The 57,671-nt window shown below is 42.3% G+C and carries 50 protein-coding genes and 2 tRNA genes (2 of these 52 running past the window's edge); 22 read left to right on the top strand and 30 right to left on the bottom strand.

Annotated features, from left to right (window positions below; all coding sequences use genetic code 11):
• Positions 1 to 935 carry the 3' portion of a calcium/sodium antiporter gene (locus FHS24_RS05625; protein WP_183619606.1) on the top strand. The gene continues 79 nt to the left of window position 1, outside the view, so 935 of the gene's 1,014 nt are visible here — the last part of the coding sequence; its start codon lies off the left edge, out of view; its stop codon occupies positions 933 to 935.
• A gap of 69 nt (positions 936 to 1,004) precedes the next feature.
• On the opposite strand, the gene FHS24_RS05620 is transcribed toward FHS24_RS05625, so the two are convergent.
• From FHS24_RS05620 to FHS24_RS05610, 3 genes are all read right to left on the bottom strand, one after another.
• Positions 1,005 to 1,658, bottom strand: coding sequence for an RDD family protein (locus tag FHS24_RS05620; RefSeq protein WP_183620071.1), 654 nt, complete (start codon positions 1,656 to 1,658; stop codon positions 1,005 to 1,007).
• Between the two features lie 396 nt (positions 1,659 to 2,054).
• A tRNA-Arg gene (locus tag FHS24_RS05615) sits at positions 2,055 to 2,131 on the bottom strand.
• A gap of 186 nt (positions 2,132 to 2,317) precedes the next feature.
• Positions 2,318 to 2,407, bottom strand: a tRNA-Ser gene (locus tag FHS24_RS05610).
• 336 nt (positions 2,408 to 2,743) lie between these two features.
• On the opposite strand from FHS24_RS05610, the gene FHS24_RS05605 reads away from it, so the two are divergent.
• A complete protein-coding gene (locus FHS24_RS05605) occupies positions 2,744 to 3,538 on the top strand; it encodes a hydroxymethylpyrimidine/phosphomethylpyrimidine kinase (protein ID WP_183619601.1) in 795 nt (264 codons plus the stop codon).
• A gap of 126 nt (positions 3,539 to 3,664) precedes the next feature.
• Here the strand turns inward: FHS24_RS05605 and FHS24_RS05600 are convergent, their stop codons facing one another.
• The 5 genes from FHS24_RS05600 to ppx form a co-directional block, all read right to left on the bottom strand.
• Positions 3,665 to 4,234: a YggT family protein gene (locus tag FHS24_RS05600; RefSeq protein WP_183619600.1), complete on the bottom strand. Its 570-nt coding sequence runs from the start codon at positions 4,232 to 4,234 to the stop codon at positions 3,665 to 3,667.
• Between the two features lie 157 nt (positions 4,235 to 4,391).
• Positions 4,392 to 5,225 carry a pyrroline-5-carboxylate reductase gene (gene proC, locus FHS24_RS05595; protein WP_183619598.1) on the bottom strand — a complete coding sequence of 278 codons (834 nt, stop codon included), beginning with the start codon at positions 5,223 to 5,225 and terminating at the stop codon, positions 4,392 to 4,394.
• A 167-nt stretch (positions 5,226 to 5,392) separates the two neighbouring features.
• Entirely contained in the window at positions 5,393 to 6,991 is a 1,599-nt protein-coding gene (gene tilS, locus FHS24_RS05590; protein ID WP_183619596.1) for a tRNA lysidine(34) synthetase TilS, read from the bottom strand.
• Between the two features lie 197 nt (positions 6,992 to 7,188).
• Positions 7,189 to 7,992, bottom strand: coding sequence for an acetyl-CoA carboxylase carboxyltransferase subunit alpha (locus FHS24_RS05585; protein WP_183619588.1), 804 nt, complete (start codon positions 7,990 to 7,992; stop codon positions 7,189 to 7,191).
• 271 nt (positions 7,993 to 8,263) lie between these two features.
• Positions 8,264 to 9,817 carry an exopolyphosphatase gene (gene ppx / locus FHS24_RS05580; RefSeq protein ID WP_183619587.1) on the bottom strand — a complete coding sequence of 518 codons (1,554 nt, stop codon included), beginning with the start codon at positions 9,815 to 9,817 and terminating at the stop codon, positions 8,264 to 8,266.
• Between the two features lie 471 nt (positions 9,818 to 10,288).
• Between ppx and FHS24_RS05575 the strand changes: the two genes are divergently transcribed.
• Positions 10,289 to 10,696, top strand: coding sequence for a DUF962 domain-containing protein (locus tag FHS24_RS05575; RefSeq protein ID WP_183619585.1), 408 nt, complete (start codon positions 10,289 to 10,291; stop codon positions 10,694 to 10,696).
• Positions 10,697 to 10,857: 161 nt separating this feature from the next.
• On the opposite strand, the gene FHS24_RS05570 is transcribed toward FHS24_RS05575, so the two are convergent.
• The 3 genes from FHS24_RS05570 to FHS24_RS05560 form a co-directional block, all read right to left on the bottom strand.
• Positions 10,858 to 12,621 carry an AMP-binding protein gene (locus FHS24_RS05570; protein ID WP_183619583.1) on the bottom strand — a complete coding sequence of 588 codons (1,764 nt, stop codon included), beginning with the start codon at positions 12,619 to 12,621 and terminating at the stop codon, positions 10,858 to 10,860.
• 226 nt (positions 12,622 to 12,847) lie between these two features.
• The gene (gene hemL, locus FHS24_RS05565) at positions 12,848 to 14,149 is read right to left on the bottom strand and encodes a glutamate-1-semialdehyde 2,1-aminomutase (protein ID WP_183619581.1); all 1,302 of its coding nucleotides are present in this window, start codon (positions 14,147 to 14,149) and stop codon (positions 12,848 to 12,850) included.
• Between the two features lie 46 nt (positions 14,150 to 14,195).
• Complete coding sequence (locus FHS24_RS05560) at positions 14,196 to 14,549, bottom strand: zinc ribbon domain-containing protein YjdM (protein ID WP_221185029.1); 354 nt, start codon at positions 14,547 to 14,549, stop codon at positions 14,196 to 14,198.
• A 334-nt stretch (positions 14,550 to 14,883) separates the two neighbouring features.
• Between FHS24_RS05560 and ygfZ the strand changes: the two genes are divergently transcribed.
• Both ygfZ and FHS24_RS05550 read left to right on the top strand, forming a co-directional pair.
• The gene (gene ygfZ, locus FHS24_RS05555) at positions 14,884 to 15,657 is read left to right on the top strand and encodes a CAF17-like 4Fe-4S cluster assembly/insertion protein YgfZ (protein WP_183619579.1); all 774 of its coding nucleotides are present in this window, start codon (positions 14,884 to 14,886) and stop codon (positions 15,655 to 15,657) included.
• A gap of 79 nt (positions 15,658 to 15,736) precedes the next feature.
• Positions 15,737 to 17,062: a D-amino acid dehydrogenase gene (locus FHS24_RS05550; RefSeq protein WP_183619577.1), complete on the top strand. Its 1,326-nt coding sequence runs from the start codon at positions 15,737 to 15,739 to the stop codon at positions 17,060 to 17,062.
• A gap of 74 nt (positions 17,063 to 17,136) precedes the next feature.
• Here FHS24_RS05550 and FHS24_RS05545 read toward each other — a convergent pair whose 3' ends face one another.
• Both FHS24_RS05545 and FHS24_RS05540 read right to left on the bottom strand, forming a co-directional pair.
• Complete coding sequence (locus FHS24_RS05545) at positions 17,137 to 19,350, bottom strand: molybdopterin oxidoreductase family protein (RefSeq protein ID WP_183619575.1); 2,214 nt, start codon at positions 19,348 to 19,350, stop codon at positions 17,137 to 17,139.
• 127 nt (positions 19,351 to 19,477) lie between these two features.
• Entirely contained in the window at positions 19,478 to 20,167 is a 690-nt protein-coding gene (locus FHS24_RS05540) for a TetR/AcrR family transcriptional regulator (protein ID WP_183619573.1), read from the bottom strand.
• Between the two features lie 445 nt (positions 20,168 to 20,612).
• Here FHS24_RS05540 and FHS24_RS05535 point away from each other — a divergent pair, with 445 nt between their 5' ends.
• The 3 genes from FHS24_RS05535 (at position 20,613) to FHS24_RS05525 (ending at position 23,148) form a co-directional block, all read left to right on the top strand.
• Entirely contained in the window at positions 20,613 to 20,816 is a 204-nt protein-coding gene (locus FHS24_RS05535) for a CsbD family protein (RefSeq protein WP_183619571.1), read from the top strand.
• 1,054 nt (positions 20,817 to 21,870) lie between these two features.
• The gene (locus FHS24_RS05530) at positions 21,871 to 22,548 is read left to right on the top strand and encodes a hypothetical protein (protein ID WP_183619569.1); all 678 of its coding nucleotides are present in this window, start codon (positions 21,871 to 21,873) and stop codon (positions 22,546 to 22,548) included.
• A gap of 234 nt (positions 22,549 to 22,782) precedes the next feature.
• A complete protein-coding gene (locus FHS24_RS05525) occupies positions 22,783 to 23,148 on the top strand; it encodes a hypothetical protein (protein ID WP_183619567.1) in 366 nt (121 codons plus the stop codon).
• Positions 23,149 to 23,163: 15 nt separating this feature from the next.
• On the opposite strand, the gene FHS24_RS05520 is transcribed toward FHS24_RS05525, so the two are convergent.
• Entirely contained in the window at positions 23,164 to 23,475 is a 312-nt protein-coding gene (locus FHS24_RS05520; protein WP_183619566.1) for a YqfO family protein, read from the bottom strand.
• A 52-nt stretch (positions 23,476 to 23,527) separates the two neighbouring features.
• Positions 23,528 to 24,184, bottom strand: coding sequence for a DNA-3-methyladenine glycosylase (locus FHS24_RS05515; RefSeq protein ID WP_227671680.1), 657 nt, complete (start codon positions 24,182 to 24,184; stop codon positions 23,528 to 23,530).
• 212 nt (positions 24,185 to 24,396) lie between these two features.
• Between FHS24_RS05515 and FHS24_RS05510 the strand changes: the two genes are divergently transcribed.
• Complete coding sequence (locus FHS24_RS05510; protein ID WP_183619564.1) at positions 24,397 to 24,921, top strand: hypothetical protein; 525 nt, start codon at positions 24,397 to 24,399, stop codon at positions 24,919 to 24,921.
• 75 nt (positions 24,922 to 24,996) lie between these two features.
• Here FHS24_RS05510 and purC read toward each other — a convergent pair whose 3' ends face one another.
• From purC to FHS24_RS05490, 4 genes are all read right to left on the bottom strand, one after another.
• Complete coding sequence (gene purC / locus FHS24_RS05505; protein WP_183619562.1) at positions 24,997 to 25,710, bottom strand: phosphoribosylaminoimidazolesuccinocarboxamide synthase; 714 nt, start codon at positions 25,708 to 25,710, stop codon at positions 24,997 to 24,999.
• A 135-nt stretch (positions 25,711 to 25,845) separates the two neighbouring features.
• Complete coding sequence (locus tag FHS24_RS05500; protein WP_183619560.1) at positions 25,846 to 26,166, bottom strand: hypothetical protein; 321 nt, start codon at positions 26,164 to 26,166, stop codon at positions 25,846 to 25,848.
• A gap of 124 nt (positions 26,167 to 26,290) precedes the next feature.
• Positions 26,291 to 27,196 carry a 4-hydroxy-tetrahydrodipicolinate synthase gene (gene dapA / locus FHS24_RS05495; RefSeq protein ID WP_183619558.1) on the bottom strand — a complete coding sequence of 302 codons (906 nt, stop codon included), beginning with the start codon at positions 27,194 to 27,196 and terminating at the stop codon, positions 26,291 to 26,293.
• Between the two features lie 594 nt (positions 27,197 to 27,790).
• The gene (locus FHS24_RS05490) at positions 27,791 to 29,248 is read right to left on the bottom strand and encodes a Do family serine endopeptidase (RefSeq protein WP_183620065.1); all 1,458 of its coding nucleotides are present in this window, start codon (positions 29,246 to 29,248) and stop codon (positions 27,791 to 27,793) included.
• A gap of 817 nt (positions 29,249 to 30,065) precedes the next feature.
• Between FHS24_RS05490 and FHS24_RS05485 the strand changes: the two genes are divergently transcribed.
• A complete protein-coding gene (locus FHS24_RS05485) occupies positions 30,066 to 30,329 on the top strand; it encodes a hypothetical protein (protein WP_183619556.1) in 264 nt (87 codons plus the stop codon).
• The gene (locus FHS24_RS05480) at positions 30,257 to 32,581 is read left to right on the top strand and encodes a cation:proton antiporter (protein WP_183619554.1); all 2,325 of its coding nucleotides are present in this window, start codon (positions 30,257 to 30,259) and stop codon (positions 32,579 to 32,581) included. The genes FHS24_RS05485 and FHS24_RS05480 overlap by 73 nt, the downstream gene beginning before the upstream one ends.
• A gap of 128 nt (positions 32,582 to 32,709) precedes the next feature.
• Here FHS24_RS05480 and tmk read toward each other — a convergent pair whose 3' ends face one another.
• Both tmk and mltG read right to left on the bottom strand, forming a co-directional pair.
• Entirely contained in the window at positions 32,710 to 33,342 is a 633-nt protein-coding gene (gene tmk / locus FHS24_RS05475; protein WP_227671694.1) for a dTMP kinase, read from the bottom strand.
• A gap of 192 nt (positions 33,343 to 33,534) precedes the next feature.
• Positions 33,535 to 34,833, bottom strand: coding sequence for an endolytic transglycosylase MltG (gene mltG / locus FHS24_RS05470; RefSeq protein WP_183619550.1), 1,299 nt, complete (start codon positions 34,831 to 34,833; stop codon positions 33,535 to 33,537).
• Positions 34,834 to 35,004: 171 nt separating this feature from the next.
• Here mltG and FHS24_RS05465 point away from each other — a divergent pair, with 171 nt between their 5' ends.
• A complete protein-coding gene (locus FHS24_RS05465) occupies positions 35,005 to 35,769 on the top strand; it encodes a DpnI domain-containing protein (protein WP_183619548.1) in 765 nt (254 codons plus the stop codon).
• On the opposite strand, the gene FHS24_RS05460 is transcribed toward FHS24_RS05465, so the two are convergent.
• Positions 35,766 to 36,260, bottom strand: coding sequence for a hypothetical protein (locus FHS24_RS05460; RefSeq protein ID WP_183619546.1), 495 nt, complete (start codon positions 36,258 to 36,260; stop codon positions 35,766 to 35,768). The two genes, FHS24_RS05465 and FHS24_RS05460, sit on opposite strands and share 4 nt — an antisense overlap.
• Positions 36,261 to 36,441: 181 nt before the next feature.
• Here FHS24_RS05460 and FHS24_RS05455 point away from each other — a divergent pair, with 181 nt between their 5' ends.
• Complete coding sequence (locus FHS24_RS05455; RefSeq protein ID WP_221185020.1) at positions 36,442 to 36,633, top strand: DpnD/PcfM family protein; 192 nt, start codon at positions 36,442 to 36,444, stop codon at positions 36,631 to 36,633.
• Positions 36,634 to 36,635: 2 nt separating this feature from the next.
• Here FHS24_RS05455 and FHS24_RS05450 read toward each other — a convergent pair whose 3' ends face one another.
• Both FHS24_RS05450 and FHS24_RS05445 read right to left on the bottom strand, forming a co-directional pair.
• Positions 36,636 to 37,592 carry an aminotransferase class IV gene (locus tag FHS24_RS05450; RefSeq protein ID WP_183619544.1) on the bottom strand — a complete coding sequence of 319 codons (957 nt, stop codon included), beginning with the start codon at positions 37,590 to 37,592 and terminating at the stop codon, positions 36,636 to 36,638.
• 15 nt (positions 37,593 to 37,607) lie between these two features.
• A complete protein-coding gene (locus FHS24_RS05445) occupies positions 37,608 to 38,282 on the bottom strand; it encodes a hypothetical protein (protein ID WP_183619542.1) in 675 nt (224 codons plus the stop codon).
• A gap of 434 nt (positions 38,283 to 38,716) precedes the next feature.
• On the opposite strand from FHS24_RS05445, the gene aroE reads away from it, so the two are divergent.
• Positions 38,717 to 39,577: a shikimate dehydrogenase gene (gene aroE / locus FHS24_RS05440; RefSeq protein WP_183619540.1), complete on the top strand. Its 861-nt coding sequence runs from the start codon at positions 38,717 to 38,719 to the stop codon at positions 39,575 to 39,577.
• A gap of 116 nt (positions 39,578 to 39,693) precedes the next feature.
• Here the strand turns inward: aroE and FHS24_RS05435 are convergent, their stop codons facing one another.
• Positions 39,694 to 40,821, bottom strand: a complete 1,128-nt coding sequence (locus tag FHS24_RS05435) for an FUSC family protein (RefSeq protein WP_183619539.1) — start codon at positions 40,819 to 40,821, stop codon at positions 39,694 to 39,696.
• A 574-nt stretch (positions 40,822 to 41,395) separates the two neighbouring features.
• On the opposite strand from FHS24_RS05435, the gene FHS24_RS05430 reads away from it, so the two are divergent.
• A complete protein-coding gene (locus FHS24_RS05430) occupies positions 41,396 to 43,216 on the top strand; it encodes an acyl-CoA dehydrogenase C-terminal domain-containing protein (RefSeq protein ID WP_183619538.1) in 1,821 nt (606 codons plus the stop codon).
• 145 nt (positions 43,217 to 43,361) lie between these two features.
• Positions 43,362 to 43,838, top strand: coding sequence for a hypothetical protein (locus tag FHS24_RS05425; RefSeq protein WP_183619536.1), 477 nt, complete (start codon positions 43,362 to 43,364; stop codon positions 43,836 to 43,838).
• Positions 43,839 to 43,875: 37 nt separating this feature from the next.
• Here the strand turns inward: FHS24_RS05425 and FHS24_RS05420 are convergent, their stop codons facing one another.
• Both FHS24_RS05420 and ybaK read right to left on the bottom strand, forming a co-directional pair.
• Positions 43,876 to 44,250, bottom strand: coding sequence for a 5-carboxymethyl-2-hydroxymuconate Delta-isomerase (locus FHS24_RS05420; RefSeq protein ID WP_183619535.1), 375 nt, complete (start codon positions 44,248 to 44,250; stop codon positions 43,876 to 43,878).
• Positions 44,251 to 44,289: 39 nt separating this feature from the next.
• Complete coding sequence (gene ybaK / locus FHS24_RS05415) at positions 44,290 to 44,778, bottom strand: Cys-tRNA(Pro) deacylase (protein WP_183619534.1); 489 nt, start codon at positions 44,776 to 44,778, stop codon at positions 44,290 to 44,292.
• Positions 44,779 to 45,064: 286 nt separating this feature from the next.
• Here ybaK and plsB point away from each other — a divergent pair, with 286 nt between their 5' ends.
• The gene (gene plsB / locus FHS24_RS05410; protein WP_183619528.1) at positions 45,065 to 47,911 is read left to right on the top strand and encodes a glycerol-3-phosphate 1-O-acyltransferase PlsB; all 2,847 of its coding nucleotides are present in this window, start codon (positions 45,065 to 45,067) and stop codon (positions 47,909 to 47,911) included.
• A gap of 125 nt (positions 47,912 to 48,036) precedes the next feature.
• On the opposite strand, the gene ettA is transcribed toward plsB, so the two are convergent.
• Complete coding sequence (ettA, locus tag FHS24_RS05405) at positions 48,037 to 49,698, bottom strand: energy-dependent translational throttle protein EttA (RefSeq protein ID WP_183619519.1); 1,662 nt, start codon at positions 49,696 to 49,698, stop codon at positions 48,037 to 48,039.
• Between the two features lie 524 nt (positions 49,699 to 50,222).
• Between ettA and FHS24_RS05400 the strand changes: the two genes are divergently transcribed.
• Together FHS24_RS05400 and FHS24_RS05395 are read left to right on the top strand one after the other, a co-directional pair.
• Complete coding sequence (locus FHS24_RS05400; RefSeq protein WP_183619517.1) at positions 50,223 to 50,513, top strand: GNAT family N-acetyltransferase; 291 nt, start codon at positions 50,223 to 50,225, stop codon at positions 50,511 to 50,513.
• A 329-nt stretch (positions 50,514 to 50,842) separates the two neighbouring features.
• Positions 50,843 to 51,136: a 4a-hydroxytetrahydrobiopterin dehydratase gene (locus tag FHS24_RS05395; RefSeq protein WP_183619515.1), complete on the top strand. Its 294-nt coding sequence runs from the start codon at positions 50,843 to 50,845 to the stop codon at positions 51,134 to 51,136.
• A 142-nt stretch (positions 51,137 to 51,278) separates the two neighbouring features.
• Here FHS24_RS05395 and FHS24_RS05390 read toward each other — a convergent pair whose 3' ends face one another.
• The gene (locus FHS24_RS05390; protein ID WP_068407724.1) at positions 51,279 to 51,434 is read right to left on the bottom strand and encodes a DUF1328 domain-containing protein; all 156 of its coding nucleotides are present in this window, start codon (positions 51,432 to 51,434) and stop codon (positions 51,279 to 51,281) included.
• Between the two features lie 494 nt (positions 51,435 to 51,928).
• On the opposite strand from FHS24_RS05390, the gene FHS24_RS05385 reads away from it, so the two are divergent.
• The 3 genes from FHS24_RS05385 (at position 51,929) to FHS24_RS05375 (ending at position 55,332) form a co-directional block, all read left to right on the top strand.
• Positions 51,929 to 53,227: a saccharopine dehydrogenase family protein gene (locus FHS24_RS05385; protein ID WP_183619513.1), complete on the top strand. Its 1,299-nt coding sequence runs from the start codon at positions 51,929 to 51,931 to the stop codon at positions 53,225 to 53,227.
• Positions 53,228 to 53,583: 356 nt separating this feature from the next.
• On the top strand, positions 53,584 to 54,426 hold the full coding sequence (locus FHS24_RS05380; RefSeq protein ID WP_183619511.1) for a hypothetical protein: 843 nt from the start codon (positions 53,584 to 53,586) through the stop codon (positions 54,424 to 54,426).
• A 483-nt stretch (positions 54,427 to 54,909) separates the two neighbouring features.
• On the top strand, positions 54,910 to 55,332 hold the full coding sequence (locus tag FHS24_RS05375; protein ID WP_183619509.1) for a hypothetical protein: 423 nt from the start codon (positions 54,910 to 54,912) through the stop codon (positions 55,330 to 55,332).
• A 224-nt stretch (positions 55,333 to 55,556) separates the two neighbouring features.
• Here the strand turns inward: FHS24_RS05375 and FHS24_RS05370 are convergent, their stop codons facing one another.
• Positions 55,557 to 57,671: the 3' portion of a Tex family protein gene (locus FHS24_RS05370; protein ID WP_183619508.1), read on the bottom strand. The gene runs 420 nt beyond the window's last position; the window shows 2,115 of its 2,535 coding nt (coding positions 421–2,535); the start codon falls outside the window, past its right edge — the gene reads right to left on this strand; it ends in the stop codon at positions 55,557 to 55,559.

Below are 57,671 nucleotides of genomic sequence, written 5' to 3'. Positions count from 1 at the left end.
CCGCACTGGCAAAAAAGCTAAATGTGCCAAGTTTTTTGATTGGGGTGATTATTTTAGGGCTTGGCACCTCTGCCCCTGAAATAGTGGTCTCGGTATTAGCCGCATTAGAAGGTAGTCCTGAGTTGGCATTGGGTAATGCTTACGGCTCAAATATCATTAATATCGCGCTGGTATTGGGTGCAACGGTATTGATAAGCCCCATTATCATCCATAAAGGCATCGTTAAGCGTGATCTACCGATACTAGTAGCGATTACTGCTCTGGCGGCGTGGCAGCTGCGTGACGGGCTGCTAAGCTTTAATGATGGGTTGGTGCTGTTGGCATTGCTTGTGGTGGTTTTGGCTATTCAAATCGCGATGAGCTTACGTGAAGGCAGCTCAAAACACGTAGATGAAATCAGTAATGGTAATATCGTAGATAGTGAGTTATTAGAAAGCCAAGCAGGAAAATCAGATGAGACTGAATCCAGTTTACTGCGCGGTTTGGGTGGGCTATTTATTGGATTATTGATGTTGGTTGCCAGCTCACAGGCGATTGTTTGGGGCGCGGTTGAATTGGCGAATTTTTGGGGATTGAGTGAGCTGATTATTGGCTTGACCATCGTCGCTATTGGGACGTCATTGCCTGAACTGGTCGCAAGCTTATCCGCCGCTCGTAAAGGCGAGCATGATATGGCATTGGGCAATATCATTGGTTCTAATATCTTTAATACCTTGGGCGTTGTTGGTTTGGCGACACTCATTGCGCCAATTACAGCCAATCCAATCATCTTATCGCGTGATGTGATGACGATGGGCGTCATCACCTTATTGCTTGTCGCCTTATGTCTCTTTGCCTTTATCAGTAAACGTCCATTTGGTCGCACGTCTGGCGCAACGCTGATGCTGTTCTTTGTCGGCTATACGCTATGGCTGATGCAAACCGCTAATATGTAAATCCGTTTAACTTTATAAATTTTTAATATTAAAGCCGTTTAACATTAAAGCTTTTAAATAATGAGCGTCTTATTTATTGGCTTTGCGGTTTCTAATCACACGCCATAACCCTTCATTCTCAGTTTTTGGCATTTTTAAGGTGATGGTATTCGAGAGCATATCTTGTACCGCAAGACCGCGACGATTAAACAGACAAAAGGCATAGTTAAAGACAAAACCCAAAAAAGCACAGGTTAATAAGATAGCCCGTGAGCCGCCGATGACATTACCAATAAGACCAAATATCAGCGGCATCAGACTTGCTGCCAAGATACGTTTAAACGACTGCCCCCACGTTAGAAGGTGACCGCTATTATTGACCGTTTTTAAGCGCCACGTTTGCATGCCTAATGTTTGCCCGCCGCGGCGCCAAAACAATCCATAGAAGCCCACTAACGTCAGTATAAATGACGGCGTCATAACCGCATTCTGATACCACGTCGGCAGCGATCTGGCTTGTTGCGACTGTGTGCCCGTCTCCATCGTCAATAGCGTACCAATCACGGTAAGCACTGTACCAACTAGGAACAGTAAAGCCAAAATCAACATCCCATCATATAGAATAGCAGCCAAACGCGTGCCAGGCTTTGCAACCATCGCCTCTTCGATAGTAGAGGTTTGATGCGCTGAATTTTTACGTGGCGATTTTGCTTTAGGAGCAGTTTTTGGCGACGATTTTGACATGATACAAGCCCATAACAAGCGGAAAATAGAGCGCTCATTGTACCGTAATTCAGGCACTTAGCGTACCTTATGATGATATAGGTAATTCAATTTAAAAAGAATACAGTGCTGCTGAGATAAATTTTTCGAAGCCTCTGGAGTGTGAAGCACACAGCAAGCAAGGAAAATTTATACCAGCAGAATACTATTTTGAACGTATTTCTTTTATATTGAACTGGATATAGAGGACTTTGATACAAAGGCAGCTGCTTTGCATTGATAAGAAAGCGAGAAGCTCATCAAACTAGCAACTCTACAAAAACGACAGACATAAAAAAATCGCCAGATTGTCATAAGACAGGCGATTGATTTAGTTTTAGCTTAATGGTTACATGAACAAATAAGCTAGTATGCAAATGGTGCGCTTGGAGAGATTCGAACTCCCGACCCCTTAGTTCGTAGCCAAGTGCTCTATCCAACTGAGCTACAAGCGCGTACTTTGCACATTATCTACTGAATTATTAAAGAACAATTGCAGTAAATTAGGTTGGTCATTATATAGATAATCTCGCTTGTGTCAATATCTTTTTTAGTTAAATTCAAATTATTTTTAAATTTAATACTAAAAAAATCATTAACGCCAGTTTCTGCGTTACTACTCTTTATAACAACTGAATAAATGGCGGTGAAGGAGGGATTCGAACCCTCGATACGCTTACACGTATGGTTCCTTAGCAGGGAACTGGTTTCAGCCACTCACCCACTTCACCGAACGATTTAAGACACTTATCAGAATATTTATAGTAAATATCCTTCTAAACACAGTATCGATGCTAATGATACGTCTTATGCCGTGGGCGGTATTATAGCAAAGCCAAAACGAATTGCAAGCGTTGTCTACAGATTTAACCCTACATTTGCCATAATTATCGATTTAAATGGCTTTATTATTTTTTAAGGGTGAAAATTGCCTGATTTAGCCATAAAAAGTAAAAATTGTTTTTGGTTTTACCACTAATTTACCAAAACCCAATGACTATGGCTTTTTGGGCAATGGGTGGCTATAGTATTTATGATTCATTGTAAAATACATAAAAGGAAAGGTTATGCGACCAGTGGTACTGTGTTTTTCAGGGTTGGATCCGTCAGGCGGTGCTGGATTACAAGCGGATATCGAGGCGATTGGCCAAGCAGGCGCTCATGCCGCCATCGCTTGTACGGCAATCACTATACAAAACTCCCAGCAAGTATTTGGTTTTGAGGCTTGTGCTGCCACCTTGCTAGAAGCGCAGGCGACCACAGTGCTCGATGATTTACCTGTGAGTGTCATTAAATCAGGTATGCTTGGCACCACTGACAATATCGCTATGCTGACACGTTTGTTTGCTGAGCAGGTTATCGCAGCTGACACGCCATTTGTACTCGACCCCGTATTGGTTGCCAATAGCGGCGGTAGCTTAGGTGATGAGCAAACTTTGGTGACCGCGTTTAGAGAACTGCTCCCCTACGCGACGTTAATCACCCCAAATACCCACGAGCTGCGTGCTTTAAGTGGTGAGCAAGATTTGCATATCGGTGCACAGAAACTATGCGCTCAAGGATGTTATGCAGTACTGGTCAAGACTTCACACGATTTTGATAGCGGCGATATCGAGCAGTATCTGTATATCAAAGGTGAGATGGTACATAAAAGTGTTTTGCCACGCCTAAAAGGCGAATTTCATGGCTCTGGTTGCTCATTAGCGAGCTTTATCGCTGGACGCTTGGCAATGGGTGATGCGCTTGTCGAGGCGGTCAAAGCGGCGGATAGCTGGATTACCGAAACGCTGCGAGCTGCTGATGCGCCGCATCCTGATAACGCTAAAGCCCAATTAATACCCAATCGTTTTGTCCATTTTTGATTTATATATTCTTTTATACATTGATAGGATTTCTCAACGACAAACAAAAAAAGGCGCTCTATATCTCATAGAGCGCCTTTTTATTCAGTATTTGATTTTACACTAACTTTTACTTAATAGTTTTAATTAGCCCAACATTGGCATAAAGCTCGATGCCAAGCCACCGATAAATATCTCAAGTAGATAAAAAGCAAAAAAGGCGACCATTGGCGATAAATCAATCATGCCTAAGTTTGGCGTGATTCGACGGAATGGTGCCAAAATAGGCTCCGCTAAATTAACAATGATACCAATAATCGGATGCTGAGATTGGGTAAACACCACAATCCAACTCACGATGATAGAGCCGATAACAAGATAACGGCACATACGCAAAAAGTCTAATACCAAGCTGATGGTACCAGTAAAGAACAGCGGTACAGGTGCAATGCCTTTATGGGTTAACGCCGCCTTACCAGAGATATCAATCAGGCGAATTAAAAACATCAATACAATAGCAGCAATACTAATACGGCCTTGGGCGACGGTTGGAAAAATACGCCCAAACACATCGACGATATGGGTGGCTTTGTAAGCTGGCGCAATCATAGGATTACTAGCATCCATTCCCGCAAACTGCAGCATAAAACGGATAAATACCAACATCATGGCGAAGGTGGTGACCAAATCAAAAATTTGCAATAACAGGTTGTTCATGAAGTGCTACTCAATGTGACATTATTAACGGGATTTAGGATGACGAATGTCATTATCAGGCATTTTTATGACTTTAAGTTTTTATAATTTTAAATAGGGTATTTCATAAATCATGATATCCCCTATTTATAAAGGGTTAATGACAAGTAGCGACTGGCTACTTACTCATCTCTTCACTTAGCGCTTTGCTACGGTCGTAGCATGCTTGCATGGCTTCACTAATTTGACGACCGATGTCATTGGCTTGCATGGACTCAATAGCTGCTTGGGTCGTACCATTTGGTGAAGTGACTTTACGACGTAGTTCAGCAGGCGCATCTTCGCTACCCATTGCCATTTTTGCCGCACCCAGCATGGTTTGCATCGCCAGCGCTGATGCTTGTTCTTTATCCAATCCTAACGCGACTGCCCCATCGACCATCGCTTCGATAATATAAAACATATAAGCTGGCGCTGAGCCTGATACGGCGGTGACCGCATGCATGTGCTCTTCATTATCAACCCACATGACCAAACCTGAGGCTTCCATGACTGCGGTTGCCAATTGCTTTTGTTCGGCAGAAATATCATCTGTACCGTACAGACCAGTTGCGCCCATTTGAATCATGGCCGGCGTATTTGGCATCGCACGGACGATATTACCATAGCCACCTAACATATTTGATAACAGCGCAGTCGATAATCCTGCTGCCACTGAAATCACCAGCTGCGTGTCTAAGACATCAGCAAAACCACTGACTACAGCTTTCATGACTTGCGGCTTTACGGCCAGCACTACGATGTCAGCATCGATAACCGCCGCTTTTGCATCAACAGTTGGATCAACCGCACTCAACCCTTTGGCAACCAACTGCTCACGCGCTTCGCTACTAGGGTCAGCAACTGTAATTAGGCTCGGTTTGACACCGCAGCTGACAAGCCCGCTAATCAAAGCCTGCGCCATATTTCCGCCACCGATAAAGCTGATTTTCTTATTATCTAATACTGACATACGTGTCTCCTATTCAAAAAATGCAAAGGCATTCAAACTAACATAATGATAGGTAAAATGACACTCAGTTTAACATACTGCTACTGGCGTGGTTTGATAAATTGAAATGCTTAGTAATGGGCTTACCGTTTAAATAAACACTATATTAGACGTAGTATATTTATGGTTTAACATTTTTTATGCAGAATGATATGGCTTTCGATAAATGCGACCAGCTGTTTTACATCTACATTAATATTCGTCTGCTCATCATCCAACACCCAGTTTTCAAAAGGTGATAATAATAAAATAGGCAATTCTATTGGGCGCTCACTTTCCAAAAGCTCGTTTTCGCTATTTTCTTTATTTATCAAAGTCACACTAGCTACCATCAAACTCTCGCGCATCCATGATGGAATGCCTAAGGTTTGATAGAGTTTTTTACCTGACTGCGGTCGTGTTGCCAGTGTGGTTTGGATACGAGTGCCGCGATGTAACGGTGTTACTTTCAGCATTGGCTTTATCAGCACTGCATTTAATGGTAGCTTTAATACCAAATCGTCTAATATTTGCAGTAGTTCACTTGGCACCATTTGTACTTGCCAAGTGAACGTTTGATCACTCCGTAAGTTAATTGATAGTGGTTGATACTCAGGTAAATTATTAGCCAGTGACAGGGGCGGTAGCATTTGCTCAGCAAGTGGTAGTTCAAGCCATTTCAACCATTCACTGCTGAGCCTATAAAGCTGCTGACGGTAACGGCGAATACTATAGGATTGCTTACGACCTTGCCAAAAAAGTGCTGTTTGATGGTCACGATCATCACGTTGGCTTAGACTTAATACATCATCGACCAGCTGCTTAGCAGGCGGCAATGGCTCATCTTGAGCTAACCAATAATGCAATAACTGCCGCTGACGATAAAGTGGTAACTTCTGTAGCTCATTTATATTTAGCACGCGCTGTGCAGGTGGCAGCTGTAATGATGCAATCTCTATCTGTTGCAAATCATCGACTGCTTGGGCATTAATTATTAATTGCGCATCACTCAATAACTGTGCGCTACGAGCGATATTATCAATAACGTTTGGGTTATAAGTTGCTAATATCGGCATGATGTCTCGACGTAAGCCGCTACGCACATTGTCGCCAGTATCATTGGTTGGGTCATCGATATAAGGCAGTTTTAAATGCTGTGCATAGGCGCTTATGTTGGCGCGTTTTACCGTTAGCCAAGGTCGCCATAACGCTATTCGATGTGCACCCTGTGTTTGAATACGCCACGGCTGCATACCCGATAGACCATTTACCCCAGCACCTTGAATCAGGCGCATTAACACCGTTTCCGCTTGGTCGTCCGCATGGTGGGCTAATAATAAAATATCATCTTGATTAAGTTGCGCGCGCATCACATCATAACGCGCTTGGCGTGCGGCTTGTTCATCATGACCGTTCACTTGTACGGTTAAAATCCGACAAGGTATCTTTTGAGCGCCTGCCCACTGAGCAACATGCTGTGCCCAAGTACTACTAGCGGCTTGTAGACCATGGTTAACATGTAGCAATTGCGGCAAAAATGGGAATTTACCTTGGTGATAGAGCTGCACACATAGCGCCGCTAATGCCAAAGAATCACGCCCACCACTACAGGCCAGCCAAAGTCGCCGACCATGTACTTGCTCACCATACTCACCCAGACTGCTTAATAACGCTTCTGCCAGAGCATTATCAATAGGCAGGGTAGCTATCGGCTCTATAGGATGCGAAAGGATTGCGCTATTCGTCATTATTAACCTTATTAATTTTAAACCTATTAACAACCAAGCCATCATAAGGCCGATGACTGATTATCATATAAATAAGCTTGTGCATAAATTAACAGCTACAAAAAAACGCGCCATAAAATGACACGTTTTTATTTTAACATTAAGCGTAAATCGATATCGTTAAAAGCTAAGTTTAAGTAACCTAGCAATATAAAATCTTAGCAAGGTAACATGACTTCTGAGTTAAATGATTTTAACTTCTCATAACGCAGCTCGCAACGCTCATGCGCATCCATGTCTTTAATCTCATTCAATTGCTCAACGATTAACGCTTTTAACGCCGTCATCACTGGCTGCGGCTGAATATGGGCCCCCTCACCTTCGTCGATAACTGCATCAATTAAGCCCATTTGATAGAGATTAACAGCATTTAATTTCAATGCTTCACTGGCATCTTGGGCTTTTTCAGCAGTTTTCCATAAAATAGACGCACAGCCTTCAGGAGAAATGACCGAATAAATACTGTTTTGCAGCATATTTACCTTATCGCCAACGCCTATTGCCAACGCACCACCTGAACCACCTTCACCGATAATGGTAACGATGATAGGCACTTTAAGACTAGAAAACACGGCGATACTTTCAGCGATGGCTTGCGCTTGTCCACGCTCTTCAGCACCGATACCAGGGTAGGCGCCTTGGGTATCGACAAAGGTCATCACCGGAATGTTAAAACGCTCAGCCATTTTCACCAAACGAATAACTTTACGATAGCCTTCGGGGTTTGCCATACCAAAATTATGGGCGATACGCTCGCGCGTACTACGACCACGATGCTGGCCAATCACCATCACAGGCTGGCCGTCTAGGCGCGCAAGACCGCCAAGGATAGCCTTATCATCTGCATAAGCACGGTCGCCATGCAACTCATCAAATTCGGTAAACAGCTGATTCACATAGTCCATAAATAATGGACGTTTGGCATGCCGTGCAAGCTGAACGCTATCCCAGACGGTACTCATAGACGCTTCCCTTTCGTAATTCTATATAATATGGTGATGTTTAATAATGACGCTGTTAAATGACAATGTTAGATGACAATGTTAGATGACAAAGCTAAATAACAGGATTGTCGGCTTTTGGATAACAGACAATCAAAGTACAGTTGTAAACTCAATAGAAGCTATAGTAGCACATCTTAAATAGCATGACATTACTGACAACGGCGCTTTTGTTACGTTAATCTGTAGCGCAATTATTACAATAGTAACGACTCAATGTTAAAAGCCAGTGTTAAGAATCAGTATTAGCGTCCAGTGCTTGTGCTTCAACCACGCTCAGTTTCACACCCCATTTAGCAAACTGCTCAATCTCCGTATGCAAATCTGATAATAAGAAAGCATAGTGCTCACTACTTTCTCCAACTGTGATTTGCCAGCGATTATCATCAATCACTTTTAATTCTAATTCTGGTAACTCATGATCGCTGCGACTGTGGTGCGCCAGTACCGCTAAACGTAGCAACAAACACAGATAAACGAGCGAATCACCACCGATTGTACATGTCTGCTCTAACATATCAGCTTTAAGCTTACGCCGATGATTCAGCATTAATTGCGCCATCCGCTTTTGGTCTACTTGCGAAAATCCTGGAATATCAGAGTATTCAATCAAGTAAGCACTGTGCTTGTGGTAGCTGCTATGAGCAATCGCCAAGCCTATTTCGTGTAAGGACGCCGCCCGTCTGAGCACATCACCATCTTCGGTATTGAGTGCAAGCTTTGCTTTTACTTGCTCAAATAGATTAAGGCTGGTTTTAACCACTTGTTTGGCTTGTTTTTTATCGCCTGAATAGCGCTTTATCAATGCCAAAACACTACGGTCACGTACGTCTTCACTAGCAAAGCGCCCGAGCATATCGTACATGACGCCTTCGCGTAGCGCGCCATCTGAGTAAACCATGGTCTCAATGCCCAATACTTTCATGACCGCACGCAGTACCGCAACGCCCGCTGGGAAAACCGCTTTACGATGTTCTTTAACGCCTTCTAAGTCTATATCATCAACGTTGCCAATTTTAAGCAATAATTTTTCTAACTTTTTAACGCCTTTATAAGTGATACGCTCTTGTTCGTCTGCCCACCCTTTTGAGACAAGGACGTTGCGCACCGCTTTAATCGTGCCACTCGAGCCAACGACACTACTCCAGCCTACTTTTTGGTAACGTCCATTAATCGCTAACACCTCTTTACGGGCGCTTGAGATGGCATTATTAAAGGCTTCTTTAGTAATCAATCCGTCCGCAAAATACTTTTGCGTAAAGGCCACACAGCCCATCTGTAAGCTTTCGGTCAATAGTGGATCGAACTCTTGCCCAATAATAAACTCTGTCGAACCACCACCAATATCGATGACCAAGCGTTTGTCACTACTGGCATTGGTATGCGAGACGCCCAAATAGATCAAACGCGCTTCTTCTCGTCCCGCAATAATCTCAATCGGTTTGGGCAAAATTTTATTGGCACGAGTGATGAAGTCATTGGCGTTTTTGGCTTGGCGCAAAGCGTTGGTCGCGACGACGCGAATACGCTCAGGCGGCACTGAATCTAAACGCGCTACAAAGCGGCTTAAGCATTCCAGACCACGCTTTTCAGCAGCAGCGCCCAAGATATTATTCTCATCGAGTCCGGCCGCAAGCTGCACCTTCTCAGACATAGACACTACTTTTCGTACCTCACCATGATCGAGGCGAGCAATGGCTAAATGAAAACTGTTGGAGCCAATATCAATGGCTGCCATCATTTCATCATCAGCAAGTGGTGGGTTTTTTAGGTAGTCTTTAGGCATAAGCGAGATCGTTACCGTGTCAGATAAAAAAGATATTTAAGAGCACCAAGGCTTTTAAAGTAGAGGATATATGTAATTAAACTGAAGATTTTTATGCAACTAAGGGCTTTTATATAGAGTTCAGATAATATTAGAACTGTCATTATGATGAGGATTATAGCAAGTTTTGCCATTAAAACATTTATGTAAAACACTGGCAAGTGAGATGCTAGCACGATTACCTACGGATTGAACCGGACAGAAACGCTCTTTAACTTTAAAAATAGCAGTCAGTTCTCATACTTTTTTAACATAGTCTATTTGACAATATGAGCTTGCTACAGCTGCGATTGTCTATATTATAATAGAGAACAAGCACTTACTTATGGCAATAAATGTTCGTTATATATAAGCACCATCCATTTTTGCTATTAAAGCCCATCACGGAATGATGACGCTCAATCAATAATAACCTGCAAGGAAGCAAAAATCATGAATCAGACAACTACCCAAGCCTCAAAAGCCAACTCTCCTGCTGGCGCAGAAAAAACCAGTCATGGCAGCCTTATTCACATAAAACGTCCAGCCAAGCTGAAATTTTACGACTTTTATTTAAATGAGCATCAAAACATCGCCTGCCGCCGCTTGCATTTTGCCGGTAGTAGCTTTGGACTTTTGGGACTGGCAAAATCTATTAAGAACCGCTCGGCAAAGCCGCTACTTAAGGGCATTGCCGCAGGATATGCCTGTGCATGGGTCGGACATTTTTTCTTTGAGAAGAACAAACCGGCTTCTTTTAAATTCCCACTGCAGAGCTTTGTCAGTGACTTTCGCATGTATAGCGATGTATTACGCGGTAATTTGAGCTTAAAAGATCGTAAATTTGATAAGGTCAGATAAAGCCAAACCTTTCAGTTACTATTAAGGTACTATATGGAAAATGTAAAAAACACTGAACTGCAATTTTTTGCAGCTCAGTGTTTTTTACATTTTCAAAGCTTAAATATCTTTAAAAGTTTCGATGATATTAATCACTTTTATAGATTAAGTAAAATGCGCCTTTAGCGTAGAGATTTACGTAATATCTTACCGACTGCCGTCTTAGGTAATTCATCGATAAACTCGTATGACTGCGGACGTTTATAGCCTGTGAGACGCTCGCTTGCAAAGTCTTGTAGCTCCTCTACCGTCAAACTCGAATCTTTTTTGACCACAAACGCTTTGGGTACTTCACCGCTATGCGCATCTGCAATACCAATTACCGCTACTTCTAGCACTTTTGGGTGATCAGTCAACGCCGCTTCTACTTCGTTGGGATAAACGTTAAAGCCTGAGACCAATATCATGTCTTTCTTACGGTCAACGAGCGTCAAGAAGCCTTCAGCATTCATCACTCCGATATCGCCTGATTTAAAATAGCCGTCTTCAGTAAAAGTATCAGTATTGTCTCTTTGCCAATAACCACGCATCACTTGTGGCCCTTTGATACCGACTTCTCCGCGTATACCTATCGCACAATCGCCGCCATCTTCATCGATGATCTTGATATCCATCATCGCTAGTGGCAGACCAACGCTACCATTAAAACTGCTAATCCCAGGCGGATTAAAAGAGATAACTGGAGAGGTTTCGGACATGCCATAACCTTCATTGATTATCATACCGGTGACTTGTTGCCACTGATCAGATACTGCTTTTATGATTGCGGTACCACCACCGATAGATAAGGCCAAGCGACTAAAATCAAGACTGGCAAACTTCGGGTGATGCAGCATACCAATAAATAAAGTATTGACTGAAGGTATGACATGCGGACGATGCTGCTCAATGGTTTTGACTAGCCCTTCAATATCACGCGGGTTAGTGACCAATATATCTTCCCAACCACCATATATCCCAAGCAAACCACAAACCGTAAATGAGAAGATATGATAGAGCGGCAAAGGATTGAGTATCTTAATTTGCTCACTACGTCCTGCTTCAATCGCACTGCCAAACATTGCATAACACTGGCAGACATTGGCCATGACATTATAATGCGTCAGCATCGCGCCTTTGGGCTTACCTGTTGTACCACCAGTATATTGTAGTAATGCTAAATCCTCGCGCTCGATAGTCACGGCTTTAAAGTCTTGCTCGCGCTGCGACTGCATAATGTGCGCAAACGTTATATTCTCAGGCGCTATATTTTCTTGCGATGATGGCTGATTATCTGTTACTGATTCTGATACGTTATGGGATTCATTGGTTGAGGAGGTCTGATGTGCGCCCATCTGACTCAATAAGGCAATATCATTATCAGAGGTCGCAGCGTTAGGATCTATAGAACATCTGACGACCCATTTAAGTTGCGTCTTAACTGCATCGTCTAACTGCTCATAAGCAGAACTCATCCCATCAAGGACGATAAGACCACAGGCTTGAGCATCCGTCAGCTGATGCGCCAATTCATAATGGGTATACATCGGATTAACATTGACCAGTACCGCTCCTGCCCGCAGAGAGCCAAGTAATATCACGGCATATTGCAATATGTTTGGCAGTTGGACGGCGATGCGGTCGCCTCTATTTATACCTTGTGCTTGCAAAAAAGCAGCAAAGCGGCGACTAGCGATATCTAATTGTCCAAAGGTGAGCGTTGCAGGCCCCATACTAAAGGCCACAGAATCACTATGCTGATCTATCTTTGGTTGTAATAAATCTATTAAGTTTTGCTTACCTTCTAGCGCATCTAGGTTATTTCTAATTCCGTACTGCTCATAGGCGGCCTGCCATAGCGGCGGCGTGGTACTACTAGGTGCATTATTGTCAAAGCTATTATTCATCGGTTAGCGTCCTTGCTCAATTGTCATTATTAGTCTAAGAATAGCACAACTTATTCTCTATTTTGCAATCACTCAACAAGGGTTTATCTCCGTCTCAGTTTTTTCGAATTATAAATCCACTATCAAAAAATCTTTATTTTTTATAATGAAAGAATAAATTTTAGACACAAAAAAACCAGCACGATGGCTGGTTTTTATTTATAGGGCTAAACTTCAAAGCAGTAAACTAAGCTTTTGCCATTTCTGCAAATATCTCATCAGCCGCTTTAATAGACGCTTCAATGTCTTCATCACTATGCTTGATGGACATAAAGCCCGCTTCATAAGCAGACGGCGCAAGGTAGATACCACGATCTATCATGCCATGGAAAAAGGTATTAAATACGTCCATATCGCATTCGGTGACTTCATCGAAGTTTTTTGGTACGTTTGTTGCCTTGTCTTTAACAAAGAACATACCAAACATGCCGCCCAATTTATTGGTGCGCAAGTTAATACCGTGCTTGTCTGCTGCAGCTTGGAAGCCATCAACGAGCTGGTCTACTTTCGCTGATAGTTCAGCATAGAAACCATCGACGGTTAAGTCTTCAAACATCGCGATACCGGCACGCATCGCCAGTGGATTACCTGATAACGTACCCGCTTGATAGACACCGCCCAGTGGCGCGATACATGACATCACTTCTTTTTTACCACCAAAAGCACCAACCGGTAAACCGGCACCGATAATTTTACCAAAGCAAGTCAAGTCAGGGTCAATACCAAAATGCGCTTGTGCGCCGCCAAGCCCAACACGAAAACCGGTCATTACTTCATCAAAAATCAATACCGCACCATTGGCGGTACATTCTGCACGCAAGGTATCATGGAATTCTTGGGTTGGAATGACCATATTCATGTTGCCAGCGATTGGTTCCACAATCACGCAAGCAATCTCACTACCCCATTTCGCAAAGCAGTCTTTAATCGCTTGTGGGTCATTATAAGGAATGGTAATCGTATGCTTAGCAAAATCGGCTGGCACGCCTTTTGATGTTGGTTCGCCAATATCCAGCATGCCAGATCCGGCTTTTACCAGTAGGCTGTCTGAATGACCATGGTAGCAACCTTCAAATTTGACGATTTTGTCACGCTCAGTAAAGCCGCGCGCCAAACGAATCGCGCTCATGGTCGCTTCTGTACCCGAGCTGGTCATACGAATCATCTCAACACTTGGGACGATTTCGCAAATCTTATCAGCAACGGTGGTTTCAAATGGCGTTGGTGTACCAAAGCTCAAACCATCATCAGCAGCTTTTTTAACCGCATCAATGACTTTTGGATGCGCGTGACCCAAAATCATCGGGCCCCAAGAGCCAACATAATCGATATAAGCATTGTCTTCGGTGTCATAGATTTTGCTGCCGTTAGCACGGTGCATAAAGATAGGCGTACCACCGACACCGGCAAAGGCGCGAACCGGTGAGTTTACGCCACCAGGGATATGCTTACGTGCTTGCGCAAATAGTTGTTCATTTTTACTGCTCATAATTATTCTCTACTTATTCATTCGGTCTTATTTTATTAACAATACATTAGGCTTTTTTAACCACAGATGATTTCAGCTTCATTGGTCCATAACCATCAAGTTTACAGTCGATATCATGACCATCAGACGCATCGGGCAATAGGCGAATACCTTTCGCTTTGGTACCGACTTTAATAACGATCGATGAACCTTTGACCTTTAAGTCTTTAATCACGGTGACGGTATCGCCATCTTGCAGCTCATTACCTACTGCATCACGAATGACCGCATCTTGCTCTTCAGCTTGCGCCGCATCGGTTTCAGCCGCGGTCCACTCATGCGCACACATAGGACATACCAGTAACGCACCATCTTCGTACGTATATTCAGCATCGCATTTTGGGCAATTGGGTAAGCTCATAATTTCCTCGTCAGCCGTGATAAATTGGGTGTATTCTACAGCTAACATTGTACCGTAACTCGCCAGCTTTAACCAATCGCTTAGGTTGTGAATACTGTTCTGTACCCAATTGTCATATTTACTTATGCGGTAAAGCGGACATTTTTTATCACGTGGTTTTTTATGGTACTCTGCTTCAACCAAATTTAATTTACTAGCCATGTGTCTTTAGATGGCAAAAACTTCAAACACTACTTTAAGTATTATTTTAACAGCTACGTTAACAACCACTTTAATTACTCAGTATTAACCCTAATATCTGAGGCTATAGCGACTGATAAATAGGACAACAATAATGACTCAATCAAGCTTATCAACATTTTCATCAACATCGCCACAATTTGCTCAGCTAACCATTCAAGGTGAAGACGCGGAAAAATTCTTACAAGGGCAGTTGACCTCTGATGTCACCAAGCTCGGACTCAGCTATCAAGCAACGGCGCTTAGCAATCTAAAAGGCCGCATCGATTTTGGTCTATGGATTAAAAAACAAGAAGAAAAGCATTTTGATGTGGTTATCAGTGCTGATTGCGTTGAGGCTTTCCAAGCCCATTTAAAAAAGTTTGGCGCTTTTTCAAAATTCGACACCAGTGCACCAACGCCCATTTATCCTTGCGTGCTTGATGGGTTGCCAACCTTTAGCCATAAAGAAGAACATAGCTCGCCAGCAGACACCAAAGCGTGGATGCAAACGAGTCTTGCCATTGGTAACTACTGGATAGTCGCTGCAACCCAAGGTGAGTTCCAACCGCAAGAGTTGCGCCTGCATCAGCGTGGTGGTATGGATTACGATAAAGGCTGCTACTTGGGTCAAGAAGTGATTGCCCGTATTTACTTTAAAGCGGCACCAAAAGCTTTCTTACATTATGTCAGCGGCACAGGTGATGTACCAGCAGCAGGCGACAAGCTAGAAAAAATTCAGGTAGTTAATGCGATTGCCGATGACAATATTAATGGTAATGGTTTTAAAGCATTGGTCGTTGCCCGTCCAGAACATTTAGCGGACAGCGAGCTTACGATATTAGACTTACCGCCAGCACTGCAAGCGGATGTCGCCCGCCAAAAATAGCGTGAAGTGAAGTAATCAACAACACGAAACAGTAAGCATTATTTAAAGCACTTTTACTAAAAACGCAGCAGAGCAATTTATGAGTCATATTGCGGTACTCGGAGCAGGCGTGGTGGGCGTGACCACCGCATGGTATCTTCGCCAAGCAGGCTACGATGTGACCGTCATTGAGCGTGAGCCAGCCGCCGGTATGCAAACCTCATTTGCCAATGGTGGGCAGATATCTGTTTCGCACGCGACACCTTGGGCCAATCCTGCTACTCCAATGAAAGCCCTTAAATGGCTGTTTCGTGAGGATGCGCCGCTGCTCTACCGCTTGCGTGCTGATAAGGCGCAGCTTAAGTGGGCGATACAGTTTTTACAAGAATGCCGCGCAGATAAAGCCGATGCCAATCTGGTGCAAATGGTGCGCTTAGGCTTGTATTCACGAGAAGCACTACAACAGCTGCGTGCTGATATCGGTATTGATTATGAGCAGCAAACGCGCGGTATCATGCATTTTTATACCGATCAAGCTGAGTTTGATGCTGCCATTGCGCCAACGGAGCGCATGCAAGAGCTTGGCTGTGAGCGCTATGTGATAGATATTAATAACGTGGTTAGCCTCGAGCCTGCGCTTTATCCCATCGCTCATAAGCTCAAAGGCGCGACTTATACCAGCCGTGATGAATCAGGTAATGCGCATTTATTTACCCAAGGCTTAGCTGAGCGCTGCGTCGAGGCTGGCGTGCAGTTCTTATATGATACCGAAATTTTGGCGTTAAGTGCCGATGCTTATTCTGCTCGTCCGCATATACATAGTATTACCATTCGACCCAAGGGTGAAAACGCGCAGACTTTTAGTGCGGACAGTTATGTACTAGCACTTGGCAGTTATAGCGTTGCGCTGATGAAACCGCTCAATATTCATCTGCCAATTTTCCCTGCCAAGGGTTATTCTGCTACCTATCAAATCAATCCGCGCGCGCCGCATCTGGCACCCTTCGTCAGTCTCATTGATGATGAGTTCAAATTGGTCACATCGCGCCTTGGTGACAAATTACGGGTTGCTGGAACGGCAGAATTTAACGGCTACAATTTGGATTTAAATAGCACGCGCTGCGAAGCCATCACTCGCCGTGTGCAGCAGTTATTCCCGAAAGGCATCATTGCTAACTCTGTGCAATATTGGACAGGGCTGCGACCGATGACCCCATCAAACGTACCGTTGATAGGTCGCGCGCATAAGGGTCAAGTCCGTCACGGTAGTCACAATACAAGCTCTAGTTTCGACAATTTATGGCTCAATACTGGTCATGGCACGCTTGGCTGGACCCATGCTTGTGGTTCTGCAAAAGCTCTCAGCTTATTGATACAGGGTGAGACGCCGCCAGTCGATTTTGATTTTATTGGCTTAGGAACGTAAAAATTAGAAACGTAAAAAAAGGCACTTTTATAAGTGCCTTTTTTTACATTACAGTCTTTTATTTTAGAGCTATTTTATGCAGCGCTCCCTGATTCAATATCGGAATCAACGTCAGAATCGATGATATCCAAATCAAGCTCTTTTGGCTCAATCGCTTCCAATTGCACAGGTACGCCATTGACCGCCGCATTGCCACTTAGCTGATCGATTAAGGTATCGTCCGTCAAATCATTCACACTGACACCGGCATGCGCCTGCGCAATTTTTTGTTTCACGCCTTTACGGCCGTGTCCCCAGCCATGAGGAATACTTACCACTCTTGGCATCAGCTCGTCCGTGACTTCTGCAACTATCATTACACTACCAACGCGCGAGGTAACTCTTACGTTTTGACCATCCTCGATACCGTATTCTTTCGCCGTTTCTAGATGCAACATAAGCGTACAGCGCGGCTTACCTTTTACCAAGCGATAGCTATTATGTAACCACGAATTATTACTACGGACATGGCGACGACCGATGAGTGAAATTTGTTTATCGTCATAGTCCTGCATCATCGCCTGTACGCGCTCTAAATCTGCTTGATAAAAATCAATATTAAGATGAATCTGCTTGTCTTTATGTTTTAACGCCTGCGGTAGCATCTTTTTCAAAGGTCCTAAATCAATGCCATGAGGATACTTCTTAAGTTTATTTAGCGTCATACCTGCATAAGGTCCACGTTTTAAACCTTGATCAAGCATAAATTTCGGTCCTAAAGTATTGACTAATCGGCGCTCAATTTTAGTCGCAAGTGGCGCTTTTTTATCTAAGCGTTTTGCCAGCTCTAAGTAAATTTGCCAGTCATGTTTGGCATTTTTTTTCTTAACGAATAAAGCCTTTGAATATTTAGCGACGTTATGCACAGCAAAATTATTAAAGGTAACATCATAATGGTCACGCTCTAGCGGCGATACCGGCGGCAAGATAATATTGGCATGACGACTGGTTTCTGTAACGAAATAATCAATCGCAACCATAAATTCCAAGTTTGCAAACGCAGTATCTAGCTTTTCACCATTTGGCGTGCTGAGGACAGGATTGCCAGCGACCGTCATAAAGCCTTTTAATTGTCCTGCCCCTTCTACCAGCATTTCATCCGCCATCGCCACGACGGGATAATCACCATTAAAATCAGGCAAGTTACTCACTCGACTATGGCGTTTACCTAAATAACCTGGTCCTGAGTTATTGACCACATCGACCGCAGGATTAGGGAACATTAAACCACCCACTTCATCCAAACGACCCGTGACAATATTAATGACCATAATGAGATACTGACTTAATAAGCCAAACTCTTGCACCGATACACCCATACGTCCGTAACAGACTGAGCTTTCAGCTTCACAAAACTCTTTTACTAAACGCTTAATCTCGATTGCCGCAATGCCAGTAATATCAGCAACGGACTCGGCGCTATAATCTTTGGCAAAGTCGGCAAGTCGCTCAATCTCTGGCGCGAGCGCCACCGCTCTATTATTTTTAGAACGTGCCTTGTCTGCATAACCTTGGAGATAGATTTCATTGAGCATGGCGAGCAATAATAAGACATCCGTTGCTGGACGAATAAAATGATGCTCGCTAGCAATGTCGGCGGTTTCGGTGCGCCTTGGATCAATCACTACTACTTTGCCATCGCGTGCTTTGATGTCTTTTAGCTTTTGGCGCATATTCGGTGCGGTCATAATACTGCCGTTAGATGCCAGCGGATTGCCACCAATGATCAGCATATACTGGGTGCGATTGACATCAGGTACTGGGATGCGCAGCATATGACCAAAAAGATGCATACTGACGATATGGTGCGGCAGTTGGTCGATAGAAGTCGCAGAAAAACGACTGCGCGTCTTGATACTGCTTAATAAATGTTTAATGGTTAACATGCCACCCAAATTATGGACGTTAGGATTACCTAAATAAATACCAAAAGCATTTTGACCGTGCTTTTTCTGTACCGACTGAATACCCGCGGCAACCTTATCTAAAGCTTCAGCCCAGCTAATCTCTTTCCAACCGTTAGCGGTTCTCTCAACGGGATGACGCAGGCGATCACTATCTTCATGCAAATCTTGTAAAGCAGTTGCTTTTGGACAAATATAACCTTTGGAGAATGGGTCGTTTTTATCACCTTTAATCGATAACACCTTGTCACCATCGTGCTGGATGACGAGACCGCACATCGCTTCGCATAGATTGCAGGTTCTAAAATGTGTTTGCTCATTCGTCTTGGTCTGTTCGCTACTCATGGTCGCGCTCCCTGTTATTTTTTAATATCGCTTTCACTATATAAATTCCGTTTTATAAGTTTTATAAGGGTAATAGATTTGCTCATCTTAAAAATTGGCCAAAATTAAATATTGATAAACTCAATAACTAACCTTCCACTCTGTGCTTATCTTTAACGAAAAAACTGCTAAAAAGTCCATCAAAGTTTTTGCACAACATCTCAATGGCTTGCTGCTGTGAATAACGCTGTTGATGACAGCCTAATATCAATTCATGTACTTGGGCAGCAGCGATATCAACGCAGATATGAACTTCAGACACCTTAAAAGAACACTCGGCTGACTGCAATCCCTGCATAAATATTTTGGTCCACTCCTCTCTTATCTCCATGATTAGACTTCCCAAGCCTTTATTCTCTACTTTTGAATCAAAGCGTAGGCTGTCTTCAATTAGGCGTTGAAATAAGGCAATATTCTGAAACGCTGCATCAAAAATCATGGTCAAGCAGTGTTGGCAGTGCTGATTGAACCCTTCTTTAGACAGCATCGCATAGTCTTTGAGCATATCTATCCACGCTATACGCATCGGTGATAAATAGTTTTCTTTAAGCTGCTCGCTCAACACCTGCTGCAAGACCTCTAAGCTATCAAAGTGATTATAAAAACTTGGCTGGGCAATACCGGCACCTTTTGCGATTTTGTTCATGCTTAGGCCGCAAATACCTTCCAAGCTATACAACTGCAAGGCACTTTTTAAAAGCGCATGGCGCGTCTTTGCTTTTGCCAAATCACGCTTCGATTCTGCTTTTGTAGAACTTACTGATTTAAGTGCATTCACTGTCAACCTACCGTAGATTAATCAATCATATAACGTATTTGGTATTTCAACTATAAGGCTATAGCTATTTAAACAATAAATCTATATTTAAATACTCAAATAGCTTCAACTACGCAATCAAAAGATTATTAACAGTCAATCTTTACGTATCATGCTGAGAAAACGCCCCATATATTACACAACTATGCGACCCATAACATAGTGGCAGCTTTTATCATAATCGAGTAACACTGCAAACATTGCCCATACAGACAAGGCCCGCTGAAATTCATATATTGGTAGCACAAGTTAGCCACTGGCTAGTTGTAGAGTACTGAAACGCAGTACTGAAAGCGTCATAAGAATCATAAATAATAATTTACATACTAAAGCGTCATACGAACTGTTGATTCAACTTTCATAACAGCTTCATGAAGACGCAATAACGAGAATAAGGAATATCACAATGAATGAACATACCCTAAAAGGTGATTGGAATCAGATGAAAGGCACAGTAAAGCAGAAGTGGGCTGATCTGACTGATGATGATTTACTACATATCGAAGGTAGCCGTGATAAGCTTGTAGGTAAAGTCCAAGAGCGTTATGGTCATAGCAAAGATGACGCTGAGCGTGAAGTTGAAACATGGCGTAATGAAAACAAATACTAATTAATAATTGCTCTTATAAAACCTTGTCGTAAATACAGATATTTATAAGTAATTTATTAAAAAAACCGCATTGATTATAATGCGGTTTTTTATTGTTCATTACTCATTGATAAATACTTATGTATAAATAAATACTTATGCATATCAATCATCATCGTACTCAATATATAGCTCTGTCAGTATAGAATACTTGATAGCTGGTTTGAATGAAAAACAAAAGATGTAAAATAGCTAACACCCAGACACGATAAAACCGCATAGCAATTAATTGTTATGCGGTTTTATTGTTAACGATCCTTGTTACCCATCACCACTCTAATCACTGCATCCTTGCAGGATATTGAGTATATTGTGATAGCCGGGCATCCTGCCCATTTCTTCACACTACTATTGGCATTATCTGCCTGCAACACGGGTCATGTGTCCTTATTTCAATTGCTATTATCATCCTGATGCCAGCAAATCGAACTATTATCCTTAATACGGTCAACTCAATCCTTGAGTCACATTCCCTTATGCCGTGTGTGTATAGTGTCAAATTATAAGGCTCTTGTTAAGTCGCGTAAGCGTCATTGCGTGTAAGCATATGCTTACGTCCCTTATAACAATAACAGGCAATATCATCCAAGATACTGATAAAAATGGAATTATTTTCAAACAACCTATTTAATAATTTTCTACAAACTATTTAAATGTTAAAAGTGTTATCGATATTTACTGAAGTTAGCAACACCTTGGTCACCTAAAGTGTCGGATGCTTACGCAAATATTTGCAAAATTTACAACTTATTAACACCAAAGACATGTATTAATGAGTTTTAAGTCTTACTATATGTATGTAAGAAAATATTTCAAGATTAAAAGACAAATATCGATTCTGTAAGAGTGTCGCTCCGTACTCCTTTGCTTCATAACCTTTTATAGAGTCTTTAGCCCTATATATATAACCAGTCACTATTAAAAATTTAAGCCTACTCAATACAAGTTTGATTAACATAAGGTTTATTCATAACAGTGCCTTACTCAGATATGCTATACCAAAGGAGATTTTATCGTGAAAATTCTACCCGCTTTCTCATTTAAGACAGCAATATCTGCCGGTTTGGCGCTGACTATGCTAGGGACAGTTGCCGGTTGTGCCGTTGTCGGTCCAGGTTACGAAGATTATCCAATATATGGCGGTAACAGCGATTATGGCAATGTTGACTATAAGCGCGTTAACCAAACCCTGCGCAATGACCTACGCCGCAAAGGTTATCAAGTCATGGATATCCGCACTGATAACTATCGTGGTAATAGAGCCATCACTGCCATTGCCAGCAAGAACAATCAAACTTATGAGCTAAAATATACTTATCCTGATTTAAGACTCATTAGCTCAAATAAACGAGCCTCTACTAGCATCTGGCAAGATGATAGATATGATAAAGACAGATACGACAAAGACGATTATAAGAAAGACAAATATAAAAATAATGGCAAATATAAAAATAATAAGCGTTATAAAAACAATGGCATTGAAGACAGCATCAAAAGAGATTCGCGCTATCCCGCTATTAAACAACGTGCTATTAACAAGGTAAGATCGATGGGCTACCGCGTCGATGATATTGAGCTGGAAGAAAAGAACGGCCGCGGCGTGTTTGAGATTGAAGCCAAGCGTGGTTCGCAAGATTATGAGATTTTACTTGGTTATCCAAACTTAAATGTCATTAAGGTTGAGAAAGACTAACATTCAAGCTTTTTGAAATTTTGCATGAAATATTTTAAGCAGTAAATGAGATTAGCAGTAAATAATATAAGTATAAATGCATTAGATAAAGATTTCGGCATCGTTGACTACTTCGTGCCTTTGGTCACATAAGCCAGCCCTTGGTTTGCGTGACCATTTTTTATAGCATGGCTTTTGATAGCACAATTTTACTTAGCATCAATGACAACGCCTTTAACATCATAAGAGGATATTATGAAAAAACTTACTTTATTAAAAACCACCGCTGCGAGCGGTATGATTGCCGCATTATTAGCCATAACAACTGGCTGTGTTACCGCACCTGGTTACAATGCCTACGGCGACCTTTACGAAGACATTTATAAAGACAATAAAGTCTATAAGAAACACAAAAAGAATATCAAATCCATTGATAAAGAGCTTCATCAGCCTGCTATCGAACAACGTGCTGCAAATAAAGTACGTAGCATGGGTTACCGTGTTGAAGACGTCAAATATAAAAAAGGCGACAGTAAAATAAAAGTAAAAGCCAGACGCGGCGGTAAAGACTATAAAATCGAGCTTGGCTATCCGAGCTATAACGTGATTAAAATTAAATAAGATTAATATCGGACGTTAAAAGTCTAGTACCTCAATCACATCATATGCAGGCGTTTCATAAGGATGCGCCTGCTTTAATGCTTCGATAACTGGCTTAATATGAGCAGTAGCAACGACCATCTCTACCCGCCATTCATCGACGGTTTCAAGTGTATCCTGCGTGCCAATATTTGGATGACTGCCTGCCAATGGCATAAACTGTCCTGTCCCCTGAACCTGCCAGCAGCATTGCTCATAGTTACCAATCGTTCCTGCACCTGCTGCAAATAAAGCAGATTTTACTTGCTCTAATGCTGCATCTGGAATAAACACGGTCAACTTATACATACATCACTCCTAGCAAGCCTATTTAGAAAAATTACTATCATCTACAGATTTACTATTTTTTAGATAATGAAGGATGGTCGGTCCAGATATAGCGCAATAACCAATCTTTCGCCTCACCTGCATAATCAATCCCAATCCGCGGACGCAGTGATACTGGCGGCTGATAACCATCGTCTTCAATCCAAACTCCTGATTCCGGCGTAATAAGTTTGCCGTATAGCTCACGGTCGATTTGCAAGTGTTTGGTCAACTTGCCAGGACCGGCTAATTGTTTTATTTCTTTTAGAGGGTTTAATGGTTTATCTGCGCTCAGTAACTGCTCGTCAAGCAAGCGTTCGCTATCCTCTGTGAAAAAGCCTGCCCGTATCAATACGGCTTCTGGGGACTCTACCGGTCCACTCACTAAATTGAGCATATGATGGATGCCGTATGTTAGGTAAACATAAAACACGCCGCCTTGGTTATACATAATCTCAGTACGCACAGTACGAGTACCGGCGTGAGCATGACAGGCGGCATCCCCTTCTCCGATGTAGGCTTCTGTTTCCGAGATACGCATGCGCAGTATTTTTTGCTTGCCGTTATTATCGGTTAGCTGCCGACATAAAACCTTGCCAATCAAGTCAGCCGCAACCACACAGGTTGGACGGCTAAACCATACAGGTTCTAAAATCATAGTCTGAGTATCGGATGGCTTAGGCGTTAGCATCAATGATGACCTTTTGATTTGTAACGGTATTTGTGTCTTAACGGTATAAATTTAGCATAAAAGCTCACCGAAAGATGTTAAACGATAGACGCTATTACCTATTGCAACTGATGCTATACAGACAGTTAACTCATTCTAATAGTAATCTTGACTCTCGCTATTCAAGATTAAAAACATCCAATACTAAAATACATAATCAAAAGGATATAACAATGAGTAACTCTAATGCGAACAATAATAAGCAGCACAATAACAATGAAAAGGATACGGATCAGGATACAGCAGTGAAAAACAAAGATACTGCTAATGACTCTAAAAGCGATAATGCTAATACAGATGCTAATAGCAAAAACGATAAACAGAATAATCAGTCAGACAACAAAGACAACAAAGACAACAAAGACAACAAAGACAACAAAGACAACAAAGACAACAAAGACAACAAAGACAACAAAGACAACAAAGACAACAAAAAAGATGATAAAACGTCAGATAAGAATGGAAACAAAGACGATAAGTCATCCGATAAAGACAATAGTGAAGATAAAGACGCTTCTGATAAGAAAGGTAAAGACAGTAAAGACAATGACTCTAAATCTAAAGACAATAAAGAATCCTCTTTAAAAGACACTGCGACGACTAAAGCTAAAGAAGTGGTCGGCTCATTAGCTGACAAAGCCGCAGATGCGATGGAGCTGGCAGCGAAAAAAATTAAAGAAGTGCGTAAAGACAAATAAGATTACTAACGACATAAAAAAACTGAGCACATGGCTCAGTTTTTTATTACTTAAATATTGAAGTATTCGATATATTTAGTTTAATGGCACGCCAATACGTTTTGCTACTTCTTCATAACCTTCAATTACGTCGCCCAATGACTGACGGAAACGGTCTTTATCGAGTTTTTTCTTAGTGGCTTTATCCCAGATACGGCAACCATCAGGCGAAAACTCATCACCTAAGACGATACGGTCATGGAATACGCCAAATTCAAGTTTAAAATCTACCAGTATCAAATCACCTGCATCAAACAGCTTTGTTAATACTTCATTTACTTGATGGCTTAACTCTTTCATTTTCGCCAATTGTGCTTCATTAGCCCAATCAAGAGAGATAGAGATTGATTCATTGACCATCGGATCACCAAGCGCATCGTCTTTATAGAACAGCTCATAGGTAGGCGGTGTCAATGCTTGCCCTTCTTCTAGACCTAGACGACGTACCAAACTACCAGCGGCAAAATTACGTACCACACATTCAACCGGAATCATCTCTAAGCGCTTAACCAGCACTTCATCATCTGATAATTGCTTTTCAAAATGGGTTTCGATACCAGCATCAGCCAATTTTTGCATGATAAAGGCGTTAAAGCGGTTGTTCACCACGCCTTTACGGGCCAGCTGTTCAATACGCTTGCCATCAAGCGCTGAGGTATCGTCACGGAAATGTAAAATCAGCAGATCGTTGTCTTCTGTTTCATAAACAGATTTGGCTTTGCCTTTATACAGCAGTTCTTGCTTTTGCATGAGGGGAGTTCCTGTTCGTTCAAGCTTATGTGGTAAAAACGCGCAGCGACCGCTAAGCGCTTTATATTAAGGTGCTAAGAAAGGATACTTAACCATAATAAAAAACCAGCGGTACAGATAGGGATAAAAAAGGGTTTATTCTGAAACTTGGGTAACGGCAACAGCACGCTGAGGTTTTGGCAATTGATACTGCTTACCTGACTCGTTTTGTAACTTTAGTGTATTTGTGCCCGCACTAGGGGTTGGGTATAACGGCACAAATGGCGCGGTTTCTTGCTCAGCAGGTAGCTGTAATGGTGCCAGTTTTTTGCTTTGCTGATACTCAAGACTACCGTTATCACGCTTGCCAAAAACGCCTTTTGTCGCTTGGCAACCGCTCAATACCAACGTACTACCCAAAACTACCGTTAGCAGCGTCGGGAATATCTTTGCAGGGGTTGATGATACTTTGATCATATTATCTCTCTGAGTTAGCCGTTATTGCGTATTTGGTACGTATTTGGAAAACGCGCTTATAGTTAAAATATCTAATACAATCTTACTAAACCATAAGCAGTATTTTTATTGAATTTACGAAAATCTAAAGTAAGTTGGCACGAATCAAGGCTTCATCAATCGTTGCATGGTGCTTTTCAGCTAGCCATACCAATGGCAGACGAATACCTGTATCTATCATACCCATTTTGTGTAGAGCATATTTGGCAGGGATAGGGCTTGATTCGATAAATAAGTCACGGTGTAAATGTTTTACCACATCATGGACTTTATGAGCAGCATCAAAATCACCGCGTAAACCTGCACTAAAGGTTTCGCTCATGGCTTTTGGGGCAACGTTGGCAGTCACCGAAATATTACCTTTGCCACCCAGTTTCATCAATTCAAGAGCAGTACCATCATCACCAGATAGCACCACCATTCTGTCACCGACCGCTTTGATTAATTGCTCACCGCGAATCGTAGAACCGGTGGCATCTTTAATAGCGACGATGTTATCAATATCAGCGAGGCGTTCAACCGTTTCTTGAGCGATATCAACAACAGTACGACCCGGTACGTTGTAGAGCATTTGCGGTATCTTTACCGCTTCAGCGATGGCTTTGTAGTGCTGAAACAAGCCTTCTTGTGGCGGCTTATTATAATAAGGGGCAACCAATAGTGCACAGTCTGCACCCGCATCTGCAGCATCTTGAGTCAGCTTAATCGCTTCCATCGTGTTATTAGCGCCAGTACCTGCAATCACAGGTACGCGACCTTTAACATGCTGGACAAAATAGCGAATCACATCACTATGCTCTTGCATCGACAAAGTCGCTGATTCACCAGTGGTGCCGACAGCGACCAAGCAATGCGTGCCCTGCTCAATCTGCCAATCTATGAGGTCTGCCAGACGTTTATAATCGACCGTGCCGTCAGGATGCATGGGCGTTACCAAGGCTACCATTGAGCCTTGTAGTCGGGTTTTGATATCGTCGTATGCTGTGCTCATAACCGTGCCTTACTGTATTATCCTAGCTTTTATTAAAGCTATCACATGATAAGTCGTGTGCAAGTGCCTTGATAAAAATAATCATCATAAATATAAATGCATAATGATTTATGTTTATTGAAAATAATGTTAGAGGCTATACCTTGCTTGATGGTGATACTCATGATTTATAATAACGTCATGAACGCTATTTTTATCTGCTGCCAATCTGATTGAGGGTTAGCCATAAAAACGCCTGTTAGTGTAGCATATTTTGGCTCTATCGCTATCAATCAATTAACTCCTAAGCTCGTTATAAAGCAAAAAATCGCCTATCGATTGAGAGGCTAAGCGCTACTTTATCATACCAATCTTGGAGGAAATATCGAGGAGATTTCAATGTAAGCTTGGCATTATTTGGCCTTCAAGCCTAGCCTGAAAGCTAAACAGTCAGTGTAGCGTAATTACTGATTATGGATAAAACCTTTTCAGGCATTTTAACGAATCGTAAACACATCGATGGTCGGGCGATACAAGCAAGCCAATTATCGCGTCATTATTTATCTTAATCATCATTTATGATGCTAATAGCTCCGATTCACTACTCTGTATTTTCTACTCAATCCGCAAACCGATAATACCCGGAATACCTTGACGCATCATCTCAAGCGTCACCACCCCTTTTTTGGGTAATAATGAAACGGCGCTAGAAAAATCGTTGACTGTTTTAATGGGTTTTTGATGCAAGTTGGTAATGACGTCGCCCGCCAATATGCCCGAGCGTGCCGCCAATCCTGTCGGCTCAATGGCGGTGACCAATACACCCGTCTTATTATCAGACGCCAGCTCTCTTTGCTCCTCTGGCGTTAAGTTGCGCAGCGCCAATCCTAAGCTTATGCCGTTAGTTTGCTGAGCAGAACTTTGTGATTGGATATCATTTGAGGCGTTACTGAGTTTGCCTGTTACGATAGATTGCTTACCATCGCGCTGAATCTGAACGCGAAATGTATCATTAGGCCGTGCCCGATTAATCAGGTTTAATAAGTCTGACGCTTCCACAATTTGGATATCATTATATTTTAAAATAATGTCGCCTGATTTTAGCCCTGCTTTTTGTGCTGGCGAATCTGGTGACACACGCGTCAATAACGCCCCTTGCGGACGTGACAAGTTATAAGCTTCAGCTAAATTACGGTCAATATCTTGTGGATAAATGCCCAAATAGGCGCGTGCGACCTCACCATTATTTTTTAGCTGCTCATAAATATCCATCGCCGCATCAATCGGGATGGAAAATGACAGCCCCATATAACCGCCTGTGCCGCTAAAAATACGCGAGTTAATCCCAATAACTTCGCCACGCTGATTAAATAATGGACCACCTGAGTTTCCAGGGTTCAAGGCAACATCAGTTTGGATAAAGGGCACACTGGTTTCACGCGAAAAATTGCGTGACTTAGCACTAACAATACCCGCCGATGCCGAATAATCAAAACCAAAAGGCGAGCCAATTGCCAATACCGGCTCCCCTACTTTTAAAGCATTGGAATCACCGATTGGCAACGAAGGGAACTGACGACCAGTGACCTTTAATACCGCCACATCAGAGCGCTCATCACTGCCCACTAAAGTCGCATCAAGCTCGGTTCGGTCATTGAGCGTCACACTTATTTTGTCTGCGCCTGCCACTACATGATGGTTGGTGAGCATATAGCCATCAGCGGTGACAAAAAATGCCGTGCCATAAGCATGCTCAATCGCTGGTGTCGCTGCTTGGTCAGGAATACGCAAACGATCGCCAAAGAATTTACGCAACAGCTCAGCGGTCTGGGCTTTGGCAAGCTCAGCCTCACTGACGGTTTTGGTCACATTTACGCGCGCTACCGCTGGGGTAACTTGCTGAACCAAACTCGAAAAATCTGCAGTGGTAACGGCAGCTTCAGCACTCGGTACGGTAGCTATATTGATACCAGCAACCATGGTAGTGGCTACGGCAAGCGCCAAGGTGCTCTGCTGTAACCAACGCGTCAAGTTGCGCGTATTTGTTGGTGCTTTAGACATATTGATAGGCATATTTTTAGGCATGTTACCCTCCATATAATGGGCCTTATAGTCGTTATAAACTAGTTGCTATAAACGGTTTAAATAGGACCGTTACTAAGCATAATTTTGGCGTAACTTCTCAATGTATTTTACTACTCTATTTATTCTAATAACTGTGGCTTAGCTTGCTGATTCACTAAATTCCAAAGAAATAGTATTTATATTTTTAGATTAAAAAGTCACTTAATGACCTTCTATTACAGATTTTCATCATAAGCTTCAAGCAATGCAAGGCAGACTGTTTGTTAGTTTACAGTCCATTTTAGACTTATGGTATAAAACTTTCTCTTTTCTATTATAAGAATGGTTAATGTCATTACTTACTTCTAGCATTTACAACAATATACTATTATTTAAACCTGTTTTTAAAATGCTGTTATTAGATAGTTATCCTTATATGATGAATAGTTCCGTTTTCTTACCATGTTAGTCATACTATGCTAGCAATGCTAAAAAATAACGCAAGTATGCCTTATTTATAACATGCACTTAGTAGCTGCTTTGATAAAGCTTTATGGGCAGATATAAAGCCGCTCAGAGCGCTTAGAAAAAAGAGCCTCGAAATACATAAAATAAAATCATGTTATGATAACAAACCAAATAATTTACATGACAAACAAAAGTTAATTTTTGTAGGTCATTAGGTTGTTAGATTAGCTATTATCACCTTATTTTTCATCTTTTGCTTTTTTAGATTATGCTTACTAATCTGGGGAAGCTTTTGTCTTTACTGCGATATCGTATCTATATCATATCTCGCTTTGCTTTGAGCAGGGCTGTGTGGCTCATGCTGCCACTGATGTTACTGATTGATGTTTTGATGCATAGCAGCGGTGGATTTTATCGAACGGCGGTGACAGATATGTGCGACCGCTCATTCAGGCGAGTTTTTCGACAGCTAACGACAGCAGCGTCTATAGCCTGTGGCGCGCCTCTTAATAGATATAAAATATTACAAGATTATAAAAGGATTAATTTATGGATACCGCCCTATTGTTATCCGGCGTGGTTGGGCTTGGCATTGCCGCCCAATGGTTGGCATGGTATTTAAAGCAACCGTCCATTTTGTTTTTACTATTAATTGGTATTATTGTTGGCCCGATATTGGGCGCTTTTGACCCAGACTTGGTGCTCGGCGAGCTGATGTTCCCTTTTATCTCGCTTGGCGTGGCGATTATTTTATTTGAAGGCTCGCTGACTTTAGAGTTTGATGAGATTAAGCAACACGGCTCTGTGGTACAGATGCTGGTATCGGTCGGCGTTCTCATTACCATTGCCATCGTGGCGCTATCGACTTACCTGTTGTTTGATGTCGACCCCTTGATTGCTTTACTATTCGGTGCGCTGGTTTGTGTGACCGGGCCTACAGTCATTATGCCGTTGCTGCGCAGCGTGCGTCCCAATAAAACTATTTCTAACATTTTGAAATGGGAAGGCATTATCATCGACCCTATCGGCGCTATTGCGGTGGTATTGGTCTATGAATATATCATCTCAGGCGGTGAAGCCAGTAGTATCTTGCTGTTTGCCAAAATTGTAGTATTAGCAGTAGCAATGGGCTTAGCGGGCGCATGGGCTTTAGCGTTTTTAATGCGCCGCCATATGATTCCTGAGTTTTTACGCAATGTCTTTACCCTTGCTTTTGTGCTGCTGCTGTTTTCTATCTCCAACCATTTAGAGCACGAGTCTGGCTTATTAACCGTTACTGTACTTGGAGTAGCATTGGCTAATTGGCCAAAATTCCCGCGTGAGACGATTTTAGAGTTTAATGAATCACTGACTATTTTATTGGTATCGGTATTATTTATCATTCTTGCTGCACGTGTTGAGCTGGAAAGCTTGTTAAGTGTGGGCTTTGCAGGACTGGTGCTATTGGCAATCGTAATGTTTGTCGCGCGTCCCTTATCAGTATGGGCATCGTCTATTGGCTCCAATCTAAAAACCAATGAAAAGCTGATGATTAGCTGGATTGGCCCGCGCGGTATCGTCGCCGCTGCTATCTCCTCACTGTTTGCCATTCGCCTGCAAGAGTATGATATTCAAGGCGTTGAGCTGCTGGTTCCCTTGGTCTTTTTGGTCATTATTGGGACGGTAATGATTCAAGGCTTGGGTGCAAAAATGGTTGGTAATTTCTTGGGCGTACGTGAGCCTGAAACCAATGGTATCTTAGTCGTTGGCTCCAACCCTATCGCTTTATTGGTCGCGACTTCTTTAAAGGACCAAGGTTTCGATGTCATCGTCGCGCACAATAACTACACCAATATTGCCCGCGCGCGCATGAGCGGTCTGCGCACCTACTTTGGTAATCCCATCTCTGACCATGCCGATCATCACTTAGACCTTATCGGTATCGGGCGTCTGTTTGCCATGAGTATGGATAAAGAGATGAATACCTTGTCCGAGATTCATTATCGTCATGAGTTCGGCGAGCGAAAACTTTATCGCCTTAAATTCAGTGATGAGAAAGTCAGAAGCGAGCGCGATGATAAGCAAGGCAACTTCCATTCGCAGTGGTTATTTGGCAAAGATGTTACTTATACCAAGCTTGCCAGTATGCTGTCGAAAAAAGCACGTATTAAAATCACCAACATTACTGACAGCTATAGCTTTGAGCAATATAAAGCCGATAACAAGCAATTCGTACCGCTTTATACCGTCGACAAAGAAGGTAAGCTACACGTAATTACCGATAAGTTCGATGGTACCGTACCACGTGATCGTAAGCTGATTTCATTGGTCGTCGATGATGAAGTACAGCCAAAACCGGTCGATGTCACACCGAAACAAGAGCAAGCGCGTGCGGCGGCAGATGCCAGCTTTGAGTCCAGCTCGAAAGCGCCTGAAAAGCGTCAAGAAACAGAGCTCACGGATGCTAGTAATGAATCTACAATGCCGGAACCTACAACAACAGCTAAAGAAGTCGATGAAGAGGTAACAAAGGACGCTGATACAGAAACTGCGCAAGAAAATCAGTCAGATACTGTTATTCATACGCCTAATAAAGTTCAAGCATCAGACGTTAATACTAAAAAAGTAAATACTCAAATGGCAGGGTCTGATTCTGTTGGCGCTGATAATGCTACTAACGTTACCAATGCTCATAGAACTAAAGGGGTAATGTCAGATAATTCGACAGCGACTTCAAAAACCAAGACCTCTAGCAATACCAACGGTAATGGCAGCGCACCAAAAACTAAAAAAGGTGCGCTTGACCCTAATCGTTTACCCGACTCCAGTGGTGATAACCTTGATAACCTTGATAACCTTGATAACCTTGATAGCATTGATATAAATAAAGACTAGAGCAGTTTTTAAAAATTTTCCCATAAACTATAAAAGCCCCAACTGCTAAGTTGGGGCTTTTTGCTTAATTACTTTAGCGTCAGAATAATAATGATAAATAGTATTAATCTGCTAGGTTTAAAATAGCATTAGCTTAGAGCAAATTTCTCCTGAACCGTCTGCCAAATACGTTGACTGACTTCCTCGGCGCTACCTGAAGCATCAATACGCTGTATACGCTCAGGTTGCTCGCTAGCAAGGACACTAAAACCTTGATGAACTCGAGTAAAAAACTCAGTTGCCTGCTGCTCAAAGCGGTCAGCAGCGCTACGTTTATTGGCACGTGCCATGCCTTCTAATATCGGCAAATCTAACCATAAGGTTAGCTCTGGTAACTGTACGACAAACTGACTTATAAGCGACTCAATTTTAGCGCGTGTAATACTATCGCCATGAGCACGCCCAAAGCCTTGATAGGCCACGGTCGAATCGGTAAAGCGGTCACATATCACCCAAGTACCGCGTTGCAGCGCTGGCAAAATTACTTGCTGTAAGTGGTCACAGCGCGCGGCAAACATAAGTAGCAGCTCGGTATCATCATTAATCGTGGTATTCGGATCTAATAAAATAGCACGTAATTGCTCAGCAAACGGACTGCCGCCAGGCTCGCGGGTACGCAGATAGTCGATGCCTTTTGCTTGCAGCTGATTGCAAAGTTGCTCGATAGCGGTGGTCTTGCCAACGCCTTCAGTACCTTCAAAGCTAATAAAGCGCCCTTGAATGGACGCTGTATTAGTAGACGCTGTATTAATAGAGTGCTTAGGCGAATTTATTTGCGATTCTTCTTCTGGTAATGCTGACATGATATGACCTTATGTCATTGATGAGCATTATGTTGTTATATAGATATTTATATAGACAACTGCATAACGCTCATTACACGATAGGGTTTTTGGAAAATATAGAGGATTAAATTACGGCGGCGGCGTTTGTGCTTTCTTCTGACGCATGACGCTTAGATATTCCTTTACCGCTTGGTTATGCTCATTTAAGCTATTGGTAAATTTATGACCACCGTTACCGGTCGCCACAAAATATAACGCTTCACTATCGGCAGGATGCAAGGTTGCTTCAATAGAGGCAGCAGATGGCAAGGCGATTGGCGTAGGCGGTAAACCATCGATTTGGTAGGTATTATAAGCCGTCTTTTCATCGATGTCTTTACGACGAATATTGCCTTCATAACGGCTACCCATGCCATAAATAATGGTCGGATCGGTCTGCATGCGCATGCTTTTGTTCAAACGGTTATTGAACACTGCCGACACCAAAGGACGCTCTTCTGGCACACTGGTTTCTTTTTCGATAATCGATGCCATCACTAACGCTTCGTACGGACTGTTATAAGGCAAGTTAGGGGCGCGATTTTCCCAAGCCTTGGTCAATGCTTGCTGCTGGCGTTTATACAAATCAGTCAGCACCTGCTTATCCGTGCTCCCTTCACCATAATAATAAGTATCAGGAGCGAACCAACCTTCAAGATTGTGATTAACGATAGGGTCATTACTATTGACCACCGAATCTGGCAAGATACCGACCAAATCCAATGCCTGTGCGATACTGGCATTGTCTCTATCATTACCGCTCTCATCGGTTAGCACTTCTTTTTTGATGCCTTTATTATCACGTAGCGCCTGATATAAATCTTTCGAGGTTTTGCCTTCGATGATTTGTACTTTTACCATCGCCGACTTTACCCCTTGCCCAAGCACGTGCAGCGTTTCAGCAAAGGTAGGGTTTGCTGGTAATTGATAGATACCGGCATGCAGTGGACCATCGACTTGTGATTTGATATACAACTTAGCCACGCTGGCAGAAAACAGCGGTATCTGCTGCTGCCACTGCGGCAGTAGCCCATAATACGTCTGACCCGCCTCAATCGTCACCATCTGCTGCGGCTGCTCAATACGTCCAAACAACGTCTGATAAACCATCACCAAAAAAAACGCTGCAATCAGCCCAAGCACCAGCAATACCTGATAGCCGCGCTGCATAAAAAACGACGGATTATCGGCTTTATAATGGCGCGGTTTATTGTCACCGCTAATGAGCGAGATATCTGTCGCCGGTACTTCCTCTGCGGCGACGTCGTCAATAACGGGTTTCTTGTCCAGCGCTGTGGTGTCGACAGATTGATCAGCCGTGCCATTATGGTCATTTATCGGTGACTCATCAGGGCGTTCAGGCGGTATTTCAGGTGTTGGCTTGCTCATGGCAACTCGCGAGGCAGAAGTTTGCTAGAATTTAGCATTGAACTGGGCGATTTTCAATGGTATTTGCTTAGCTTATCGATTAACTTACTATTTGGCTTGAGAGTGATGGCTTAATATTTATACTCTTTTATCGTTATTTCCACGCTTGCCCATTGGTTACGAAAACTTATTATGAATCTAAATTTCAATCAAATTCTTGCTAAAAACTATAAGTCACCAAGCCAAATCATTAGAGTGCTGAGTGAAGATTGGGTCGCTAAGCAAAGTTATTGCCCTAATTGCAGCGCCGAACCATTGGCTGAATTTACGAACGGCAAGCCTGTTGCTGATTTTTATTGCAGACATTGCAGCGAGGAATATGAGCTAAAAAGTAAAAAGGCAAAATTAAGTCACGTTATTAATGATGGCGCTTATGACACCATGATTGAACGTATCAACAGTGACAATAATCCAAACTTTTTCTTTTTAACGTATTCCCAAGCATTGAGCGTGAATAACTTTTTAATCATTCCCAAACAGTTCTTTAAGCCGGACATGATTATAAAACGCAAACCCTTATCCGTCACTGCCAAGCGCGCTGGTTGGGTCGGCTGTAATATTGATTTGCGTAAAGTGCCCGAATCGGGAAAAGTATTTTTGGTCAAAGACCAGCAAGTCATACCACGCGATAATGTCACCAAGCAATTTCAAAAAACCTTGTTTCTACGTAAGCAATCACAGCAGACACGTGGTTGGACGTTGGATGTTTGGCAGTGTATCGATAGACTGGATGCTAATTTTTCTCTCAATCAAGTTTATGCGTTTGCCGATTTATTAAAACTCAAACATCCTGAAAACAACCATATTAAAGATAAAATCCGTCAGCAATTACAAGTATTACGCGATAAAGGCATTATTGAATTTATCGGTCGTGGGCAATATCGCAAATTATATTAAGTGTTTTTATTATCCCAAAGAGGTAAATCTGCACTCGATACCAAAATCTCATAAAACCTATGAGGAACGTAGGATTTACCTAACTCACCATGTAGTAAAAACATAGGGTTCAAGTCATCTTCAAATGAGTTGCTGACTTTATTCTGTACATATTTATTCCAGTCTTTCAGTAATCCTAATGGTGTACGAGCAGGTTTAGTAAAGGGCTGTCCTTTGACAGTAATGGCACACATTGGATAATCACTATGTATCGGAATATCAAAATCATATTTAATGCCTTCATCTAATATATACGAATATTCAAACACTCCGCCGTAAGCTACATATTTTTTACTATCCTTAAAATACATAACGCTAAATGCTAGTTGGGATTTAGTACTCAAATACATATTGCTATAAGGACGCGCTTTCGCTTTGCGACAAATTTTTATAAAAATACTTAAGCGACGGATTTGTATTGGAATTCTAGTTTCTTCATAAATTGGACGCATCGATATTTCTCCTTTTAAAAGGCGCTATTTAACCTTTATGATTGAAAAAATATCATTGATCGATTTGCTATATCGCACAAGTCTTTGTCACAAAAGACGATCACTTCTTTTTAAGTGCCTTTGCTAAGCTAGCGGATATAAATGCTAAAGAAATTTTGATAAGCGTGTATTGAGAAGAGCAATGATAGGAAAAGATAAGAAGGTAGAGAAAGCCTTTCAGATAGAGATTGTCGAGATGCTAAGTAACATCGTGGAAGTGTTGGCAAAGAACGAGCAAGAAGCACTATTAAAAGCGCAAGATATTTATCGGAATGAAGACGTTATTTTATACGCAGCTGATTTTATTGACACCAAATTTAATATTTCTAAATAAGATTAAGTCGCTTCAAAATAAACCATTTCACCCGATAATAAAGCCAAACTGGTCATTGGCATAATACCGCGCAGTGCATTGCAAAAGAATAGCCGGCTTAAATGAGGTAAATCCTCATCTTGTAACGACCTGATGATAACGGGGTTGTTGCTAGTCGATAACCTATCGATAATTACTTGCCGCATTACCCCTGCGACACCTGATTGCGCCATCGATGGCGTATACCATTGACCAGCGCTCAGATAGTTGCTGTTACTTTGAGCATGTGTACGATTGGGCGATTTTGCGACCGACGATTGTGATAATTGATAGAACACATTACTCATCGTTCCCTCAATCCAGTGTCCGCTCATATCGCGTAGCAAACCTTCGCCAATGCTTGGTTTAATATTATCTTCCAATAATTTGGCTTTGATAGCGTGCAGCTCACCACTTGCCAACACATTATCCAGACGATTTAAGCTTTTCAATCCAGCAAGCGGTGGCGGTAGGCAAGCAATCTGCGACGATAAGCAAATGGCGGCGGCAGCAGGTTGTAGCGGAATGAATTGTCCATTAGAGAGAGGCAGATATTGCACAATGGCAATACTCATCGGTGAAGATTTAAGCCAAACCTCGCAAGCACTGCCACCAGTATTTGACGTATAGCCATAACCGCGGATATCTTGCGCAGCGCGCGTCACGATAAGTTTTAACATGCCTTGCTGTAATTGCTTGGCATGGATTTTTAACATTGTTAATAATGCGTCGCTGTCTAGCTGAAGTTGTAAGGCTGTCGCATGGGAGACTAGGCGCTGATAATGATAGTCTACCCACAATATCTGCCCATTAATGACGCCCATGGTGGTAAAAAAACCATCGCCGTATGCCAGCCCGCGATTGTCTAATGACATAGTTAGCTTTGTAGCATCTACGGTAGCGTTTGATGGATGTAAGAATATCCAGCTATTGGGCGACATTAAGGCTAGCCCCGCTTATTTATCAGCGGTTTGAGCAGCGGATTTATTAATCACCAGCATACAGCTATAAAACTCGCATTTTGCCAACTCTACTTTTTGACCGCCGATGACTTTATTTTTGACGATTTGACCGTTGAGCATATCAGCGACCAGCTTACCGCCTTCATCACCCATTAGTTGGCGCGCCAGCTGATAAGATTTTTTGGCATGGTTTTTACTAAGCTTTTTTTCATTATCGGAATCTGTCGGATTGGCAAAATACCAGCCAAGCTCGAGATATTTTTCAGAATCAATCAGGTCTAAATAGGGCGCGTCGGCCTTCTTAAAGCGATATTTGGACGCCGGGTTACTGGCGTAGTCTAAGCTGTTTTCATCGGTGCTGACCACTTTACCAAACGCTGACTTTATCTCGCTCAGCTCATCGACGTTGAGGGTTTTTACTTTGCCCGTGCCCCATGAGGCAACATCGTATTTTACTGGCGTACCTTGTTGGGCGGTTGCGCCATCTAAGTCAGCGTGCGCGGTGGTATTTTCTTCTTTAGTCGTTTCAGCAACGGCCTGCTCGCTCTTCTCGGCGCTGGCGTCTTCAGCGGCTGTGGCGCTTTCTTTGTTGCTATCACAGGCGCTCAAAGACACGCCAACTGCCATTATCGTACTGACCATAAGGGTCTGTAGGCTATTATTCCACATGGGCAATTTACTCACACTTTTATAAAGGTCTGAAAATGGTATTAACGAGCGGGCAGCGATGCCGCTGATAATGAACAATGTCTGATAATTTTTTATATTTATACACTCTGTTATCGACTGGTCTTTTTAGACTATAGTAGTCAGTAAAACCCAAGCCAATAGAAATATTGATGCTCCCTAGTTTACCCAACTGCTTAACACTTGACCACCCTTTACGTTACGGATAGCACTCCCACAGGGTACAGATTTGTTAAAGACCTCACGAGGTAAAAACACTCTTTAATTAGCGATTTATTGGCGCAGCACAAGTTTGTGAAAGATAGCGTTATCCCTTATGATAATTGGGTTATCTAGTCTTTATAAATTATCGCCTGTTAATTTTGCCACTGTTTTGCCTCTTCACTACTTTACCTCTTATAGCCAGCGGACCTTTTATGACCCAACATTTTATCGTTATTGGCAATCCGATTGCCCACAGTAAATCCCCTGAAATCCATACGCAATTTGCAGCGCAGGCAGGTATCGAGATTAGCTATCAGCGTCAGTATTGTCCTGATGATGCGGCAAGTTTTACTGCGGTAATTGAAGCGTTTTTTCAAGGCGGCGGCGTCGGTGCCAATGTGACCGTACCTTTTAAACAAGTTGCTTATAATTGCTGCGTGGCTCGTGGCGGCTTATCTGAGCACGCTAAAGTCGCTGGCGCAGTCAATACATTACTGCTGAATAAGACGCTGTTAAAAAATGGCGCGTCGATAGCAGAAGCGATATATGGCGATAATACCGATGGGCAAGGATTGGTCAATCACATCACAAGCTTGGACTGGCCACTAAAGGACGCACGCGTGGCACTTATCGGAGCAGGCGGCGCGGCGCGTGGGGTAATATTGCCGTTGATTGAAGCGGGTATCAGCGATCTCACCCTTGCCAATCGTACATTGAGCAAGGCGACAAACTTGGTCAACGATCTTAGCGCGGCAAGTGAGACGATTGCTAAGCAGCAGATTAAAACCTGTACCACTGATCAGTTAAGCGGCGCGTTTGATATCATTATCAATGCCACCTCGATTGGTTTGTCAGGCGATACGCTGCCACTTAGCGACGAGCTCAGCGGTCATTATGCTTACGATATGATGTACGGACGCACGCTGCCGTTTTTGCAGCATTTTGCCGAGCGCGGTGCACAAACATCAGACGGTTACGGCATGCTTATCGGACAAGCGGCGTTAAGCTTTGAGCGTTGGACAGGACAGGCGATTGATGTGGTAAAAGTTACTGAAATTTTACAAACGCATTAATTGACAATCTTAATAGCATGGAAATTAACAAAAGCATTAAAGTGACGATTAAAAAAGCCGTATGAATCTTGCTCATACGGCTTTTCTAATTATCTACTCTTTCTAAAATACGTGAGCTATCCAAAACGCGCCAATAACCAATTTTCCATCCGGCGCATTGGCACCCGTAAATTGGTAGAATGTATCACTACTCCGCCGCTTAGACCGACTAAGCAACCAATAATGGTATCAAACAAACGCGCCAAAATGACTTCTTGATAGGCTTGTTCAGTAAAGGGTAAACCACTGCCATATTCAGCGATAAATATCGTCAGCGGAGTGATAAATATCACTGCTAAGCCATAATGACGGTCAACCAAGGTTTCGATACAGAGCATCATGCCCAATATCGCTAGCGCCACACCCCATATCGACAAACCCCATGAGAGCATCCAGCTTGCCAGTCCCACGCCTAATAAGGTGCCAAGCAAACGATGAATTTGCTTAATCCACATGGTACGCAGATGAATACCTTGAATAATCAAAAAGCAGCTAACCGCCGCCCAATACGGATTAGATAATTGTAGCGTGATAGCGATAAGTAACGCTAAGCTGACAAAACCGGCGACAATAATACTTTCAGTAATGGTATCGGGCTCATAACGATAGGTGGGTGTTGGGGTCGCCGGACGCGTTGCCAATAAAAACAGCGAATATAGCAGCGACATCACTAAGGCAAAACCACTACCGAGCATCACCAGTCCCGTGGCGGGCATGATGTCTTCTAAAGGTAGCGGTATAAATAGCGCAATCGCACCCGCCATCAGCACAAACAATCCTGCCGGCGGTGGCTGGCGATAATAACGCCCAAAAATCACAATACCAAAGGACATCAAGGTAAATATCGGCAATTTTAATATTGGGATTTGCTGCGCTATCAAACCAAGGGCAAAGCACAGCGACATGGCAAAGCCCCACGCCATTACCGTCACCAAGCGATACGGCAGCTTACCCACTAACGGGGTGTTTAGAATAACCATCGCCCCCAAAGACGCCTTGATACCGGACGGTAGGGCGTCAAAGTAAGCACCTACAAACACGGGGAAGCTAATGGCTATCGCGGCGATAATCGGCATATGCCAAGGTCGCTTACTGCGGTTGACGGTGAGTAAGTGATTGAGCTCACCGTCGATGAGACTTTTTAGGCGAGCAAATAATGCCGTTAGCCAAGATGCTCGCGTTACCTCGCGCTTTGATGCGCTCATAATTGGCTTTCCTTTATTTATCATTCATCTTATTAATTCACGTAAATCATATTCTTAAATGTTTTTGCTACTGCTTGGCTATTACTAAGACCCTACTCTGCTATTGATAATTAGACTGAGACTGCAACCACGCTATTAATAATTTACTAAGCCTACGCCGTTAAATTCATGGAATAGCTATGCATTCATTAGCTACTTAGTCACTACTATATAGTCACTACAGATAGCGGTAATATACGGTCACAGATTAAATTTCAATGGCTAACATACTCAATACTTAATTTAATAGTTATAACAAAATGTTTTGTTTTTATTATCCAATAATGAATATTAGTTATTAGTTGTATATTTGTCGCTATAGAAGATTTATACTGACATCAATGCCACAACAGCTGATTTTTATCAAGGACGCCTTAACGGTTATCTAAATGGATAAGCTGTTCTTAATAAAATTGAATGACAATATATAATCTTGTCAACCTTTACCCCAAATAATTGAACAACCGTTTACATAAGCCTTGGCTCACATTCTGAGCTGACCGTCTATGATAGCGAATAACCAAAGAGAGCGACTATGTTAACTTACAAAGCACCTTTGCGTGATATCAAGTTTTTGATAAATGATGTTTTCGACTTCCAAACGCATTATAAAGATTTGGACAATGGCGAAAACGCTGACCCTGAAACGGTTGATATGATTTTGCAAGGTATGGCTGATTTTGCCGAAAACGTCCTTGCCCCACTTTATCAACCAGCAGATGAAGAAGGCTGTCATTTTGAAAATGGTGTGGTTACAACGCCAAAAGGCTTTAAAGAAGCTTATGATCAGTTTGTTGAAGGTGGCTGGCAAGGAATCTCGTACCCTGAAGAGTACGGCGGTATGAACTTACCGATGTCAATTAACCTTATTAAAGCTGAGATGATTGGTACGGCTAACTGGCCATGGGCTATGTATCCTGGTCTATCAACGGGTTGTATCAATACTTTATTACAGTATGGTACAGACGAGCAAAAAGCGACTTACTTACCTAAATTGGTCGAAGGCACTTGGGCAGGTACCATGTGTTTGACTGAGCCTCAGTGTGGTACCGATTTAGGACAAGTTAAATCAAAAGCCATCCCGCAAGATGACGGTACTTATAAAATTAGCGGTACTAAGATTTTCATCTCAAGCGGTGAGCATGACTTAACGGACAACATCGTACATATCGTTTTAGCCCGTCTACCAAATGCACCAGAAGGCACGCGTGGCATCTCATTATTTATCGTACCAAAATTCTTGCCAACTGCTGAAGGCGAATCAGGCGAGCGTAATGGCGTAGGTTGTGGTTCTATTGAACACAAAATGGGCATCAACTCATCGTCAACTTGTGTCTTAAACTTTGATGACGCGGTTGGTTACTTAATCGGTGAGCCAAACAAAGGTCTAAAAGCCATGTTCACCTTTATGAACACGGCTCGTATCGGTACTGGTATCCAAGGTTTGGCGCACACTGAACTGTCTTTCCAAAACGCCCTACCTTATGCGAAAGACCGTCGCTCTATGCGTACCTTATCAGGCACGAAAGATCCTGAGAAAGTTGCTGATGCCATCATTCATCATGCTGACGTTCGTCGTATGCTATTGACCCAAAAAGCCTTTGCTGAAGGCGGTCGCTCGATGATTTATCACTCAGCACGCTATGCCGATAAAATGTCACAGGGCGTTGCCAACGGTGATGATGCTGAGTTTGAAAAATGGGATGATAAATTAGGCTTCTATACGCCTATCCTAAAAGGCTTCTTAACTGAGCTTGGTATTGAAGCGGCCAAACACGGTCAGCAAATCTACGGTGGTCACGGCTATATCAAAGAATGGGGTATGGAGCTTATCGCTCGTGATGCTCGTATTGCCACTATGTACGAAGGCACCACTGGCGTTCAAGCGCTTGATTTGCTAGGTCGTAAGGTTATCTTGCAGTCTAAAGGTAAAATCATTCGTGATTACACCTCAAGCATCATGAAATGGTGTGGCGAATATGCACTTGATAAAGACATGCGCAAATTTGTTTGGGCACTGACCAAACTGTGTGCTGAATGGAATACTTTGACGGTACGCTTGATGCTGATGGCACGTAAAGACCGTGAAATCATCTCAGCTGCATCAGACGATTTCCTAATGTACTCAGGCTATGTGATGATGGGTTATCACTGGGCGCGTATGGCGGCTGTCGCTTATGACAAGCTTAAAAACGGCGGTACTGAATCTCCAGAATTCTACAAAGCCAAAATCCAAACTGCTGAGTTCTATTTCGATAAACTGTTGCCACGTACTTCAGGTCACGCTGAAGCCATGGTTGCACCAAGCGAGAGCATGACTGCAATGAAGATTGAGAACTTTGCGTTCTTAGATTAAGATTATGACTAAGATTGCAAACGCATTAATTGACTGATTAATTAGTTAGTTAATAACTGATAAGAAAAGCGCCTATTATTTAGGCGCTTTTTTATGCTTAACTAAAAGTCAGAAAATAAATAATAGACTCAGTTAGGAGACGATGATGTTTGCCATTAATAACAAAACTACTTTATCAAGTACACGAGTGATAAAAACGCTATTGCTTAGTGCCACATTAATAAGCATTGGCGCAAATATTGCGTTGGCTAAAAGTAGCGATACCCCTATTCATTTTGCGAAAGGTACTATCAGTAGCACGGTAACTGGTAAATTAAAACCCAATGAGAACGAACATTGGTATCGCTTTGATGCGAGCAGTTGGCAATATGCCATTATTAATATTGCGCCACTTGCTGGTACGCCCGAGACGGCTAATGTCGGCGTATTGCATATGCCAAACGGTACGCAAGATGGCACCAAAGGCGGTATCATTTATCAAGGCTGTTTACCAGCAACTGGAGAGTATCGCTTACGTATCGCGCGCAATTTAATGGCCACTCAAGGTAAAACGGCGGGTTATAAGGTTGAGGTGATGATATTACCCAAATATGCCAGTGAATCCTTATGCGAGTATTTATAATTTTATCAAAATACTCGTAATAACTCATAAGCACTTATTAGTCCGCAAGCATCTTCTTATGATAAATCGCGCTGATTTCTTCCACCTCAACACAGATTTGTACGCCTACGCGCCCTGATTGCTCGGCATCTAATATCTCTTCTATGGCAGCCGTTAATAACTCAGCGAGCTGATGACGTATGACCTCGTCACGGCCACTCATTATTTTTAAATGCGCATAAATAAAGCCATGGGTTTGCTCATCGTCTGCAATACCCATTAAGAACGTCTCAATCGGTACGATACGGGCTTTAATATCAGTTGGCTTAGCAAAATGCCCACTGTCCCATAATACTTGGTTTAATGCTTTAAGAAATGACGCTTCATGTGCAATCGTGACATTCGGCGTTACTTGAATGGTTAAATGCGGCATAGGTAAAATCCTTAAAAAAGTAGCAAAGTCTGCTAAAAATTAATCGTCAACAATATCTGCAAAGCGTGCCGCCAGGGTGGTTGCCAATTGCTCAGGCGGCAGTTCAATCTCCAAACCTCGGCGACCGCCACTGACATAGATAGTGCTTTGCTCTTGCGCGGAAGCATCAATGAGAGTCGCTAAGCGCTTTTTTTGACCTAAAGGGCTGACACCGCCGAGCACATAGCCGGTAGTCCGTTCGACTTGCTTGGGGTCGGCCATTTGTACTTTTTTGCAGGATAGCATTTTATTAACAGATAGCGCCTTGGCCATTTTTTTGAAATTTAAGGTTTTATCCACGGGCAAAATAGCCACTGCTAGAACACCAGTATCAGTTGTGACCACCAAGGTTTTAAACACACGCTCGGCAACAATGGCCAGTTTTTCAGCGGCTTCCAAACCAAAGGATGCAGCATTACTATCGTGAGTATATTCATGTAATTTATAATCAAGGTTACGTTGTTTGGCAAGTTTGATAGCAGGAGTCATAATGTTTTAGCTTAGATAAAAAAAGGTTAGAGAATAAATTTTAAAACGATTTGAACAACAATATCTGGTTTAATCCCATCTATAGTTTATCAGATACAGTATTGCGCGAAATGGCTGATATTTCTATCTATTACTTCAAATAATTGCGCCTCTTAAAAGCCATCTTAGCTGATATATTCTCTCGTGGTATTGTTAATATTAACAGTATATACAGACACCATATATCGCTTTGATGGCTTTTATGGCATCATAAGCACAACACATTTGACTAATTTTGATACTCATTATGATACCGAAGTTCTTAAAAAAACGGATTTTTAAAGCACCAGTAACCACTGACGATGCGGCATATCCTAAAAACTTAGACGCCGATATTAGCCCAGTCGTGCCAAAACCTTATTCTAATGCACCGATTAATCAGCTGTATCGCAAACTCTCGGGGCAGATGCTTGATGTTGCTGTGAAGCCAAAGCTATTGGGCGAATTGCCTGAGTTTGATGACGACGACAACATCCTCAGATTTTATGTGCTGCAAGACTATTCGCGCTCCAACAGTATTTTGATTGACTTGCAAACACAAGAGCATAATCTGCCACCTGCCTTGGTCGGGGTACAAGATATTGCCCACGATATTAAAGAAAACGCAGCGATTATATTTTTACATCATCCGCATGCCAAAGACAGTCAGCTGTCACCTCGCCTATCGCGCTTGGTCTCTGCCATTTTGCAGTATCCAGAATTAAAGGTACGCTTGGTGCCAGTCTCCATCCTGTGGGGACGCGCGCCAGAAAAAGAAGACTCGTTATTTAAGCTTTTGACCGCCGATAACTGGCAAGACCCAAGTATCACCAAGCAGTTATTTAATATAGGCGTGATGGGACGCGATACCTTTGTCCAATTCCATCCACCGCAAGATTTGCGTACGCTTATTAATGACAGCCTTAAGGGTGATGGCGAAGAATCTTCTGTCTTTGATACAGTAGCCAGCAATTTAAAAGACAATCTTGCACAAGACGCTTTATTAAAAGAAAGTGCTTTAGAAGATAGCGAATTAACAGATAGTCCTCTAAATAAGAATGATGCAAAGAATAGCAACAGTATCACAAATGAAGTCGATGAAGCACCAAGCTATGCCATGGTAGCAGCAGCTGATGGCAATCGTGAGCTTGTGCGCTCCTTGCAGCAGCAGCTTAATATTTATTTAGACAAACAGCGCGCCAGTATGCTTGGCCCTGATTTGTCAGATAGACGCAACTTAGTAGATAAGTTGGTGTATTCGCCAGCTATCAAACATGCCATAGAGGCAGAAGCGGCGGCAACCGGTACTAGCCCTCGTGAGTCGCGACTACTCGCAAAGAGTTACGCTAATGAGATGGTCAATGATTACTCACATGCCATTATCCGCGGTTTCTATAAATTTTTAACGTGGTTATGGACGCAATTGTATGATGGTGTTGAAGTCCATCACTTCGAGCGCGTACGTGAACTTGCAGCAGATTATGAGCTGGTATATGTACCTTGTCATCGTAGTCATGTCGATTATTTATTACTGTCTTATGTCATCTATAAACGTGGCTTAAGTATTCCTTATGTCGCCGCGGGTGACAACCTAGATGTGCCAGTTTTAGGTCCAATATTACGCGGCGCAGTGGCTTTTTATATACGTCGTAGTTTCCGTGGTAATGCACTTTATACTGCTGTCTTACGTGAGTATATGCATACACTTATTACCCGCAATACCCCGATTGAATACTTCATCGAAGGCGGTCGCTCGCGGTCAGGACGCCTATTACCGCCAAAAATGGGTATGCTAGCGATGACTGTCCATAGCCAACTGCGTCACTCTGAGAAGCCAGTGGTATTTATACCGACTTATATTGGTTACGAGCGCATTATGGAAGGCGGCACCTATGTCGGTGAGCTAAAAGGTAAGCCTAAAGAGTCTGAGTCATTACTTGGGCTGCTTAAAGTCGGTCGCAAGATTGAGCGTATCTTTGGCAATGTACACCTAAGTTTTGGTACACCGCTACATTTAACCGATTTTATGACCAAATTTGATGTACCAGAAAATAGTCTACCTGCTGATCGTACCGATACCCCACTCGATGATAAAGCCAGCGCCATGGTTGATAATATCGGCGTAAAAGTCATGCAGCATATCAATAAGGCAGCGGTCATCACCCCTGTATCGCTATTGTCGTTGGTATTATTATCCGCACCAAAATCGGCGCTTGATGAAGATGTTTGCCGCGAGCAAATTGCTCTTTATCAAGGTTTGGCTCAACAGCTGCCGTATTCAAGTGATACAGTCGTCACCGACATGTCGCCGCAGCAAATTATTGATTATGGTATTAAGCTGAAGCTTATCGAGCGTAGACCGCATATCTTGGGTGACATTATTCAGATTGCAGGCAAGCAGGCGGCTTTGCTTAGTTATTTCCGTAACAATATCCTGCATGTCTTTATTTTATTATCATTCCTCGCAGCATTAGTCGCACGTAATGGTCGCATTGAACGCAGTCGTCTAAATAGCATTGCTGAACAATTATATCCGTTCCTTCAAAGTGAGCTGTTCCTATACTATCCAGCTCATGGTTTGACAGAAACGCTCAACAAAAAAGTAGATAGCCTGCTGGCGAACGGCCTAATTGTAGAATTGAGTGATGGCATGCTAAGTGTTCCTGAAGCCAATAGCAGATGCTACCAGCAGCTACAAGTGCTTGCCACACCGGTTGAACAAAGTCTTGAGCGTTACTTTATGACGCTTGCTCTACTCGCTCAGCAAGGCTCAGGCAATCTGACCGAAAACGAAGTCGTTGACCTCTGTCATCTGCTTGGACAGCGTCTATCAGTACTCTATGCCGATGATATTCCTGACTTCTTTGACCGTGCATTATTTACCAGCTTTATCAGTGCGTTGACTCGTCTTGATTATTTGCAAAAGGATGAAGAGACGGGCATCTTAACCTTTGATCAGCGCATAGACTATATTGCCCATCACGCTAAATATGTATTAAGCCCTGATATGATGCAAATTTTGCAGCAAGTTGCCAGTCTCAATGAAGAAGAGATTGCCCACGCCATTACCGAAATCAGCAATAAAAAGCAGCGTAAATTTGGTCGTAAGCGTTAATTTATAGCCATCTAAATTCAGTTGTGTAGCACAAAAAAAAGACCTCTAATCAATTAGAGGTCTTTTTTATTATCAATTTTAAATTTCTAAACAGCCAATTTCTTATCAGCTGTTAGACAACTGTCCTAAGTACTAATTTTTTTATACTTCATACGCTTAGGACTGGCGTCATCACCCATGGTCTTTTTGCGATAGGTTTCAAACTCAGAATAGTTACCATCGAACCAAACTGGGCCTTCATCTTCAAATGCCAAGATATGGGTTGCGATACGGTCAAGGAACCAGCGATCATGCGATACGACCATGACGGTACCTGGGAATACTTGAATCGCATCCTCTAGCGCACGTAAGGTTTCAATATCCAAATCGTTTGATGGCTCATCAAGTAGCAAGACGTTGGCGCCCTGCTTTAGGGTTTTCGCTAATTGTAAGCGGTTACGCTCACCACCTGATAATTGACCGACGTGCTTTTGCTGGTCTGAGCCTTTAAAGTTAAAGCGCCCAATGTATGCGCGGCTTGGGGTGGTATAGTCGCCAACCGTGATGATATCAAGACCGTCAGACACCTCTTCCCAAACAGTTTTGCTATCGTCCAAGTTGTCACGTACCTGACCAACATAGGCAACTTTGACGCTTTCACCCAAATCCACTGAACCAGTATCTGGCGTATCACGTTCGGTAATCATGTTAAATAGTGTGGTTTTACCCGCACCATTTGGACCAATAATACCAACGATAGCACCTGCTGGCACATTGAAGCTTAGATCTTTATAGAGCAAACGATCGCCAAATGATTTGGAGATATCATTGACTTCGATAACTTTATTGCCTAGACGTGGACCTGGTGGAATATAAATCTCAGAGGTCTCATTACGTTTTTGGAATTCTTGTGAGTTCAATTCTTCAAAACGCTGTACACGAGATTTAGACTTAGCTTGCTGACCTTTTTGGTTTTTACGAATCCAATCCAGCTCTTTTTTCAGGGCTTTAGCAAACGATTCTTCTTGCTTATTCTGCTGCTCTAGACGAGTGTTCTTCTGCTCGAGCCACTCAGTATAGTTGCCTTCATACGGATAGCCATGACCACGATCCAGCTCCAAAATCCACTGAGCAACATTATCCAAGAAATAACGGTCATGGGTAATGGCAACGATAGTACCGCTATAGTTCTGTAAGAACTGCTCTAACCATGCTACGGACTCGGCGTCCAAATGGTTGGTTGGTTCGTCTAGTAACAGCATATCAGGGCGTGACAATAGCAAACGGCATAGTGCCACACGGCGCTTTTCACCACCTGATAGTTTGCTAACATCGGCATCCCATGGTGGCAGACGCAAGGCATCGGCCGCTTTTTCTAGCTGGGTATTTAAGTTATGCGCATCCCACGCTTGGATGATGTCTTCCATCTTGCCCTGTTCTTCAGCAAGCTTATCAAAGTCTGCATCAGGCTCAGCATATTCAGCGTAAATGGCATCTAAACGAGCAAGCGCATCTAACGCTTCACGCATACCATCTTCGACGTTACCACGCACGTCTTTGCTATCATCAAGCTGTGGTTCCTGTGGTAAATAACCAATTTTAGTGCCAGTTTGCGCACGAGCTTCACCACTAAATTCAGTATCCACGCCCGCCATAATGCGTAGCAATGTTGATTTACCTGAACCGTTGATACCTAATACACCGATTTTGGCGCCAGGGAAAAACGACAGATTGATGTTCTTTAAAATTTCACGCTTAGGTGGAACAAGTTTTGACACGTTGTTCATCGTGTAAATATATTGAGCCATTAACACTCCGATAGACTGCATAGACGAGGTTTGCAAACCATACTCAGCAATAATGCCAAATGGACTGCGTCTCAAAAATCAGGGTTATAAATTGTCTGCCATTATCGCATTGTGGCGCATACCCTGCAAGCTAACAGGCTGTTTTACCTGTCGTTTTACAGCTTTTAACTTTTTTTGCTGCCTTTTTGCTGATAGCGGTCCATTTTATTAGCTATGTATGCCAAAGCCATGATTAAAACATCATTCATTACAAACCCTTGCAGAAATGTTTAAGGTAAAGTAAATCTATTAACATTTACCCTATCTAGTCTTACGGTTGATGACTAGAAACTTCGCTTAAAAAAGCCCACAATAAGCAGAGTAAACTATTAATGATAAGAGCTAACTTGTATAGAAAAATAGCTTTAATCATACAAATTAACAGGTGCAGGTTTAATAAGCACAGTTTAATAAGTATCATTAAATTAATAAGCGTTAAAGCAATAGCTACTAATAATTATAAATACTAATAACGGAGATCTTTTATGAGTAATAACAATAGCAAACAAGTAGATATCACCCATGACGAGCAAGCAAAGCGTTTTGAGACCTCAATCGATGGTCATACCGGTTATATCAGCTATCAAGAGCGTAATGATAAATTGGTCTACGACCATACTATTGTTCCGCAAGAATTGGGCGGTCGCGGTATCGGTTCAGCGCTAGTCAAACATGCCTTAAATTATGCACGTGATAATGATAAGAAAGTCATACCACAATGCTCATTTGTAGCTTCATATATTGATAAGCACCCTGAATATCAGGACCTGCTATAGTCCAGGTAAGTTATGAGCGTTTTTAGCACTATGTTTCTAGCGCTATGCTATATAACAATGATAGTTTTTACTATCAACCGCTATACTAGAGCTATATACTCTAAATATTGACGCCTCACAGCCCTCCTATTTTTCTGATGTTTTTCATTATTTATTTGCAGCCAAATAAATAATAAGATATCGGTAATAGGTGGGTTTTTTGTCCCAAAGTTTTTGTAGTCTACGCGCTTATCACATGAGTAAAAGCGCCTGAAACTCATCATAATCGCCACACTATTTTATCGTTAATAGTGATTTTTCCACCCACCATAATAATAAAGGATATCACCATGAGTAGTTTATCTAATCAACAAGTTGATTTGCAGTTAGAAGAACTGCCAGGCTGGCAGCGCGATGGTAATGCTATCGTAAAAACCTACCACTTTGGCGATTTTGTTGAAGCCATGAGCTTTATGAATCAAGCAGCTTTTCATGCTGAAGCATTAGAGCATCATCCTGAATGGAGTAATACCTATAATGTGGTCGAAGTTCGCCTGACTACTGGTGATACTGGCGGTATTACTAGCCACGATGTTCGTTTGGCAAAACGAATGGAGCATATCATCCAGCCTAAAACCTTTTAGCATCTAGCTCTTAACAATATCGTCAAGAGCGAACACAGCACTTGAAAGCATTTAAGTTTCGACCATAAAAAAAGTCCTCTATTGAGGACTTTTTCTTATTATGAATATGAATACTTAAAATCTAAGCAGTCACTGTTCTCTATTACATACGGCGACTAACAAATGCGACAATGAATAAGATTACAGCAATAGCTAGTAGAATGTAGGCAAAGTTTGCAGATAGGCCAGCAACACCGCCAAATCCTAGGAAACTTGCAATCAATGCGATTACAGCAAAAATAATAGCCCAACGAAACATAATATTCTCCTCAAATAATGATTTAAAAACGAGATACTAAGACCGGTTTGATAAAAATCAACAATCTCTTTATCAGTTAAATCGTCTTACCTTGATGGTCTTAATCATCCAATATTTTACTTTTTGTTTTATTACTGAACTGCTTACGAATGTAGATTAGCAATAATTGCCTCTAGAAAACGTTCATTTTGGTAATAATGTCGATAGGTTATGTAAACTTTGTAGCAAATCTTACCATTCTGCATTTTTTACTTGGCTTTTCAGGACTTATGTGCAGAGACAGTAAACGATTACGTAAACTCGCCTGTTTTTATGAGAAAATTGGCAGTAATTTTTAATGCCATACTTTTGCTGTTTTACAGGTTTTAACTTCAAGCCGATGCTTATTGAAAGTGACTTAGCAAAACTACTTACATATATTTTTTTAGAACAAGTATTTAATAATAAGCATTTAATAGACACCATTTAACAACAGCCTAATAAGGAAGATAAATATGAATACGGATACTTCAAACCCTAGCAATGCAGCAAATAATAAGCAATCAACCTTTAGCGAAAAACGCCCTTATGCGGTGGTGCTATATGGAGCAACCAGCTTTGTTGGACAGATTACAGCGCACTATCTAACAGAATTCCTATCGAATACTAAAGACAAAAATGGCGCAAATGTTACGTGGGCGATAGCCGGTCGTGATGAGGAAAAACTCAATGAGCTGCAATCTAAACTTGCTAGAAAAGTCGATATTATCATTGCCAACAGCGACGATGCAGCTAGCCTCGATAAAATGACCAAGCAAACCCAAGTTATTATCTCAACCGTCGGTCCTTACCTCAAATATGGCGAGCCTTTGATTAAATCTTGCGCAGAGAATGGTACCGATTATGTCGATCTGACGGGTGAAGCTATCTTTATCAAAGACATGATGGATAAGTATCAGGAAGTGGCAAAACAAAGCGGCGCGCGTATTGTTAATTCATGTGGTTTTGACTCTATCCCATCAGATTTGGGCGTATATTTTACCCAGCAGCAAGCAGAAAAGAAATTTGGCAGCGCTTGTGATGTTATCCAAATGCGCGTCAAAGCGGCAAAAGGTGGCTTATCTGGTGGTACCATTGCCTCGATGGCGACTATTTTTGAAGAAGTCGGCCAAGATAAATCCCGCCGTAAGCAAGTAGCAAATCCTTATTTACTGAACGATGATAAAGATGCGCCAAACGTGCGCCAAGCTAATGTCAGTAAGCCAGAATATGATGACAAGCACAAACGCTGGTTAGCACCCTTTGTTATGGCAAGCATCAATACTCGCATCGTGCATCGCAGCAACCAACTGCTGGGCTATGAATATGGTCGCGATTTCAAATATGACGAAGCGATGTGGATGAAAGATGGTCTTAAAGGTAAGTTATCAAGCTATGCATTGAGTGCAGGCTTATTAGGCTTTGCTACTGCCATGATGATTACGCCTAGCCGCGAGCTTTTATCTAAGCACGTACTGCCTAAATCAGGCTCGGGTCCTTCTAAAGAAGAGCAGGAAAATGGCTATTTTGATATTCGCCTATTTGGGCAAACAGCCGATAAAGATACCATAAATACCAAAGTTACCGGTGACAGAGATCCTGGTTATGGCAGCACCTCACGCATGTTATCTCAAGCGGCGTTGTGCTTAGCGCAAGATATCAGCAAAGAAGAAGTGGGCGGTGGTTTTTGGACACCCGCTTCAGCCATGGGCGATAGCTTAATAGAGCGTTTAGAAAAGCATTCTGGTATTAGTTTTGAAGTCGTTGAGTCCTAAAATCACCGATATATAAAATCAAAGCAATGTGATTTTTCACTAAAATAGTTATAACCGCGTCTTAGCAATAAGATGCGGTTTTTTATTGCTTATATTTTTTGGATTATTTTCTCTCATGGTCACCAATGAGATTTTTTAGTTAAATGTTAATAAATAATAACAACGTTCTTTCTTCGTAAACCATGTTGCTCATTTTCGATTTTTTAATACATTAAGCTACACATTCCTAGCTTAATGTCACAGCCATATTGCTATAACTGACGTAGGATAAAAAAGGTTATGGCATTTTTTTATTTAGAAAAATCAATTTATCGATATTAATAACGAAATTAACAATAAAATAAAAGGAAATAAAGATGAAATTGAATGTATTAACAGCCGCTGTTTTAACATCAGGTGTGGCGATGTTTGCGAGCACTGCCCATGCTGGCATGACGACCGATAATCATGGTAACGTCGGTTATGATAGCTATGATGAGTGCGTCATGGCCGTCAAAGATGGCTCCGCTAAATTTTATACCCCTTATACTTATCAAAAACCAAAAATGCGCACGGGCGAATCTTCTGTCAAAAAAATGCGCTTATCTGAGGTCATGATTCCTAAAGCAGTAGTAGATAGTAACAGCTTAGCGGCTAGTAATTATTCAGCGGGTGCCTGTGATTTAGGGGTTGGACAGTCAGACGGACGCTATGGTGTCTCGGGTGCGTTGGTTGGAAAATATGTACCTATTGCCGCTGATATGCCAGTCAACGTTTATATGGATAAAGCGGGCAATCCCGTGCGTTTAAGCATGCAGCAGTGCGACAACCACTTTGGTGCTAGATTCCCAACGCCCATCATGAGTGACGCAAAAGAGACAGAAGCGCCAGCACTCGATGCCGAAGTTGCTATTACTGAAGAGCGTAGTCTAGAGCCGGTCGTTGTAGCAACCAACCGTGTTATCCGTCCCGCTAAATACCGTGTGAAGGAAGTCATTATTGCGCCAGAAGACCAAATTAAGCGTATTAATACCGCTGACGGTACAGCAATCGCGGTTGAAGACGCTGCCAATCGTACCGTGATCGTAGGTCAAGAAGCGGATGCTGAAGTACTTGAAGAGACTGAAATCAGTCAGACCTTCCCCGTTATTCATGTACCGGATAATAATAAACAACGTATTGTTGAGCCAAATACAGATAAATACGTAATTGTTGAATAAATCATTGATAGTAAAAATTAAGCAGCTGGATATTCTTGCGATTGTTTAATGCAATATTGATATAAAAATTCAGATAGAAAAGTAGAAAGTAGAGAGGTCACGCTCCTTCTATATCTGACAATATCCACACGGAAGTTACACAAAGTCACTGATAAAAATCTATCTGTTAGACTTTTAATTTATGTACTACTGAATCGACGCTTGTTTAATTGGTATCCTCCTCTCTAGTTTTTTATAAATGCTTTAGATTGTCTTATAAAACTCTTTATCCAAATCGATCATGATAATCGCTTACCGATTATCATGATTTTATTTTTTCTATAGATTTAATGTTAGTTATATTAAATATATAGATTCAGAATATTAAATAAATATCGATAGTCGGCTGTCCTATATCTTTGTTATACACAGCACACAAAATAAGCGTCAAGTTTGAAATGCTTTAAACTGACATGATAAGAATATACATTAAGGAATTGATTCATGAAAAAAAATACTTTATCTTTATCGCTACTCATTGGCGCTGCCCTCACTCTCCCAAGCTTGGCCATGGCAGCACCTGCTGATAAAGCAGCAGCAGAGAAGCAAGCGGCGGTCGCTGCAACCACACTTGAGACTGCAAGCGAAAACACCAGTAGTAAGTCAGTAGCCAATCAATCTAATCCAATTCAGATTAGCGAAACCCAAGTTATTTCAAAATCAAAAGTCAGTGTCAATAATAATGCTGGCCAACAGCCGATGACGACTGAGCTACAAGCCGAGCAAGATGCTATGCCATTACAACAAGCTGCTACGCAAAATCCAGAAGATGCGCTGCAGCCACAAGCACAAGATGAAATGCTAGAAGAAGAGGCTGTATTAGAAGAAGAGACAGAAGAAGACGTAGAAGTAACGGAAGATTTATAAATCATAGCTCAAAAGCTTGTATGAGTAGATAAGACCTTAAAGCTCTTTATTACTAACTGACCTATTACTAACAAAGCAATTACCAACAAGCTAAACCACTCTTAAGGGGATTCCTCCAATATATTCCCAATAAAAAAGGCAGCCATCAATGGCTGCCTTTTTTAGTTGTTTATCGTTAAATAAAAACCCTTATAACAATAAACGGTCATTACTTCAAACAGAGACTACTTTTTAGCTTTGGTCACGCCAGCTTCTTGTAATAATGCTCCAAGCGTACCCATTTTACTAGGTGCTTCTGCTTTCTCAGCTCTTGGCGCTTTGCTACGGTTATTGATGTTGTCTTTATCTTGACGATTGCCACGCGGTTTTGTCGCACGCTTATCAACCGCTGGACGGTTGCTAGCTGGACGATTGCTGCGTGGACGACTGGCTTTATCCTCATTGACTGTACTTTCTGCAGTCGACTTCGCAGCTGGGCGTACTGATTTTTCAGACTCAGGCTTCATACTAAAGCCAATGCGGCCGCGTTTTTCATCGATAGAAATCACACGTACTGAGACGATATCACCGGGCTTAACGCGGTTCATCGGGTCAGCAACGAAGTCATTGGCCATCTGTGAGATATGAACCAGACCATCTTGATGAACACCGACATCAACGAAACAACCAAAGGCTGTGACGTTGGTAACGACGCCTTCAAGCTGCATACCTTCGCTCAAGTCTTTAATGCTATTGACATCTTCACGGAAGTTAGCGGTTTTAAACTCAGGACGTGGGTCGCGTGCAGGCTTGGCAAGCTCTTCGATGATAGCTTTGACACTGATATTGTCATCGTTAGCAGCAAGCGCAGTGGTATCGATAGTATTTAGTACACCATCATTACCGATGACTTCCGGCAACGTTTTACCGGTTTGCTCAAGTAAGCTGTCAACCAACGCATAGCTTTCTGGATGCACGCCTGTCGCATCAAGTGGGTTGCTACCACCATGCACACGTAAGAAACCTGCGGCTTGCTCAAAGGTTTTCACCCCTAAACGTGGCACGTTCTTTAGTGCTTCACGGCTATCAAAGGCGCCATGCTCTTTACGATAGGTGACGATTTGCTGGGCGACGTTTTTATTTAAACCAGCAATATGCGCTAAGATAGCAGGGCTTGCTGTATTTACATCAACACCAACGGCGTTTACGCTGTCTTGGGTGACTTTATCGAGACTATCCGCTAATTGAGTTTGATTGACGTCATGCTGATATTGACCAACGCCGATTGCTTTTGGATCTACCTTAACCAATTCTGATAGCGGATCTTGCAAGCGACGGGCAATAGAAACCGCACCGCGTACAGAGACATCTAAATTAGCCAGTTCATCACTGGCAAGCTCACTTGCCGAATAAACAGAAGCGCCTGATTCATTAACGATAACGGCTTTGGCTTTTAACTCAGAATTGGCGGCCAAAATCTCTTTAATCATCGTATCTGTTTCGCGGCTCGCCGTACCATTACCAATAGCCACCAAATCGACATTATAGGTACTTAATAATTCATCGATGACTTTTTTGGCTTCGTCCATCTTATTATCAGGGGCAAACGGATAAACGGTTGCAACAACTGGCTTGTCTTCGCTGTCTAGCATGACATGACCTTGAGCATCGACAATCGCCATTTTAACGCCATGACGAATACCCGGATCAACGCCTAAAATCACTTTACGGCCAGCAGGCGCTGACATGAGTAAATGCTGTAAGTTATTGGCAAAGACATCAATTGCATCGGCTTCAGCGGTCAGACGCTTTTCTGTCAATAAACGATGCTCGATATGTGGACGCCATTTTTCTTTCCATAGACTGGTCGCCGCTTCTGTCAAAAATTCTTGACGTTCTGCAGGCGCTTTGGCATCAATCTCAAAGTGCTTGACGATTTTTTCGATAAATGGAACGTCTTCGCCTTCGATTTTTAAACCCAAGACGTTTTCTTGGCGACCGCGCAGCATCGCTAATAGGCGATGATTTGGTAAACGCACCAAGCTTTCACTATGCTCAAAGTAATCTTTGAATTTTTCGCCAAATTCGCGTTTTTCTTCACTAGCAACAGCAGATACGATACTGGCCGTTTTAGCAAAGCCACTACGCAGATTATCAAGTAAGTCCAACGCTTGCGTCCACTCATCAACGATGATGGCTTGTACGCCTGCCAATTGCTTGTCGATATCGCTAAAATCAACTTCAATCTCATTACCGCTATCATCGGTAATGCTCGATTGAGCTTTATAGTCGGCGAGCGCTTCTATTGGCGTAATCTCTTGCGTTAAGACCGCTTGTGCTGCCACATCAAGACCAGCAGC

This window comes from Psychrobacter luti, assembly GCF_014192115.1.
Lineage (GTDB): Bacteria > Pseudomonadota > Gammaproteobacteria > Pseudomonadales > Moraxellaceae > Psychrobacter > Psychrobacter luti.
The sequence above is the reverse complement of the archived record's forward strand: the minus strand, read 5'-3'. Positions and strand labels throughout refer to the sequence as shown.

Excerpts from the sequence above, each read along its gene's own strand:
- FHS24_RS05620 (WP_183620071.1), bottom strand. The coding sequence starts at position 1,658 with ATGTCAAAATCGTCGCCAAAAACTGCTCCTAAAGCAAAATCGCCACGT.
- FHS24_RS05605 (WP_183619601.1), top strand. The coding sequence starts at position 2,744 with ATGCGACCAGTGGTACTGTGTTTTTCAGGGTTGGATCCGTCAGGCGGT.
- FHS24_RS05600 (WP_183619600.1), bottom strand. The coding sequence starts at position 4,234 with ATGAACAACCTGTTATTGCAAATTTTTGATTTGGTCACCACCTTCGCC.
- proC (WP_183619598.1), bottom strand. The coding sequence starts at position 5,225 with ATGTCAGTATTAGATAATAAGAAAATCAGCTTTATCGGTGGCGGAAAT.
- tilS (WP_183619596.1), bottom strand. The coding sequence starts at position 6,991 with ATGACGAATAGCGCAATCCTTTCGCATCCTATAGAGCCGATAGCTACC.
- FHS24_RS05585 (WP_183619588.1), bottom strand. The coding sequence starts at position 7,992 with ATGAGTACCGTCTGGGATAGCGTTCAGCTTGCACGGCATGCCAAACGT.
- ppx (WP_183619587.1), bottom strand. The coding sequence starts at position 9,817 with ATGCCTAAAGACTACCTAAAAAACCCACCACTTGCTGATGATGAAATG.
- FHS24_RS05575 (WP_183619585.1), top strand. The coding sequence starts at position 10,289 with ATGAATCAGACAACTACCCAAGCCTCAAAAGCCAACTCTCCTGCTGGC.
- FHS24_RS05570 (WP_183619583.1), bottom strand. The coding sequence starts at position 12,621 with ATGAATAATAGCTTTGACAATAATGCACCTAGTAGTACCACGCCGCCG.
- hemL (WP_183619581.1), bottom strand. The coding sequence starts at position 14,149 with ATGAGCAGTAAAAATGAACAACTATTTGCGCAAGCACGTAAGCATATC.
- FHS24_RS05560 (WP_221185029.1), bottom strand. The coding sequence starts at position 14,549 with ATGAGCTTACCCAATTGCCCAAAATGCGATGCTGAATATACGTACGAA.
- ygfZ (WP_183619579.1), top strand. The coding sequence starts at position 14,884 with ATGACTCAATCAAGCTTATCAACATTTTCATCAACATCGCCACAATTT.
- FHS24_RS05550 (WP_183619577.1), top strand. The coding sequence starts at position 15,737 with ATGAGTCATATTGCGGTACTCGGAGCAGGCGTGGTGGGCGTGACCACC.
- FHS24_RS05545 (WP_183619575.1), bottom strand. The coding sequence starts at position 19,350 with ATGAGTAGCGAACAGACCAAGACGAATGAGCAAACACATTTTAGAACC.
- FHS24_RS05535 (WP_183619571.1), top strand. The coding sequence starts at position 20,613 with ATGAATGAACATACCCTAAAAGGTGATTGGAATCAGATGAAAGGCACA.
- FHS24_RS05525 (WP_183619567.1), top strand. The coding sequence starts at position 22,783 with ATGAAAAAACTTACTTTATTAAAAACCACCGCTGCGAGCGGTATGATT.
- FHS24_RS05520 (WP_183619566.1), bottom strand. The coding sequence starts at position 23,475 with ATGTATAAGTTGACCGTGTTTATTCCAGATGCAGCATTAGAGCAAGTA.
- FHS24_RS05515 (WP_227671680.1), bottom strand. The coding sequence starts at position 24,184 with ATGCTAACGCCTAAGCCATCCGATACTCAGACTATGATTTTAGAACCT.
- FHS24_RS05510 (WP_183619564.1), top strand. The coding sequence starts at position 24,397 with ATGAGTAACTCTAATGCGAACAATAATAAGCAGCACAATAACAATGAA.
- purC (WP_183619562.1), bottom strand. The coding sequence starts at position 25,710 with ATGCAAAAGCAAGAACTGCTGTATAAAGGCAAAGCCAAATCTGTTTAT.
- FHS24_RS05500 (WP_183619560.1), bottom strand. The coding sequence starts at position 26,166 with ATGATCAAAGTATCATCAACCCCTGCAAAGATATTCCCGACGCTGCTA.
- dapA (WP_183619558.1), bottom strand. The coding sequence starts at position 27,196 with ATGAGCACAGCATACGACGATATCAAAACCCGACTACAAGGCTCAATG.
- FHS24_RS05490 (WP_183620065.1), bottom strand. The coding sequence starts at position 29,248 with ATGCCTATCAATATGTCTAAAGCACCAACAAATACGCGCAACTTGACG.
- FHS24_RS05485 (WP_183619556.1), top strand. The coding sequence starts at position 30,066 with ATGCTGCCACTGATGTTACTGATTGATGTTTTGATGCATAGCAGCGGT.
- FHS24_RS05480 (WP_183619554.1), top strand. The coding sequence starts at position 30,257 with ATGGATACCGCCCTATTGTTATCCGGCGTGGTTGGGCTTGGCATTGCC.
- mltG (WP_183619550.1), bottom strand. The coding sequence starts at position 34,833 with ATGAGCAAGCCAACACCTGAAATACCGCCTGAACGCCCTGATGAGTCA.
- FHS24_RS05465 (WP_183619548.1), top strand. The coding sequence starts at position 35,005 with ATGAATCTAAATTTCAATCAAATTCTTGCTAAAAACTATAAGTCACCA.
- FHS24_RS05460 (WP_183619546.1), bottom strand. The coding sequence starts at position 36,260 with ATGCGTCCAATTTATGAAGAAACTAGAATTCCAATACAAATCCGTCGC.
- FHS24_RS05455 (WP_221185020.1), top strand. The coding sequence starts at position 36,442 with ATGATAGGAAAAGATAAGAAGGTAGAGAAAGCCTTTCAGATAGAGATT.
- FHS24_RS05450 (WP_183619544.1), bottom strand. The coding sequence starts at position 37,592 with ATGTCGCCCAATAGCTGGATATTCTTACATCCATCAAACGCTACCGTA.
- FHS24_RS05445 (WP_183619542.1), bottom strand. The coding sequence starts at position 38,282 with ATGTGGAATAATAGCCTACAGACCCTTATGGTCAGTACGATAATGGCA.
- aroE (WP_183619540.1), top strand. The coding sequence starts at position 38,717 with ATGACCCAACATTTTATCGTTATTGGCAATCCGATTGCCCACAGTAAA.
- FHS24_RS05435 (WP_183619539.1), bottom strand. The coding sequence starts at position 40,821 with ATGAGCGCATCAAAGCGCGAGGTAACGCGAGCATCTTGGCTAACGGCA.
- FHS24_RS05430 (WP_183619538.1), top strand. The coding sequence starts at position 41,396 with ATGTTAACTTACAAAGCACCTTTGCGTGATATCAAGTTTTTGATAAAT.
- FHS24_RS05425 (WP_183619536.1), top strand. The coding sequence starts at position 43,362 with ATGTTTGCCATTAATAACAAAACTACTTTATCAAGTACACGAGTGATA.
- FHS24_RS05420 (WP_183619535.1), bottom strand. The coding sequence starts at position 44,250 with ATGCCGCATTTAACCATTCAAGTAACGCCGAATGTCACGATTGCACAT.
- ybaK (WP_183619534.1), bottom strand. The coding sequence starts at position 44,778 with ATGACTCCTGCTATCAAACTTGCCAAACAACGTAACCTTGATTATAAA.
- plsB (WP_183619528.1), top strand. The coding sequence starts at position 45,065 with ATGATACCGAAGTTCTTAAAAAAACGGATTTTTAAAGCACCAGTAACC.
- ettA (WP_183619519.1), bottom strand. The coding sequence starts at position 49,698 with ATGGCTCAATATATTTACACGATGAACAACGTGTCAAAACTTGTTCCA.
- FHS24_RS05400 (WP_183619517.1), top strand. The coding sequence starts at position 50,223 with ATGAGTAATAACAATAGCAAACAAGTAGATATCACCCATGACGAGCAA.
- FHS24_RS05395 (WP_183619515.1), top strand. The coding sequence starts at position 50,843 with ATGAGTAGTTTATCTAATCAACAAGTTGATTTGCAGTTAGAAGAACTG.
- FHS24_RS05390 (WP_068407724.1), bottom strand. The coding sequence starts at position 51,434 with ATGTTTCGTTGGGCTATTATTTTTGCTGTAATCGCATTGATTGCAAGT.
- FHS24_RS05385 (WP_183619513.1), top strand. The coding sequence starts at position 51,929 with ATGAATACGGATACTTCAAACCCTAGCAATGCAGCAAATAATAAGCAA.
- FHS24_RS05380 (WP_183619511.1), top strand. The coding sequence starts at position 53,584 with ATGAAATTGAATGTATTAACAGCCGCTGTTTTAACATCAGGTGTGGCG.
- FHS24_RS05375 (WP_183619509.1), top strand. The coding sequence starts at position 54,910 with ATGAAAAAAAATACTTTATCTTTATCGCTACTCATTGGCGCTGCCCTC.